The organism is Rhodobacter flavimaris, from assembly GCF_021378075.1.
GTDB classification, from domain to species: domain Bacteria; phylum Pseudomonadota; class Alphaproteobacteria; order Rhodobacterales; family Rhodobacteraceae; genus Rhodobacter; species Rhodobacter flavimaris.
On record NZ_JAJUOS010000011.1, the window covers coordinates 1 to 55,487 of the forward strand.

The 55,487-nt window shown below is 65.0% G+C and carries 52 protein-coding genes and 1 pseudogene (1 of these 53 running past the window's edge); 23 read left to right on the top strand and 30 right to left on the bottom strand.

Annotated features, from left to right (window positions below):
- Positions 1-519: 519 nt before the first annotated feature.
- The 5 genes and pseudogenes from pssA to LZA78_RS13750 all read right to left on the bottom strand — a co-directional run bounded on the left by pssA (position 520) and on the right by LZA78_RS13750 (position 3,649).
- Positions 520-1,251, bottom strand: coding sequence for a CDP-diacylglycerol--serine O-phosphatidyltransferase (gene pssA / locus LZA78_RS13730; protein WP_233677490.1), 732 nt, complete (start codon positions 1,249-1,251; stop codon positions 520-522).
- A 10-nt stretch (positions 1,252-1,261) separates the two neighbouring features.
- Positions 1,262-1,966 (bottom strand): annotated as a pseudogene (locus tag LZA78_RS13735) (phosphatidylserine decarboxylase); the annotation flags it as partial.
- Between the two features lie 137 nt (positions 1,967-2,103).
- Complete coding sequence (gene rpsI, locus LZA78_RS13740; RefSeq protein ID WP_233677492.1) at positions 2,104-2,592, bottom strand: 30S ribosomal protein S9; 489 nt, start codon at positions 2,590-2,592, stop codon at positions 2,104-2,106.
- A 2-nt stretch (positions 2,593-2,594) separates the two neighbouring features.
- Positions 2,595-3,056: a 50S ribosomal protein L13 gene (gene rplM, locus LZA78_RS13745; protein WP_233677493.1), complete on the bottom strand. Its 462-nt coding sequence runs from the start codon at positions 3,054-3,056 to the stop codon at positions 2,595-2,597.
- 146 nt (positions 3,057-3,202) lie between these two features.
- Positions 3,203-3,649 (bottom strand): PaaI family thioesterase, encoded by a 447-nt coding sequence (locus LZA78_RS13750; protein ID WP_233677494.1) that lies wholly within the window; start codon positions 3,647-3,649, stop codon positions 3,203-3,205.
- Between the two features lie 54 nt (positions 3,650-3,703).
- Here LZA78_RS13750 and LZA78_RS13755 point away from each other — a divergent pair, with 54 nt between their 5' ends.
- Positions 3,704-4,492, top strand: coding sequence for an enoyl-CoA hydratase (locus LZA78_RS13755; RefSeq protein WP_233677495.1), 789 nt, complete (start codon positions 3,704-3,706; stop codon positions 4,490-4,492).
- A gap of 134 nt (positions 4,493-4,626) precedes the next feature.
- Here LZA78_RS13755 and LZA78_RS13760 read toward each other — a convergent pair whose 3' ends face one another.
- Positions 4,627-5,370, bottom strand: a complete 744-nt coding sequence (locus tag LZA78_RS13760; RefSeq protein ID WP_233677496.1) for a cytochrome c biogenesis CcdA family protein — start codon at positions 5,368-5,370, stop codon at positions 4,627-4,629.
- Positions 5,371-5,461: 91 nt separating this feature from the next.
- Between LZA78_RS13760 and LZA78_RS13765 the strand changes: the two genes are divergently transcribed.
- Positions 5,462-5,686, top strand: coding sequence for a sulfurtransferase TusA family protein (locus LZA78_RS13765; RefSeq protein ID WP_233677497.1), 225 nt, complete (start codon positions 5,462-5,464; stop codon positions 5,684-5,686).
- 52 nt (positions 5,687-5,738) lie between these two features.
- Here LZA78_RS13765 and LZA78_RS13770 read toward each other — a convergent pair whose 3' ends face one another.
- The 6 genes from LZA78_RS13770 to purC form a co-directional block, all read right to left on the bottom strand.
- Entirely contained in the window at positions 5,739-8,498 is a 2,760-nt protein-coding gene (locus tag LZA78_RS13770; RefSeq protein WP_233677498.1) for a ribonuclease E/G, read from the bottom strand.
- A gap of 572 nt (positions 8,499-9,070) precedes the next feature.
- The gene (locus LZA78_RS13775; protein ID WP_233677499.1) at positions 9,071-10,396 is read right to left on the bottom strand and encodes a sigma-54-dependent transcriptional regulator; all 1,326 of its coding nucleotides are present in this window, start codon (positions 10,394-10,396) and stop codon (positions 9,071-9,073) included.
- 3 nt (positions 10,397-10,399) lie between these two features.
- On the bottom strand, positions 10,400-12,202 hold the full coding sequence (locus LZA78_RS13780; protein ID WP_438811080.1) for a sensor histidine kinase: 1,803 nt from the start codon (positions 12,200-12,202) through the stop codon (positions 10,400-10,402).
- 45 nt (positions 12,203-12,247) lie between these two features.
- Positions 12,248-12,916, bottom strand: coding sequence for a phosphoribosylformylglycinamidine synthase subunit PurQ (gene purQ / locus LZA78_RS13785; protein ID WP_233677500.1), 669 nt, complete (start codon positions 12,914-12,916; stop codon positions 12,248-12,250).
- Between the two features lie 71 nt (positions 12,917-12,987).
- Entirely contained in the window at positions 12,988-13,227 is a 240-nt protein-coding gene (gene purS, locus LZA78_RS13790) for a phosphoribosylformylglycinamidine synthase subunit PurS (protein ID WP_233677501.1), read from the bottom strand.
- A gap of 13 nt (positions 13,228-13,240) precedes the next feature.
- Positions 13,241-14,002, bottom strand: coding sequence for a phosphoribosylaminoimidazolesuccinocarboxamide synthase (gene purC, locus LZA78_RS13795; protein ID WP_233677502.1), 762 nt, complete (start codon positions 14,000-14,002; stop codon positions 13,241-13,243).
- A gap of 224 nt (positions 14,003-14,226) precedes the next feature.
- Here purC and LZA78_RS13800 point away from each other — a divergent pair, with 224 nt between their 5' ends.
- Both LZA78_RS13800 and bmt read left to right on the top strand, forming a co-directional pair.
- Positions 14,227-14,529, top strand: a complete 303-nt coding sequence (locus LZA78_RS13800; protein WP_233677503.1) for a DUF1476 domain-containing protein — start codon at positions 14,227-14,229, stop codon at positions 14,527-14,529.
- A gap of 190 nt (positions 14,530-14,719) precedes the next feature.
- On the top strand, positions 14,720-15,733 hold the full coding sequence (gene bmt, locus LZA78_RS13805) for a betaine--homocysteine S-methyltransferase (RefSeq protein WP_233677504.1): 1,014 nt from the start codon (positions 14,720-14,722) through the stop codon (positions 15,731-15,733).
- Between the two features lie 92 nt (positions 15,734-15,825).
- Here the strand turns inward: bmt and LZA78_RS13810 are convergent, their stop codons facing one another.
- Entirely contained in the window at positions 15,826-16,923 is a 1,098-nt protein-coding gene (locus tag LZA78_RS13810) for a PA0069 family radical SAM protein (protein WP_233677505.1), read from the bottom strand.
- A 169-nt stretch (positions 16,924-17,092) separates the two neighbouring features.
- Between LZA78_RS13810 and LZA78_RS13815 the strand changes: the two genes are divergently transcribed.
- The 3 genes from LZA78_RS13815 (at position 17,093) to LZA78_RS13825 (ending at position 18,669) form a co-directional block, all read left to right on the top strand.
- Complete coding sequence (locus tag LZA78_RS13815) at positions 17,093-17,788, top strand: corrinoid protein (protein ID WP_233677506.1); 696 nt, start codon at positions 17,093-17,095, stop codon at positions 17,786-17,788.
- A gap of 96 nt (positions 17,789-17,884) precedes the next feature.
- On the top strand, positions 17,885-18,043 hold the full coding sequence (locus LZA78_RS13820; protein ID WP_233677507.1) for a hypothetical protein: 159 nt from the start codon (positions 17,885-17,887) through the stop codon (positions 18,041-18,043).
- A complete protein-coding gene (locus LZA78_RS13825) occupies positions 18,040-18,669 on the top strand; it encodes a DUF1638 domain-containing protein (RefSeq protein ID WP_233677508.1) in 630 nt (209 codons plus the stop codon). Before LZA78_RS13820 ends, LZA78_RS13825 begins: the two co-directional genes overlap by 4 nt.
- A 12-nt stretch (positions 18,670-18,681) precedes the next feature.
- Here LZA78_RS13825 and LZA78_RS13830 read toward each other — a convergent pair whose 3' ends face one another.
- From LZA78_RS13830 to LZA78_RS13840, 3 genes are all read right to left on the bottom strand, one after another.
- A complete protein-coding gene (locus LZA78_RS13830; RefSeq protein ID WP_438811081.1) occupies positions 18,682-19,281 on the bottom strand; it encodes an HNH endonuclease in 600 nt (199 codons plus the stop codon).
- 216 nt (positions 19,282-19,497) lie between these two features.
- Positions 19,498-20,160 carry an alpha/beta hydrolase gene (locus LZA78_RS13835; protein ID WP_233677509.1) on the bottom strand — a complete coding sequence of 221 codons (663 nt, stop codon included), beginning with the start codon at positions 20,158-20,160 and terminating at the stop codon, positions 19,498-19,500.
- Complete coding sequence (locus tag LZA78_RS13840; RefSeq protein ID WP_233677510.1) at positions 20,157-20,789, bottom strand: DNA-3-methyladenine glycosylase family protein; 633 nt, start codon at positions 20,787-20,789, stop codon at positions 20,157-20,159. The genes LZA78_RS13835 and LZA78_RS13840 overlap by 4 nt, the downstream gene beginning before the upstream one ends.
- 65 nt (positions 20,790-20,854) lie before the next feature.
- Between LZA78_RS13840 and LZA78_RS13845 the strand changes: the two genes are divergently transcribed.
- Positions 20,855-22,087: an MFS transporter gene (locus LZA78_RS13845; protein WP_233677511.1), complete on the top strand. Its 1,233-nt coding sequence runs from the start codon at positions 20,855-20,857 to the stop codon at positions 22,085-22,087.
- Positions 22,088-22,089: 2 nt separating this feature from the next.
- On the opposite strand, the gene pgi is transcribed toward LZA78_RS13845, so the two are convergent.
- The 7 genes from pgi to LZA78_RS13880 form a co-directional block, all read right to left on the bottom strand.
- The gene (gene pgi, locus LZA78_RS13850; protein ID WP_233677512.1) at positions 22,090-23,697 is read right to left on the bottom strand and encodes a glucose-6-phosphate isomerase; all 1,608 of its coding nucleotides are present in this window, start codon (positions 23,695-23,697) and stop codon (positions 22,090-22,092) included.
- 1 nt (position 23,698) lies between these two features.
- Complete coding sequence (pgl, locus tag LZA78_RS13855) at positions 23,699-24,370, bottom strand: 6-phosphogluconolactonase (protein WP_233677513.1); 672 nt, start codon at positions 24,368-24,370, stop codon at positions 23,699-23,701.
- Positions 24,367-25,842 carry a glucose-6-phosphate dehydrogenase gene (zwf, locus tag LZA78_RS13860; RefSeq protein ID WP_233677514.1) on the bottom strand — a complete coding sequence of 492 codons (1,476 nt, stop codon included), beginning with the start codon at positions 25,840-25,842 and terminating at the stop codon, positions 24,367-24,369. The genes pgl and zwf overlap by 4 nt, the downstream gene beginning before the upstream one ends.
- Before the next feature lie 109 nt (positions 25,843-25,951).
- On the bottom strand, positions 25,952-26,449 hold the full coding sequence (locus LZA78_RS13865) for a DUF2478 domain-containing protein (RefSeq protein WP_233677515.1): 498 nt from the start codon (positions 26,447-26,449) through the stop codon (positions 25,952-25,954).
- A gap of 2 nt (positions 26,450-26,451) precedes the next feature.
- Positions 26,452-26,991: an RSP_2648 family PIN domain-containing protein gene (locus tag LZA78_RS13870; protein ID WP_233677516.1), complete on the bottom strand. Its 540-nt coding sequence runs from the start codon at positions 26,989-26,991 to the stop codon at positions 26,452-26,454.
- Positions 26,991-28,196: an RSP_2647 family RNA methyltransferase gene (locus LZA78_RS13875; RefSeq protein ID WP_233677517.1), complete on the bottom strand. Its 1,206-nt coding sequence runs from the start codon at positions 28,194-28,196 to the stop codon at positions 26,991-26,993. Before LZA78_RS13875 ends, LZA78_RS13870 begins: the two co-directional genes overlap by 1 nt.
- Before the next feature lie 71 nt (positions 28,197-28,267).
- Positions 28,268-28,849, bottom strand: coding sequence for a DUF6778 family protein (locus LZA78_RS13880; RefSeq protein ID WP_233677518.1), 582 nt, complete (start codon positions 28,847-28,849; stop codon positions 28,268-28,270).
- Positions 28,850-29,099: 250 nt separating this feature from the next.
- Between LZA78_RS13880 and edd the strand changes: the two genes are divergently transcribed.
- Together edd and eda are read left to right on the top strand one after the other, a co-directional pair.
- Positions 29,100-30,920 (top strand): phosphogluconate dehydratase, encoded by a 1,821-nt coding sequence (gene edd / locus LZA78_RS13885; protein ID WP_233677519.1) that lies wholly within the window; start codon positions 29,100-29,102, stop codon positions 30,918-30,920.
- A 24-nt stretch (positions 30,921-30,944) separates the two neighbouring features.
- Positions 30,945-31,586 carry a bifunctional 4-hydroxy-2-oxoglutarate aldolase/2-dehydro-3-deoxy-phosphogluconate aldolase gene (gene eda, locus LZA78_RS13890; protein ID WP_233677520.1) on the top strand — a complete coding sequence of 214 codons (642 nt, stop codon included), beginning with the start codon at positions 30,945-30,947 and terminating at the stop codon, positions 31,584-31,586.
- Here the strand turns inward: eda and LZA78_RS13895 are convergent.
- Both LZA78_RS13895 and glnE read right to left on the bottom strand, forming a co-directional pair.
- Positions 31,583-31,852, bottom strand: a complete 270-nt coding sequence (locus LZA78_RS13895) for a hypothetical protein (RefSeq protein ID WP_233677521.1) — start codon at positions 31,850-31,852, stop codon at positions 31,583-31,585. The two genes, eda and LZA78_RS13895, sit on opposite strands and share 4 nt — an antisense overlap.
- A 19-nt stretch (positions 31,853-31,871) precedes the next feature.
- The gene (gene glnE / locus LZA78_RS13900; protein ID WP_233677522.1) at positions 31,872-34,643 is read right to left on the bottom strand and encodes a bifunctional [glutamate--ammonia ligase]-adenylyl-L-tyrosine phosphorylase/[glutamate--ammonia-ligase] adenylyltransferase; all 2,772 of its coding nucleotides are present in this window, start codon (positions 34,641-34,643) and stop codon (positions 31,872-31,874) included.
- Positions 34,644-34,736: 93 nt separating this feature from the next.
- On the opposite strand from glnE, the gene LZA78_RS13905 reads away from it, so the two are divergent.
- From LZA78_RS13905 to LZA78_RS13940, 8 genes are all read left to right on the top strand, one after another.
- Entirely contained in the window at positions 34,737-35,204 is a 468-nt protein-coding gene (locus LZA78_RS13905; protein ID WP_233677523.1) for a YbaK/EbsC family protein, read from the top strand.
- Between the two features lie 110 nt (positions 35,205-35,314).
- Complete coding sequence (locus LZA78_RS13910) at positions 35,315-35,767, top strand: DUF2852 domain-containing protein (RefSeq protein ID WP_233677524.1); 453 nt, start codon at positions 35,315-35,317, stop codon at positions 35,765-35,767.
- Between the two features lie 154 nt (positions 35,768-35,921).
- Positions 35,922-36,749 carry an arginyltransferase gene (locus LZA78_RS13915; protein ID WP_233677525.1) on the top strand — a complete coding sequence of 276 codons (828 nt, stop codon included), beginning with the start codon at positions 35,922-35,924 and terminating at the stop codon, positions 36,747-36,749.
- A gap of 222 nt (positions 36,750-36,971) precedes the next feature.
- Complete coding sequence (locus LZA78_RS13920) at positions 36,972-38,066, top strand: TRAP transporter substrate-binding protein (RefSeq protein WP_233677526.1); 1,095 nt, start codon at positions 36,972-36,974, stop codon at positions 38,064-38,066.
- Between the two features lie 234 nt (positions 38,067-38,300).
- Positions 38,301-39,404, top strand: coding sequence for a TRAP transporter substrate-binding protein (locus tag LZA78_RS13925; RefSeq protein WP_233677527.1), 1,104 nt, complete (start codon positions 38,301-38,303; stop codon positions 39,402-39,404).
- A 136-nt stretch (positions 39,405-39,540) separates the two neighbouring features.
- The gene (locus LZA78_RS13930; protein ID WP_233677528.1) at positions 39,541-40,854 is read left to right on the top strand and encodes an efflux RND transporter periplasmic adaptor subunit; all 1,314 of its coding nucleotides are present in this window, start codon (positions 39,541-39,543) and stop codon (positions 40,852-40,854) included.
- The gene (locus LZA78_RS13935) at positions 40,851-43,967 is read left to right on the top strand and encodes an efflux RND transporter permease subunit (protein WP_233677529.1); all 3,117 of its coding nucleotides are present in this window, start codon (positions 40,851-40,853) and stop codon (positions 43,965-43,967) included. Before LZA78_RS13930 ends, LZA78_RS13935 begins: the two co-directional genes overlap by 4 nt.
- Positions 43,968-44,048: 81 nt before the next feature.
- Positions 44,049-44,411: a DUF4177 domain-containing protein gene (locus LZA78_RS13940; RefSeq protein ID WP_233677530.1), complete on the top strand. Its 363-nt coding sequence runs from the start codon at positions 44,049-44,051 to the stop codon at positions 44,409-44,411.
- Here LZA78_RS13940 and LZA78_RS13945 read toward each other — a convergent pair.
- Positions 44,408-44,677 carry a BolA family protein gene (locus LZA78_RS13945; RefSeq protein ID WP_233677531.1) on the bottom strand — a complete coding sequence of 90 codons (270 nt, stop codon included), beginning with the start codon at positions 44,675-44,677 and terminating at the stop codon, positions 44,408-44,410. The two genes, LZA78_RS13940 and LZA78_RS13945, sit on opposite strands and share 4 nt — an antisense overlap.
- 111 nt (positions 44,678-44,788) lie before the next feature.
- Between LZA78_RS13945 and LZA78_RS13950 the strand changes: the two genes are divergently transcribed.
- On the top strand, positions 44,789-45,412 hold the full coding sequence (locus LZA78_RS13950) for a DnaJ domain-containing protein (RefSeq protein ID WP_233677532.1): 624 nt from the start codon (positions 44,789-44,791) through the stop codon (positions 45,410-45,412).
- A 24-nt stretch (positions 45,413-45,436) separates the two neighbouring features.
- Here the strand turns inward: LZA78_RS13950 and LZA78_RS13955 are convergent, their stop codons facing one another.
- Together LZA78_RS13955 and LZA78_RS13960 are read right to left on the bottom strand one after the other, a co-directional pair.
- The gene (locus LZA78_RS13955; protein WP_233677533.1) at positions 45,437-46,414 is read right to left on the bottom strand and encodes a DUF808 domain-containing protein; all 978 of its coding nucleotides are present in this window, start codon (positions 46,412-46,414) and stop codon (positions 45,437-45,439) included.
- A gap of 118 nt (positions 46,415-46,532) precedes the next feature.
- On the bottom strand, positions 46,533-47,054 hold the full coding sequence (locus LZA78_RS13960; RefSeq protein ID WP_438811082.1) for a fasciclin domain-containing protein: 522 nt from the start codon (positions 47,052-47,054) through the stop codon (positions 46,533-46,535).
- A gap of 217 nt (positions 47,055-47,271) precedes the next feature.
- On the opposite strand from LZA78_RS13960, the gene cobS reads away from it, so the two are divergent.
- The 3 genes from cobS (at position 47,272) to LZA78_RS13975 (ending at position 52,118) form a co-directional block, all read left to right on the top strand.
- A complete protein-coding gene (cobS, locus tag LZA78_RS13965) occupies positions 47,272-48,246 on the top strand; it encodes a cobaltochelatase subunit CobS (protein WP_233677534.1) in 975 nt (324 codons plus the stop codon).
- A 192-nt stretch (positions 48,247-48,438) separates the two neighbouring features.
- Positions 48,439-50,313: a cobaltochelatase subunit CobT gene (cobT, locus tag LZA78_RS13970; protein WP_233677535.1), complete on the top strand. Its 1,875-nt coding sequence runs from the start codon at positions 48,439-48,441 to the stop codon at positions 50,311-50,313.
- The gene (locus LZA78_RS13975; protein WP_233677536.1) at positions 50,313-52,118 is read left to right on the top strand and encodes an aminopeptidase P family protein; all 1,806 of its coding nucleotides are present in this window, start codon (positions 50,313-50,315) and stop codon (positions 52,116-52,118) included. Before cobT ends, LZA78_RS13975 begins: the two co-directional genes overlap by 1 nt.
- Here LZA78_RS13975 and LZA78_RS13980 read toward each other — a convergent pair whose 3' ends face one another.
- Positions 52,119-53,288, bottom strand: coding sequence for an acetate/propionate family kinase (locus LZA78_RS13980; RefSeq protein ID WP_233677537.1), 1,170 nt, complete (start codon positions 53,286-53,288; stop codon positions 52,119-52,121).
- The gene (locus tag LZA78_RS13985; protein WP_233677538.1) at positions 53,285-54,673 is read right to left on the bottom strand and encodes a bifunctional enoyl-CoA hydratase/phosphate acetyltransferase; all 1,389 of its coding nucleotides are present in this window, start codon (positions 54,671-54,673) and stop codon (positions 53,285-53,287) included. Before LZA78_RS13985 ends, LZA78_RS13980 begins: the two co-directional genes overlap by 4 nt.
- Before the next feature lie 205 nt (positions 54,674-54,878).
- On the opposite strand from LZA78_RS13985, the gene LZA78_RS13990 reads away from it, so the two are divergent.
- Positions 54,879-55,487 carry the 5' portion of an FAD-binding oxidoreductase gene (locus LZA78_RS13990; protein ID WP_233677539.1) on the top strand. The gene runs 786 nt beyond the window's last position, so 609 of the gene's 1,395 nt are visible here — the first part of the coding sequence; it begins with the start codon at positions 54,879-54,881; the stop codon falls past the right edge of the window.

Below are 55,487 nucleotides of genomic sequence, written 5' to 3' on the forward strand. Positions count from 1 at the left end.
TCACAAACAGTGAAGCTGACAATCACATCATCGGCCGAAACCTAGTGACCCGATATGCTACGGTTAAACGTCGAAACCGACCAAACCGCCCGCATATCTCTTCAGATATCCATCAATGTCAAAGAGCGTCAGGCCAAAACGAACCATCGCAGCCCATACTGGGCGCTGGATGGCCGCTCAACCTGAGTTTTTTGTTGCTTTCGGATCGTTGCTCTTGGCTCGGACCGTCTGGCGTCCCGCTGCGGCGTCTGCCGCGTCGGTGAAGGGCGTTTTACGGATAGTGCGGGGGGACCGCAAGAGGAATTTTCGCAAAACCGTCATTTTTTTTCGACGACCGGCAAAACACCGTGGAAAACTTGGGCAAAACGCGAACAGGCCCTCTGCTTGACAACGATCTGCGAGACGAGGCGCGCCCCCTGCCCCATACTTCGGCGGGTCAAAACGACTCGCCCACCGGCACATTACGATCGGCTGGAATCAAAGGGGCCGGATCATCTCTGACCCGGCCCCCTCATACGTTCAGCGCAGGATACGTCCGCGCATTCTCCAGATCCCCGGCACCAGCATCGCCACATAGATCAGGTCGAGCAGGGCCATCAGCAGCCAGATGCGCGTGAACATTAGCCCCATGGCAATCGCCGTGCCCATCAGCAGCACACCGACGCCCCAGCGGGGCACCCGCATCGACTTGGGCGAGAAGGTCGGGACTCGCGAAATCATCAAAAGCCCCACCAGCCCCAGCCAGAGCGCCGCGCCGAAGGGGGCCTCACGGGTCTCGACCAGGTTCGCGAGGCTCAGGAACACCGGCAAAAGCGCCAGCATCGCGCCCGCAGGTGCCGGAACGCCGGTGAAATGGGTCTTGCCCGCCCCGGCCTCGCCGCGCGTCACGTTGAAGCGCGCCAAGCGCAGACAACCGGCGGCTGCGAAGATCAGCACGAAGACCCAGCCAAGCGCATTCGCCTCGCCCATGGCGAAGCGATAGAGCAGCAGGCCCGGTGCCACGCCGAAGCACAGAAAGTCAGACAGACTGTCCAGCTCTGCGCCGAAATCCGATGTCGCCCGCAACCGCCGCGCGATCAATCCGTCGAGCCCGTCGATCAGAGCCGCCAGAATCAGCAGCACCACGGCCGTTTCGAACTTGCCCACCATCGTGAAACGGATCGAGGTCAGCCCGAGGCACATACCCGCAATCGTCACCAGATTCGGCAACAACAGCAGGAACGGCATCTGCTCGCGTTCGCGCGGCTCCATCACGACCTCCTCAGCGAATGCCGCCGCTACGCGCGGGCTCGCTCGATTGCAGGTCGGCCAGAACAGTTTCGCCCGCGATCATGGTCTGACCGATGCAGACCTGAGGCTCCACCCCGTCGGGCAGGTAGATATCGAGGCGCGAGCCAAAGCGGATCAGACCGAAGCGTTCGCCGGTCAGCAACTCCTGCCCCTCCTTGACCTCGCACAGGATGCGCCGCGCCACGAGGCCCGCGATCTGCACCACGCCATAGCTGCGCCCGTCTGCGATCTGCACGGCAAGGCCGTTACGCTCATTGTCCGAGCTTGCCTTATCGAGCGAGGCATTGAGGAACTTGCCGGGCCGGTAGGCGACCTTGGTGATCCGACCCGCCAGCGGCAGGCGATTCACATGGCAGTTGAACACCGACATGAAGACCGAAATCCGCGTCATCGGCTGATCGCCCAGCCCCAGCTCTGCCGGCGGCACGGCGGGTTCGAGCAGCGAGACGACCCCGTCCGCGGGCGAGATCATCAGCCCCTCGCGCGTGGGCGTCATCCGCACCGGATCGCGGAAGAAGTAATAGACCCAAACAGTCAGACCGACACCGATCCAGCCAAGGTATTCGCAGATCAAGAACAGCACCAGCGTGATACCGGCAGCGATGGCGACGAACTTGCGGCCCTCGCGGTGCATCGGCTTGACGAAGGTGGAAAGCATGGAAACGGACATGTCGGGTCCTTTGTGTTGTTTTCCCGTCCTTAGCCTAACATGGCCCGGATGAAAACGGTTCGCGTCTTCTTAGACCCGCGACGTTGGCAAAAGAAAAACGCGGCCCCGAGGGACCGCGTTTTCCGAAAGCAAATTCGCGAAGATCAGCGCTTCGAGAACTGGAACGAACGGCGGGCTTTGGCCTTACCGTATTTCTTACGTTCCACAACGCGCGAGTCGCGGGTCAGGAAACCAGCGGCCTTCAGCGGCGCGCGCAGCGAGGGTTCGAACAGCTGGAGCGCTTTCGAGATGCCGTGCTTCACCGCACCGGCCTGACCCGAGAGGCCACCGCCAGCGACGGTCGCATAGACGTCGAACTGGCCTTCAACGCCAGCAACGCCGAACGGCTGGTTCACGATCAGCTGCAGCACCGGACGGGCGAAGTAGACGTTCATCTCCTTGCCGTTCACGATGATCTTGCCCGAACCGGGCTTGACCCAAACGCGGGCGACAGCGTCTTTACGCTTGCCGGTGGCGTAGGAACGGCCCAGTGCGTCACGGACGGGCTCACGCGGACCGGCTTCGGCAACGGCCACAGCGGCGGTGCCCGAAACGGCCGACTTCAGATCGTCGAGGGATTTGATATCGGACATGATTAGCTCCGGGTGTTCTTCTTGTTCAGGACTTTGACGTCGAGAACTTCGGGCTGTTGGGCTTCATGCGGATGCTCGGTACCGGCATAGACGCGCAGGTTCGACATCTGCTGACGGCCAAGACGGTTGCGCGAGATCATGCGCTCGACGGCCTTGATCACGACGCGCTCCGGGTGGGCGCCTTCGAGAACCTGGCGCGCGGTGCGGTGCTTGATGCCGCCCGGGTGGCCGGTGTGCCAGTAGTAGCGCTTGTCTTCACGCTTGTTGCCGGTCATCTGCACCTTGTCGGCGTTGATGATGATGACGTTGTCACCCATGTCCATGTGGGGGGTGAAGGTCGGCTTGTGCTTGCCACGCAGACGCATGGCAACGATCGTGGCGAGGCGGCCCAGAACGACGCCCTCGGCGTCGATCAGGATCCACTTCTTTTCGATCTCCGCCGGTTTCGCGGTATAGGTTTTCATTGTAGATCGCCCTTGAACGGGTTGTGGAATTCGGATGCGGGCTTTTCGTGCATCCGAAGATGAAAATCAAGCGCCATACGTGCAATTTTTACAAGCATTATCAATGCATTGCAAAATAGGTATTAAAATACCCCAAATCGACAGACTTATTTCTCACCCGATTCCGGCGCCTCTCCCCGAATTGGCGGGATGGAATAGGTCATCGAAGCCCGCGCCACCGGTTCTGTCTGCCCGTCCGAGTAGATCAACACGTCCCCGACCGCCAGAACGCGACCCAGTTTGAGCAATCGCACCTTTGCCACCAGATCCCGCCCCGACTCGGGCTTGCGCATGAAGTCGATGCTGGCCCCCGTCGTCACCGCCAGAGCGACCGGACCAAGGCGACTCAGTATCGCAAGGTAGATCCCGACATCGGCCAGAGCGAACATGTTCGGCCCCGACACCGTGCCGCCCGGCCGCAGGTGCCGATCATCCACATGCATACGTACGACAAGCTCCTCGCCCACCTCATCGACCGAGAAATCCTGCGCCACCTGCGGGAACTCCCGCGCGATGAAAGCCTCAAGTGACGTAGCGTCCATTTTCAGTTGCATCTTCCCTCTCCGCACTCCCTGCCCCTAGACTTCCGCTCAACAGGGAGGTTTTCAATGACGGATCTTGTCGAACTCGAACGACGTGGCGTCATCGCGCATTTGACGATGAATTCACCGGGCAGCCTGAACGCGCTGTCCGACGCGATGCTAGCTGCACTGAAGGCGCGCTTCACCGAAATCGCGGCGGATAAGGCGATCCGGGTCGTCGTGCTAAAGGGCGCTGGAAAGGCCTTCTGCGCGGGGCACGACCTGAAAGAGATGCAGGCCGGGCGCCAGGCCGAAGACAAGGGTCGCGCCTATTTCGCCGACCTCTTCGCGCGCTGCGCCGAGGTGATGCAGATGATCCCCGCCCTGCCCCAGCCCGTCATTGCCGAGGTCCACGGGATTGCCACGGCAGCGGGCTGCCAGCTTGTCGCTTCCTGCGACATGGCGGTGGCGGCCGAGGGCACGCGCTTTGGTGTGAACGGGGTGAATATCGGTCTCTTCTGCTCGACCCCGATGGTTGCACTATCGCGCAATGTCCCACGGAAAGTGGCCTTCGAGATGCTCACAACCGGCGAGTTCATCGACACACCCCGCGCACGCGAGGTTGGCCTGATCAACCGAATTGTCCCGCATGACGCGCTCGATGCAGAAACCTCACGCCTCGCCGAAACCGTCGCGGGCAAGCTCTCCGCCGCCGTCAAGATCGGCAAGCGTGCCTTCTACGACCAGATCACCCTCGACCTCGCCGCCGCTTACGACCATGCGGCAGGCGTGATGGTTGAAAACATGCTCTGGCGCGACACGGCCGAGGGGCTTCAGGCCTTCATCGAAAAGCGCAGACCCGATTGGGCGGAATAGGGGGCGCTGCCCCCTCGGCCTGCGGCCTCACCCCCGAGGTATTTGGACAAGGAGAAAGCACCTTCCCCCTCAATGTGGATAAAATATCCCGGGGGTGAGCGCAAAGCGCGAGGGGGCAGCGCCCCCTTGTCCGCTCAGCCGAGGCTGGCGAGTCCCGGGAAGGTTTCGAGCAGCCAGAAGCTGATGGCCGAGAATGCGTTGGTCAGAAGAAGCAGCCCCACGACGACCAGCAACCCGCCCATCGCTTTCTCGATCAGCCCCATGTGGCGCTTGATACGGTTCATGACCCCCATCGCGCGTTGAATGAAAAGCGCGGCGAGCAAGAACGGGATACCAAGGCCAAGCGCATAGACCGCCAGCAGGCCGGTTCCACGCGCGAGGTCACCACCCGAGGCGGCGATCGACAAAATCGCGCCAAGCTGCGGCCCAATACAGGGCGTCCAGCCAAAAGCGAAGGCAAGGCCAAGAACGTAGGCACCGAGGCTCGATCCGCCCTGGTCCCCGGCGTTCAGGCGTGCCTCTCGGTCCAGCAGCGGAATACGGTAGAGGCCCAGGAAGTGAAATCCAAGCGCGATGATCACGACGCCCGAGATACGCCCAAACAGTTCCTGGTTTTGCAGGAAGAACCGCCCGAAGGCTGATGCCGCGAACCCCATGAACAGGAAGACGGTCGAAAGTCCCAGCACGAAGAACAGCGCCGGGACGGCGGCCGAGCGCTTGCCCTCGCGCAGATCGCCCATGCTTACCCCGCCCATATAGGCCAGATAGGGCGGCACGATGGGCAGAACGCAGGGGCTTAGGAACGAAAGCAGCCCCGCTACCAGTGCGACCAGCGCGGCGGGCAGGAAGGCGGCGTCGATGAGATCAATTCCGAACATGCCCCCCCATAGCACCGCCATAGCGGCGCGTCACCTGCCCGTCGGTCACAAGCGCGTGGACAAATGATCGCGGGCAGGCTAGCGCGGATGCATGGAGACCGAGACATATATCGACGCCAAGGGCCTGCTGTGCCCGCTTCCAGTCCTGCGCCTGCGCAAGGTACTCGAATCCCTGCCCGCAGGCGCATGTGTCCTGCTTGAGGCGACCGATGGCGCCAGTTGGATCGATGTTCCACATTTCTGTGTGCAGGCGGGCCACAGCTTGATCAAGGCCGAAGACCAAGGCCGCATCAAACGCTATCGTATCCGCAAGTAACCTGCTGAAATGAAAACCGCCGGGCGCTTGGGCCCGGCGATCTGATCTTTTCTTAGCTACCAGAAGACCACCAGCCGCGGCGCTTGGGCTTGGACGGTCCGTCTTCGACGACGGGCTCGACCGAGGCGCTTTCAAGCTCGACCATCGGGGCCTCCGGCAGTTCCACAGGCGCTTCGATCGGGGCTTCCTGCGGCGCGTCGGGCATCTCGACCGGAGCTTCAACGGGCGTTTCGACAGGCGGCGCGACCGGGGTTTCCGAGGGCTGCTCGACCGGAGCCTCCTGCGGCGGGACCGCGGGCTCCTCGGGCGTACCGGCCTCAACCGGAGCTGCGGGCTTCTTGCGCGAGCGCGTGGTCTTCTTCGCTGCAACCTCGCCATCCTCGGCGGTCTTGCGCGAGCGGCTGGTCTTGGCGGGCGCCTCGCCATCCTCGGCCTTCTTGCGCGAACGCGACGCGCGCTTCTTCGGCGCTTCCTCGGCGACGGGCTCGACTGCCGGTTCCTCGGCCGAAGGCGCGGCCTCGGGCTGGCTCACCTCGGCCAGTTCGGCCGCGGCGGCAGCACGAGCCGCATCCTCGGCATCGCCATCCTCGTCCGAACCATCTGCGACGTCATCATCGTCGCCGTCGTCACCGGCCTCCGAGCCATCGCCCGCCTCGGGATTGGCGCCGTTACCGTTCTTCTTCTTGCGGCGACGGCGGCGCTTTTTCTTGCGCGGTTGATCATCGGCGCTGGCCGCAGGCTGCCCCGAGGCAACCTCGGCTTCTTCCTCTTCGACCTCTTCGGCCTCTTCGACCAGATCTTCCTCGTCAATCTCGGCCATCAGTTCAGCCGAGGCAGAGACCACCGGGCTTTGCACCTCGGGGACGATCCGCGTCGCGGTCTTGAACTTCTCGATCGAGAAATCGGGGCTGACCAGCGACGGGTCGGCCTCGATCCGCACGGCCATGCCGTAACGCGCCTCGATCCCGGCGATATGCTCGCGCTTGGCGTTCATCAGGTAGTTGGCAACGGCCACGGGGCACTTCACTAGCACTTCGCGCGAACGCTTGCGGGTGCCCTCTTCCTCGATGGCGCGCAGAACCTGCAGCGCAAGGCTGTCATCCGAGCGGATGAGGCCCGTGCCATGGCAATGCGGGCAAGGCTGCGTGGTAGATTCCAGCATCCCCGGACGCAGGCGCTGACGGCTCATCTCCAGCAGGCCAAAGCCCGAGATGCGACCCACCTGGATGCGCGCGCGATCGGTCTTAAGGCGCTCTTTCATGCGCTTCTCGACGGCCGCGTTGTTCTTGCGCTCTTCCATGTCGATGAAGTCGATGACGATCAGGCCAGCCAAGTCGCGCAGACGCAACTGGCGGGCGACCTCGTCGGCGGCCTCAAGGTTGGTCTTGAGCGCGGTGTCCTCGATCGAGCCCTCTTTTGTGGCCCGGCCCGAGTTCACGTCGATCGCCACCAGCGCCTCGGTCACGCCGATCACGATATAGCCGCCCGACTTGAGCTGCACGACCGGGTTGAACATCGAGCTGAGGTAGCTTTCCACCTGGAAGCGCGCGAACAGCGTCAGCTGCTCGTTATAATGCTTCACGTTCTTGGCGTGGGACGGCATGATCATCTTCATGAAATCCTTGGCCACGCGATAGCCGCGCTCGCCTTCGACCAGCACCTCGTCGATCTCTTTCGAGTAGAGGTCGCGGATTGAGCGCTTGATCAGGTCGCCTTCCTCGTAGATCGGCGCCGGCGCGACAGACTTCATGGTCAGCTCGCGGATCTGTTCCCAAAGGCGCATGAGGTATTCATAGTCGCGGCGGATCTCGGTCTTGGTGCGCTGCGCGCCCGCGGTGCGGATAATCAGCCCGGCGCCCTGCGGCACCTCCATCTCACCGGCGATTTCCTTGAGCTTCTTGCGGTCGGCCGCATTGGTGATCTTGCGCGAGATGCCACCACCGCGCGCGGTGTTGGGCATCAGCACGCAGTAACGACCGGCAAGGCTGAGATAGGTGGTCAGGGCCGCGCCCTTGTTGCCACGCTCTTCCTTGACGACCTGCACCAGCATGATCTGGCGCACCTTGATCACTTCCTGGATCTTGTAGCGGCGCGCACGCGGCTTGCGCGGAGCGCGGATCTCTTCCTGCACGTCCTCCTCGGCGACGGATTCAATCTCGTCATCAGTCGGGTGGGCGTGGTGATCATGGTCGTGGTCGTGCGCCTCTTCGTCAGCGTCGTCCGCCTCTTCGGCAGCTTCCTGCAACTCGACGATATCGGCCACGGCTTCAACGGTGTCTTCGGTTGCAGCCGTTTCCTGAGCATCGACAGCATCGGCCTCGACCGCGTCGATCACCGGTTCTTCGACAGCCTCCTCGGGGGCCGCATCGCCCTCGAGATCGACGACCGCCATGCCCGGAATATCTTCCGAGCGCACGACGGCATCAGCGTCAGCCGCCTTTTCGGCCTTGGCCCCGCCGCTACGTGAACGCGAACGCGACCGACGCGAGCTGCGGTTGCGCTCCTCAGCCTCTTCGGCCTCGGCGGCAAGCCGCTCCTCTTCGAGCAGCGCCTGACGGTCGGCTACCGGGATCTGGTAATAATCGGGGTGAATTTCAGCGAAGGCGAGGAAGCCGTGGCGGTTCCCGCCATAATCGACAAAAGCGGCCTGGAGCGAAGGCTCCACCCGCGTCACTTTTGCCAGATAAATGTTCCCAGCCAGCTGCCGTTTGTTGATAGTTTCAAAGTCGAACTCCTCGACCTTGTTGCCGTCCACCACCACCACGCGGGTTTCTTCCGCATGAGTGGCATCGATAAGCATCTTCTTTGCCATTAATCCTGTTTCCACACGCCGATCGGCGTCTTGTCCTTGAGGGCAAGACGCGTCCAACGTGGTTTTTGTTTGAGGCGAACGCGTTCGAGACCAAGCAGGGGCGGGCGCCCAAGGGGCTGCCCGTCCTCACCTGCACTGTGCCTCCACGCGTCATCGCGGTTCTTCCCAAGCGCGGACCCGAGGCCCGTCACCCAACTGAAACCCCAGGCTTTTCAAGACCTTTGGGCATGACTACGGCCTTGCGGCCAATCGGTTGACCCGGAAACAGGCACGGCTGTGCGATACCTTCGAAACCGGAAATCAGCGAATTCCGTGGGCGAGAACGTCCAAAAACGTGCGTCTCACCGACATATTTCCGACAATAGCCTTGGGGTGGCGCCAAAGACAATCGCTTTTTCGTCAGACCGGTTCGCACATTTCCGCCTGTGAATGGGGGCCCTGCCCCCGCGCTGACGCGCTCCCCCGGGATATTTGAACCACATTGAAATGCCGGGAACCTCTTTCCCTCAACGTGGCAAAAATATCCCGGGGGCGAGGCCCAACGGGCCGAGGGGGCAGCGCCCCCTCCTGCGTCAGATGTAATCTTGGCGCTGCAACCCGTATTTGGCCATCTTCTCGTTCAGGGTCCGGCGTGGCAGGCAGAGTTCTTCCATCACCGCCGAAATCGAGCCCTTGTGCCGCCGCATCGTGTTGTCGATCAGCATCTTCTCGAAGCTCTCGACATACTCCTTCAACGGCTTTCCTTCGGTCGTCATTGCCGGGCCAGCCTCTTCGTTCTCGGCCATCAGGAGCGAGGCGATCGAGCCGGTGCCGCGGCGCGATTGCAGCACGGCCCGCTCGGCCACGTTGATGAGCTGGCGCACGTTCCCCGGCCAAGGCGCCTGGAGCAGCTGCGCGGCCTCCTGAGCGGTCACCTCGGGCGCGTCGCAGCCGTATTCCTCGGCGAACTGCTCGGAGAGGCGATTGAAGAGGGTCAGGATGTCCTCGCCGCGCGCGCGCAGCGGCGGCAAGGTGATCTTGAGCGCCGCAAGGCGGAAGAACAGATCGGGCCGCAGCGCATCCTCGAGCGTGCGCCCCTCGCCATGCGCATTGCAGATCGCGATGATCCGGGTTTCGGCCGGTGTCCCCTGATCGCTGATGAATTGCAGAAGCCGGGCCTGCAGGGCCGAGGACAGCGCCTCGACATCCTCAAGCACCAAGGTGCCGCCGCGCGCCTCCTCGACCAGCGGCAGGCCATCTTCGACCGGGCCGAAGAGACGCGCGGCCAGAACGTCTTCGGTATAGGCCGCGCAACTCACGACCACGAATTTCTTGCCCGCACGCGGCCCGGTCGCATGCAGCGCATGCGCCACGAGGGTCTTGCCCGTCCCCGTCTCGCCATCGATCAGCACATGCCCGTCCGCCTGGCTGAGGTCGAGGATGTCCTCGCGCAGCCGCTCCATCGGTGCCGAGGTGCCGATCAGCTTGCCCATCACCTGACTGCCCTCGGCCAGATCGCGCCGCAGCGCACGGCTGTCGAGCGTCATGCGCCGCATCTGCGTGGCGCGCTTGGCAAGTTCCGTCATCCGGTCCGGGTTGAAGGGCTTTTCCATGAAGTCCATGGCGCCCAAACGCATCGCCTCGACCGCCATCGGCACATCGCCATGCCCGGTGATCATGATGACCGGCAGGCCCGAGTCGATGCCCATCAGGCGCTTGAGGAATGCCATTCCGTCCATCCCCGGCATACGGATATCCGAGATCACGACGCCCGGCCAATCCGCACCGATCACCTTCAGCGCATCTTCCGCACAGGCGTAGGTTTCGGTATCGAACCCCGACAGCGCAAGCCACTGGCTGACCGACTGGCGCATATCCTCTTCGTCATCGACGATCGCCACTTTCATCATCCGTGCCATGCTTTACTCCGCAGCCTCCGCGCCACCCGGCGCGGTCTTCAGTTTCGCTTCCGACAGAAGCGGCAGCTGCATCTCGAACACAGCCCCGCCGCCCTCGGCATTATGGGCGGTCAAACGACCGCCGAAATCGCTTACGATCGAGGAAGAGATCGCAAGGCCGAGGCCCGTCCCCTCCCCCGGTTTCTTCGTGGTCCAGAACGGCTCGAACAGCTTCTCCAGGTCGCTCAGCCCCGGCCCGTTGTCGCGCACGCTCAGCACAGCGGTCTCGCCCGCCGCCAGGATCAATTCGATCTGCGGATCGGCCACCGCTTTTGTGGCATCCAGCGCATTGCGTAGCAGGTTGATGATCACCTGCTCCAGCCGGATGCGGTCCGCCAGCACCATCACCTGCTCGCGCGTCATGGTCCGGGTGATGCGCACCGTACGCGCTTTCAGCTGCGGCTCCATCATCGCCAGCGCCGAGCTGATTGCCGCGCGCAGATCGACGGGCTCGAAAGCCTCACCACCCTTGCGCGCATAGGACTTGAGCTGCCGGGTGATCGCGCCCATCCGCTCGATCAGGTCGTCGATGCGCTGGAACGAGCTTAGCGCCTCCTCGCTGCGATTGCGCTGCAACAGCAGGCGCGCACCGGCAAGATAGGTCTTCATCGCCGCCAGCGGTTGGTTCAATTCGTGACTGACCGCCGCCGACATCTCGCCCAGGGCCGCCAGTTTCGAGGACTGCGCCAGCGTCTGCTCGGCCACCGCCAGATCCTTCTGCACCCGCTCCCGCTCGGCGATCTCGCGCGAAAGCCGCGCGTTCAGCGCGCGCAACTCGGCGGACTCGCGCCGGTAGCGCGCCGATTGCACTCGCGCGCGCCGCGACAGCCAATAGAAGGCCAGCGCGAGCAGAATCGCGAAGCCCATGATCTCTAGTGCAAGCACCGCGTTCACGCGCTCGCGCACCGACTCGTAGCTCGTGAAGGCGGTCATGCGCCAGCCGCGGAAGGGAATGCGCGTCTCGGTTCGCATCACTGCCTGACCGCGCAGATAGGCGTCGGGGGCATCGTTCGCCCAGTCCGCCGTCGCCTGCAGCGCGCGCTGAATCGCGGTTGGCGCATCGCGGCGCGCCAGCGCCTCACCCATGGTCAGCCCGCGCCACTTCGGCTCGGTCGTCAGGATGATGCGCCCTTCGCTGTCTGTCACCGCAACAGCATCCGAGATCCCGGCCCAGGCTCGCTCGAACTTGGCCAGCTCCGCCTCAACGACGATCACCCCGACTACGCGTCCGTCGGCCACCAGCGCGCGGGAATAGTTGAACTCAGTCCCCCCGGTTTCGCGGGTCGTCGCGGTAAAGATCGTCTCGCGTGAACGCAGCCCCTCAACGAAGAACGGCGCGGTCGAATAGCTCGTCCCGATCAGATGCCGGTTGGTCGAGGCGACAGTGCGCCCGCTCGCATCCAGCAGCCGGATCGAGGCCGCCGCCACATCCTGCTTGGCCGAGATCAGCGTGGCCGATGTCTTCGAGTAATCCCCCGACTCAAGCGCGTTCGCCAGCGCCGGGTCACGCGCCAGCAGCAGCGGCACGACCGAGGTGCGCTGCAACTCCGACATGATATTGCCGGTATATAGCGCGAGACGCAGCTCGGTGCGCACCCGCGTGGTCTCGGAAAAGCGATCCGTCAGCCAGAAATTGGTGGCCCACATCGCGCCGACACAAAGCGCGACGATCAGCACCCCCACGATGCGCGTCCTCCAACGCCCGCCGCGCAACGCGGCAGGGTCGGTCGGTGGATTTTGATCTGGAACGCGCGGGGTTACGGCCATGCCGCGAATTTAGGTGAGCCCCGCCCCCCCGGCAAGGCTAAGACCTCAGGCTTGGGCCAGCATCCCGCTCAACGCGCGGAAAAGCGCCGCCCCGTCGGTGCCACCCTGCTGGGCTTCCACGGCGCGCTCGGGATGCGGCATCATGCCCAGCACCCGGCGGTTCGCGCTCAGCACGCCCGCGATATCATCGACCGAGCCATTGGGGTTCTGCGCATAACGGAAGGCCACGCGGTCTTCGCCCTGCAGCGCCTTCAACCCCTCGGCGTCGATGGTGTAGTTGCCATCATGATGCGCGACCGGGAAGACCACCTCGGCGCCCTTCGCATAGGGCGCGGTGAAGGCGCTGTCCGTGGTCGCCACTTTCAGCGTCACCGGCTTGCACACGAACTTGAGCGAGGCATTGCGCATCAGCGCGCCCGGCAGCAGCCCCATCTCGGTCAACACCTGGAAGCCGTTGCAAATCCCGATGACGTAGCCACCCTTGGCGGCAAAATCCGCCACCGCCTGCCCGATGGGCGAGCGAGAGGCAATCGCACCGCAGCGCAGATAGTCGCCATAGGAGAACCCGCCCGGCACCCCGATCACATCGACGCCCGAGGGCAGCGCGGTGTCCTTGTGCCAGACCCGGACGACCTCCGCGCCAGCCTTGGCAAAGGCATCGGCCAGATCGCGGTCACAGTTCGACCCGGGGAAGGTGATGATGGCGGCTTTCATCGCAAGGGCTCCTGCATTCAACGTGGTCGAAATATCCCGGGGGTCCGGGGGCAGCGCCCCCGGCCTTGCCCTCAGGCGATCTCGATCGTGTATTTCTCGATCACGGTATTGGCGAGCAGCTTCTCGCACATCGCCTTGACCTCGGCCTCGGCGGCGGCCTTATCGGTTGCAGCCAGGTCCAACTCGATCACCTTGCCCTGACGGACGGCCTCAACCCCCGAGAATCCGAGGTGCCCGAGCGCGTGGCGCACGGCTTCACCTTGCGGGTCCAGAACCCCATCCTTCAGCATCACATGAACGCGGGCTTTCATCGCGGGCAGCTCCTCAGTTGATCAGGGTCGGCTTGATATTGGTGGCGTTGGTCGGCAGGACGCCCAGACGGCGCGCGACCTCGGAATAGGCATCGGTCAGCGATCCCAGATCCCGGCGGAACACGTCCTTGTCGAGCTTCTGGTTCGTCTTGATGTCCCACAGACGGCAGCTGTCCGGGCTGATCTCGTCGGCGACGATCAGGCGCATGAAATCGCCATCCCAGACGCGACCAATCTCGATCTTGAAGTCGATCAGCTTGATGCCGACACCGTAGAACACGCCCGACAGGAAGTCGTTCACGCGCAGCGCGAGGCTGACGATATCATCGAGATCCTGCTGGTTGGCCCAGCCGAAAGCGATGATGTATTCCTCCGGCACCAGCGGATCGCCAAGCGCGTCGTTCTTGTAGCTGTATTCCACGATCGGACGCGGCAGCGGCGTGCCCTCGTCCAGACCCAGACGCTTCGAGATCGACCCGGCGGCAAAGTTGCGCACGATCACCTCGAGCGGCACGATCTCGACCTGGCGGATCAGCTGCTCGCGCATGTTCAGACGGCGGATGAAATGGTTCGGCACGCCGATATTGGTCAGCCCGGTCATGAAGTATTCGGACAGGCGGTTGTTCAGCACGCCCTTGCCCTCGATGGTGGCCTTCTTCTGCGCGTTGAAGGCGGTCGCATCGTCCTTGAAGTACTGGACCAGGGTTCCCGGCTCCGGGCCTTCATAGAGAACCTTCGCCTTGCCTTCGTAAATCTTCTTGCGCCGGGGTGCCATGTGCTCTCCGTTTCGGATCGGGCCCCAATCGGCGGCAGCCGGTGGATCGGGGCATGGGACGGGCGCGTGGGCCCTTTCGGCCCCTATAGGACAAGGCGCTGCGCCCCGCAAGACAAAGGGGCGTGCTCAAAGCGGTTAAACTTCTGCGAAAGCCACTTGCAGTGGCCCCCTCTGGGGGGCATATGAAAGATAAGAGGAACCTTGCAAGAGGGGGAGGAAGACAGATGACGACTTTCGACGATCGCGAACACGCCTTTGAAAGCAAATTCGCCCATGACGCGGAAAAGCAATTCAAGGCCGAGGCTCGCTGCACCAAGCTGCTCGCGAACTGGGCTGCAGCCCTTCTCGGCAAGGATCTTGAGGCCTACACGAGCGAGTTGATCGCAGCCGACTTCGAAGAGGCCGGTCAGGACGACGTCTTCCGCAAGCTCGTCGCCGATCTGGCAGGAAAGGCCGACGAGGCCACCATCCGCGCCAAGATGGCCGAGTGCATGGCCGAGGCCAAGGCCCAGATCGCCGCCGGCTGATCGCCTGCACCACAAGAATTCTAAAACCCCCGCTGCGCTCAGCGGGGGTTTTTCTTTGCGCCCCCCTGTGCAGTTGCGCGCGGCTCATCATCTTCTTGAAGAGAACGAATTTGCCAAAAGCGGCCAAAGATGGCAGGAGGGGCGCCAACCGCCGCCCCCGCGGCGCAGATGGATTCCGAAAGGCCACCCGATGACCAACGCCCTGAGCCGCCTTCTTGAGACCCGCGACTGGCTTCTGGCCGATGGCGCGACCGGCACCAACCTGTTCAACATGGGCCTCAGCTCGGGCGAGCCGCCCGAACTGTGGAACGCCGATCACCCGGACCGGATCGCCAAGCTCTACTCGGGCGCGGTCGAGTCGGGCTCGGATCTGTTCCTGACCAACTCCTTCGGCGGCAACGCCTCGCGTCTTAAGCTGCACAACGCCCAAAGCCGCGTGCGGGAACTCAACCGCCTTGCTGCCGAGATCGGCCGCGAAGTAGCCGACAAGGCGGGCCGTCCGGTCGTCGTCGCAGGCTCGGTCGGGCCGACGGGCGACATCTTCGCGCCGATGGGCACGCTGACGCATGAACTCGCCGTCGAGATGTTCCACGAACAGGCCGAGGGCCTGAAGGAAGGCGGCGCGGACGTGCTCTGGGTCGAGACGATCTCGGCCCCCGAGGAATTCAAGGCCGCCGCCGAGGCTGCGCGCCTGGCCGGCATGGACTGGTGCGGCACCATGAGCTTCGACACCGCGGGCCGCACCATGATGGGCGTGACCTCGGCCGATCTCGCGGCGCTGGTTGAAAAGCTGCCGAACCCGCCGCTCGCCTTCGGTGCCAACTGCGGCGTGGGCGCAGCGGACCTGATGCGTACCATCCTCGGCTTCGTCGCTGCCGGGACCGAGCGCCCGATCATTGCCAAGGGCAATGCGGGCATCCCGAAATACCACGACGGCCACATCCACTATGATGGCACGCCCGAGCTGATGGGCGACTACGCTTGCCTTGCGCGTGACGCGGGTGCCACCATCATCGGCGGCTGCTGCGGCACCATGCCCGAGCACCTCAAGGCGATGCGCGCCGCGCTGGAAACCCGCCCGCGCGGGCCGCGCCCCACGCTCGAGGAAATCTCGGCCAAGCTCGGCGCTTTCTCTTCGGCCTCGGACGGCACCGGCGACGATGCTGGCGCCGGTCGTGAGCGCCGCTCGCGCCGCCGCGGATAATAGCCCTGACATCAAATGCTTGACCCAGACGGGGCCTCGGCCTCTTCTGGGAACGGCCCCGCTTTGCCCAAGGACAGCCGATGCAACGCGCCTCAGAACAGCGACAGCTGATCGCCTGCCTTCGGCGGCGGTGCAAAGCGCGTGCAATCGAGCGTGCCGAGGTCTTGCGCGAAGCCAAGGCGGCGGCACGAGACGGCAAAGCGCTGCGCCAGCAGATCGGCCTCGATCCCCTCGCCCGTCATCCGGCTGGTGAAGCGCGGATCGTTCAACTGCCCGTTGCGCATGTCGGCAATCGCGCCCAGCACCCGCTCGGCCCGCAGGGGCACGTGACGCTCCAGCCAGTCGGCGAACAGGGGCGCCACCTCATTCGGCAGGCGGAGCAGAAGCATCCCGGCGGCCCGGGCACCCGCACGGCGCGCCTCGGTCAGGATCGCCTCCAGCTCGTGATCGGTCAGGCCGGGGATCATCGGCGCGGCCATAACGCGCACCGGAATGCCCGCGCGGCTGAGCTCACGGATCATGCGGATGCGGGTGGCGGGCGCAGGCGCGCGCGGCTCCATCTTGCGGGCCAGATCGGCGTCGAGCGTGGTCACGCTGACCCCCACATGCACCAGCCTGCGTGCGGCCATGTCAGCCAGGATATCCAGATCGCGCAACACCCCCGCCCCGCGCGTCACGATGGTGACCGGGTGGTTATGGGCGCTCAGCACCTCCAGCAGCCCGCGCATGACGCCCATCTTGGCCTCGAGTGGCTGGTAGGGATCGGTGTTTGTGCCGATGGCGATCGGCGCAACCTCGTTGCCGCGCCGGCGCAACTCGCGCTCCAGCACAACGGGGGCCTCGGGGCGGGCGACCAGCTTGGTCTCGAAATCCAGTCCCGCCGAGAGGCCAAGATAGCCATGCGAGGGCCGGGCGAAACAGTATATGCAGCCATGCTCGCAGCCCCGGTAGGGGTTGATCGAGCGGTCGAAGGGCACATCGGGGCTGGTGTTGCGGGTGATCACACTGCGCGGCCGCTCGACGCTGACCTCGGTGCGCACCAGGCGCTCCTCTTCGATGATCTCCCAACCGTCATGCACCCACTCGCGCAGGTAGGGTTCGAACCGCCCAACGGGCGCATTGGCGGCGCCGCGCGCCTTCAGGCGCTGGCGTGGGTCGGTAGGCGGCAGATCCAATGGCAGCAGACTCATGCAGCCAAATTAGAACACAACAAGAACATTCACCAGAGGATTCACGGCAACAGGCACCCCTCTCCGCTCCCATCTGTCGGAGCCGATGCCGAGCATGTCGCAATTCGCAAAGTATTCCGGGCCCTTTGCCCACATCACAAGAACAAGACAGCGATCAGGAGACCGCGCTATGGCCGATGAAGAAGATATCATCCTCTCGGAACTGGATGACGAGGAGCTGGTGCTCCAGATGATGGACGACCTCTACGATGGCCTCAAAGAGGAAATCGAAGAGGCGGTCGAGATTCTGCTCGAGCGTGGCTGGACGCCCTATGACATCCTGACCAAGGCGCTGGTTGCCGGGATGACCATCGTCGGCGCAGACTTCCGAGACGGGATCCTCTTCGTGCCGGAAGTGCTGCTGGCCGCCAACGCGATGAAGGGCGGCATGGCCATCCTCAAGCCGCTCTTGGTTGAAACTGGCGCGCCGCGCATGGGCAAGATGGTCATCGGCACCGTGAAGGGCGACATCCACGACATCGGCAAGAACCTCGTGTCGATGATGATGGAGGGCGCGGGCTTCGAAGTAGTCGATCTGGGCATCAACAACCCGGTCGAGAACTACATCGACACCGCCGAGAAAGAGGGCGCCGACATCATTGGCATGTCCGCCCTGCTGACCACGACCATGCCCTACATGAAGGTCGTGATCGACGCGCTCAAGGAAAAGGGCCTGCGCGACAAGTATGTGATCCTGGTCGGCGGCGCGCCGCTGAACGAGGAATTCGGCAAGGCCATCGGTGCCGACGCCTATTGCCGCGATGCTGCCGTGGCCGTGGAAACCGCCAAGCAGATGATCGCGCGCCGTCATAACCAGATGGGCTAAGCCCGCGATAGTGATCGAAATTGGCCCCGGAATTCGCTTCCGGGGCCTTTTTTTTGGCGCGCACAGACCCCATACTTGAGAGGATGGAGGATGAAGATGTCCCTGCCTCATTTTCTGGCGCTGATTCTTGTCACGATCCTTGCCGCAGGCCTCACGGTCTGGCTGGCCCATTCGGTTGGGCTGTCGCTGGCCATCGTGGGTAGCGCCGCACTGATCGGCGCGGGGATCGCGCGACTGATGGCCCGCGTGGAATGATTTCCGACGAAACGCTGAGTGCCGAGGGGATGCGTCCCTCGGGTCGTGGCCGCGTGTTGCTGATCGCCTGTGGCGCGCTGGCGCGCGAGATCCTCGCGCTGAAAGCGGCCAATGGATGGGATCACCTTGACCTGACCTGCCTGCCCGCCAACCTGCATCTGTGGCCCGAGAAGATCACTGCTGCCGTTGAGGATGCCGTGCGCAAGCACCGCGACCGGTATGACGATGTCTTCGTCGTCTATGCCGATTGCGGCACCGGCGGGCAACTGTTCGAAAAGTGCAAGGAACTGGGCGTCGAGATGGTCGAAGGCCCGCATTGCTATTCGTTTTTTGAAGGAAACGAGGCCTTCGCCGCCAAGGCCGAGGACGAGTTCACCGCTTTTTACCTGACCGATTTCCTGGTGCGCCAGTTCGATGCCTTTGTCTGGAAACCGATGGGCCTCGACCGCTACCCCGAGCTGCGCAACAGCTACTTTGCGCATTACGACCGGCTGATCTACCAGGCGCAGACCAACGACCCCGTCCTGGATGAAAAGGCGCGCGAGGCGGCCGAACGGCTTGGCCTGCGCTACGAGCGGCGCTTTACCGGCTACGGCGATCTGGAAACCACCCTCGCCCGCGTCTGACGCCACGCGGCCTTAGGCCTCCAGCTCGGCATCCCAATACAGGAAATCCATCCAGCTTTCGTGCAGATGCCCCGGCGGGAAGCGGCGGCCGACCGCGTGCATCTCTTCGGGCGAGGGCTGGCGCGCCGGCTTGCGCAGATGCAGCCCCGAATCCTTCAGCGGCTTGTTGGCCTTGCGCAAGTTGCAGGGCGCGCAGGCGGCCACGACATTCTCCCAACTGGTGATTCCCCCGCGCGAGCGCGGCACCACGTGGTCGAAGGTCAGATCCCCCTTCGAGCCGCAATACTGGCAGCAGAATTCGTCCCTCAGAAAAAGATTGAAGCGCGTGAATGCCACGCGCTTCTGGGGACGAACGAATTCCTTGAGGACCACGACCGAGGGGATGCGTATCGCCTCCCTCTGCGATCGGACCACCTCGTCATATTCCGCGAGGATGATCACCCTGTCGAGGCAGACCGCCTTGATCGCCTCCTGCCAGGGCCAGAGCGACAGCGGGTAATAGGAGAGCGGCCTGAAATCCGCGTTTAGCACCAGCGCGGGATAGTGCCGGAGCGCGGATGGCTCTCGCACGAATTGCGTTCGAAACTCGGTCCTGTCGCCGTGGTCCAGCATGCGTGACTCCGCCCTCGCCCTGTCGCCCGTCGGGTGGCTGGGGGCGGGGAACCGCCCCTGCCGATAAGATAACTATATATGGCGTTTCGCATCTGGCAAGCCTCGCCATATGCGATTTTTCTGCCGCGCAGCATGCCTAACACGGGGATGTGACGTCCGGGTGACATGGTGCAGCACAGCGCGTCAAGGGCCGTGCCCAGGTGCGCAACCCTGCCCTTAGCCCGGAAGCTTTTGCTTGAGGAACGAGAGCGCAACCGAAAGCCCGTCCGGTGCGATGCCGTGGCCAGTGCCCTTCATCACATGCGCATAGGTTTCGAACCCCGCCGTGACCAGCGCGTCCCCCGCCAGCCCCATGTCGGCAAAGGGCACGACCGGGTCGGCATCGCCGTGGATCAACAGCACCGGCGGCTTCGAGACCGCCTCTTCCGCCAGCGCGTCGGGGCGCAAGAGCCGCCCCGAGAAGGCCACCACCGCCGCCACCGGCGCGGGCCGGCGCGGGGTGACCTCAAGCGCCATCATCGTGCCTTGCGAAAAGCCGATAATTGCCAGTTGCGAAGGCGTTAGCTCCTCTTCTTCAAGCAACCCGTCAAGAAAGGCATTCAGGTCGCGCGCCGCTGATTGCAGGCCCTGCGCGGCGGCTTCCTCGCTCGAGCCGTCAAGCCACGGGATCGGGAACCACTGCCGCCCAAAGGGGTTGCCCGAGCACGGCTCGGGCGCGTCGGGGGCCAGGAACAGCGTGTCGGACAGATGCGGCGCGAGCGGATCGGCCAGCCCCAGAAGGTCTGCCCCGTCAGCACCGTAGCCGTGCAGGAAGACCACCGCCGACTTCACCTTCCCCGATTTCGGCGCCTTGCGCCCGACCTTGAGTTCCCGCGTCATGGCGCCACCCCTTCCCTCTGTTTCGCCCAAGCGTAATAGGCCCAAAGCCCACGCGCCGCAACGGCCCTCCAGGGTGCCCAAGCCTCGGACAGCGCGTTGAATTCTTTGCGTTTCGGCCGCTCTGGCAGGTCAAAGAGCATGCGCGCCCCCTCGGCCAGCGCCAGATCGTCCACCGCGAACACATCGGCCCGCCCGAGCGCGAAGATCAGATACATCTCGACCGTCCAGCGCCCGATGCCCGGCAGCGGCAAAAGCGTCGCCACCACCTCTTCATTCGGCAGGTGGCGCAGCGCGTCGAAATCAATCCCTGCAGAGGCAAGCGCCTGAACATAGCGCACTTTCTGGCGCGAGAGGCTACAGCCGCGCAAATCGTCCTCGCTCGCGCAGGCAATCGCCTCAGGCGCCCCAAACCCGGCCGTCAGCAGCTTGTTACGGATCGAGCTTGCCGCCGCGACCGAGACCTGCTGGCCAAGAATCGCATCGCGCAGCGCCTCGAACCCGTCCGCGCGCCGCCGCAGGGGCCAGGGCCCGGTCAACTCCAGCGCATGGGCGAATCGCGGCTCGGCGTTCGCCAGCCACGCCGCGCCCTCTGCAATATCCGCCTCGCATGCGATGATACGTCCCACCATGGGGCGAGCCTGCCTCATCGCGCGCACTCTTGCCAGCCCCTTCGCGCCCCGCTACGGCTTGGGCCATGAAAGATACCACCGGCCTTCTTGACGCGCCCTCAGCGGGCAAATGGCGCAATGTGATTGTGCTCGTCCTCGCGCAGGCTTTGCTTGGCGCGCAGATGTCGATGATCTTCACGGTGGGCGGGTTGGCCGGCCAGTCGCTGGCGCCCAACACGTGCTGGTCCACCCTGCCCTTGTCGCTGATCGTGCTCGGCTCGGTGCTGTCGGCGCAGCCGATGTCCGAGTTCATGTCGGCCTACGGGCGCCGAGCCGGTTTCATCCTTTCGACGGTCGCGGGCGCCATCGGCGCCGCCATCGCGGCCCGCGCGCTTTATATAGGGTCGTTTTCGCTCTTCATGGCGGGCTCGTTCCTGACGGGCATCTATATGTCCGCGCAGGGTTTCTACCGCTTTGCCGCAACCGACGGCGCAAGCCCCGAGTTCCAACCCAAGGCCATTTCCTACGTCATGGCGGGCGGGCTTGCGGCGGCGATCATCGGCCCGCAGTTGGTCAAGGCGACCTCGCAGGCCATGGCCGTGCCATTCATGGCGACCTATCTTGCCATCGTCGGCATCAACCTTCTCGGGCCGTTGCTGTTTGCCTTCCTGCGCATCCCGGCGCCGGGCCGCCGCGCCAAGGGCGCCGCCCATCCCGGTCGCTCCCGGCGCGAGCTGCTGCGCGATCCGGTCATCGCGGTCGCGATGGTCTGCGGTATGGTGTCCTACGCGCTGATGAACCTCGTGATGACCTCGACTCCGCTTGCGGTTGTGGGCTGCGGGTTCGAGGCAGGCGACGCCGCCGATATCGTCTCGGCGCACGTTTTGGCGATGTATGTGCCCTCGTTCTTCACCGGAACGCTGATTGCCCGCTTCGGGCGCGAGGTGATCGTCGGCATCGGCCTTTTGATCCTTGCGGCCTCGGGGGCCGTGGCGATGACCGGCGTCGAGCTTGAAAACTTCTTTATTGCCCTTGTTCTTCTGGGCGTCGGCTGGAACTTCGGCTTCATCGGCTCGACCGCGATGCTGGCCAGCGCGCATTCGCCCGAAGAGCGCGGCCATATCCAGGGCATTAACGATTTCGTGGTCTTCGGAGGCGTGTTCGTGGCCTCGCTCAGCTCGGGCAGCCTGATGAACTGTGCTCAGGCGGGCGATCCGCAGGCGGGCTGGCAGGCGGTGAACCTTGCCATGCTGCCCTTCCTGACGCTCGCGGGCGCGGCGCTGATCTGGCTGGTGATGCGTCCGAAGGAAACGCGCTGAGGTCAGCCCCGCAGCGCGCGCACCCGTGCTGCCAGCGCAAGTGTCGAGCCATCCTTGCCCGCACCATCCGAGGTGCCCTCAAGCACCGGGGCCAGCGCAAGCGCCAGTTCCTTGCCCAGCTCTACCCCCCACTGGTCAAAGCTGTTGATCCCGAGGATCACGCCCTCGACGAACACGCGGTGCTCATAGAGCGCGACGATCCCGCCAAAGACCTCGGGCGTCAGCTTGGGATAAAGCAACGTGGTCGAGGGGCGCGAGCCGGGGAAGACCCGGTGGCGGGCCTGGCGTTCCAGTTCGGCGCCGGTTAGCCCCTTCTTGCGCATGATCTCGGTCGCCTCGGCAAGGCTGCGGCCACGCATCAGCGCCTCGGACTGGGCAAGGCAGTTGGCCGCAAGCAGCAGGTGCTGATGCGCCAGATCGGGTTCATGCCCCTCTGCCGCCAGCATGAATTCGCAGGGAATAACGCGGGTGCCCTGGTGGATCAGCTGATAGAAAGCGTGCTGCCCGTTCGTGCCGGGCTCACCCCAGACCACCGGCCCCGAGTGATAGGGCAGTTCCGCGCCATCCATGCTGACGCGCTTGCCGTTCGATTCCATCTCAAGCTGTTGCAGATAGGCCGGCAGGCGCGATAGCCGCTGGTCGTAAGGCAGCACCGCGCGCGTCGCATAGCCGCAGAACTGGTTGTGCCAGATCCCGACCAGCGCGAGCAGCACCGGCAGGTTCTGCACAAGCGGGGCTGCGCGGAAATGCGCGTCCATCGCTGCCGCGCCGCGCAGCATCGCGTCGAACTGCTCGGGGCCGATGGCCAGCATCAGCGACAGCCCGATCGGCCCCCACATCGAGTAGCGCCCGCCGACCCAATCCTCAAATCCGAAGACCCGCGCGGGGTGGATGCCGAAAGCGGCGGTCTTGTCGCTAGCGGTGCTGAGCGCCGCGAATTGCGCCGCGGGGTCTTTGACCGTCTGCGCCATCCAGCGCCGCGCCGTCTCGGCATTGGTCATGGTCTCAATGGTAGTGAAGGTCTTCGAGGCCACGATGACCAGCGTCGTTTCCGGGTTCAGCCCCTTGAGCGTGTCGTGGATATGCGCGCCATCGACGTTCGAAACAAAATGACAGCGCGGCCCGTCATGATAGGGCGCAAGCGCCAGCGTGGCCATCGCGGGCCCCAGGTCCGAGCCGCCGATGCCGATATTCACAACATCGGTGATCGCACCACCCTGCCCGGCAAAGCGCCCATCGCGCACGTCGCGGGCAAAGCCGACCATGCGCGCATGGGTCTTGCGCACCTTCGGCATGACGTCCTCGCCATCGACGCAGACCGGGTGGCTGAGGTTGCGCAGCGCGGTATGCAGCACCGCGCGCCCCTCGGTTTCATTGATCTTGGCGCCGGAGAACATCGCCTCGCGCTTGGAAGCGAGATCGGCGCCCTCAGCCAGGCGAACCAGCAGATCCAGCGCGGTCGCGTCGATATTCGTCTTGGAGTAATCAAACGCAAACGGGCCGGATTCACAGGTGAATTCGGCCGCTCGATTTCCATTTTCGAACAATTCCGCGATGCGACGCGTTGTCACGGCCTCGGCACGGGTCAGCAGCTCGGTCCAAATCGTCATGTTATTCAGCCCAGTGAACAGTGGCGTTTTTGAGGACACAGCGCACGGGGGCCTCTTCCTCTGGAAGGGTGACCGCGCGCTCAATCGCGGCGCGTTTCTCGGCGCCGGTGATCAGAATGTGGATATGCATTGCGTCGCGCAGGACCGGGGCGGTCAGGGTAATGCGCGGCTCGCCCGCGGCTTCGGCGCGCAACGCCATGACCGCAGGGGCGGCATCGGAAAGCGCCTCGGCCAGCCGGTCGGCGCCGGGAAAAAGGCTCGCTGTATGCATATCCGCCCCCATCCCGAGCAGCAAAACCGTGATCGGCAGCGCCGGGGCGATCCCCTCGGCCAGTTCCGCAAGCTTGTCTTCGGGCTTCGTCGCGGGGGCATAAAGCGGCACGAGCTGCGCAGCGGCGGCCCGCCCGGTCAGCAGGCGTTCGCGCAGCAGCCGGGTGTTCGAGCGCGGGCTGTTTTCATCCACCCACCGCTCATCATTGAGCAACACCGAAACGCGTCCCCAATCCAGATCCAGCCCCGAGAGGATGTCGAAGACCGGTCCCGGCGTCGTGCCACCGGGAACCGACAGGGTGGCCCGCCCGTCAACCTCCAGCGCGCGCCGCAGCTCGCCCGCGATCTGATCGGCCAGATCGAGCATCAGCAGGTCGCGGTCCGGATAGGCCTTGAAGTTCATTCGCGGATCTCCCGCCAGCGGCGTCCGTCGCGGTGCATCAGCATCAGCGCATCCTCGGGTCCCGACGAGCCCGCATCGTAACCCTGCGGACGGTCGCCCCGCGCGGTCCACCCCTCGATGATCGGATCGGTCCAGGCCCATGCCGCCTCGACCTCGTCGCCGCGCATGAACAGCGTCTGGTTGCCGCGGATGACATCCATGATCAGCCGCTCATAGGCGTCGGGGATATCCGCCCCGTCCTCGCCCAACGCCTCGGCAAAGGACATGTCGAGCGGCACCTGCACCAGGCGCATCCCGCCCGGCCCCGGCTCCTTGATCATCATCTTGAGGTTCATGCCCTCGTTCGGCTGAAGGCGGATCACCAGGACATTCTCGCGCCAGGTTTCGTCCGCCTCGTCGAAGATCGAATGCGGCGGTTCCTTGAATGTGATCGCGATTTCCGAGGTGCGCGCCCGCAACCGCTTGCCGGTGCGCAGGTAGAAAGGCGTGCCCTTCCAGCGCCAGTTCGCGACATGCACCCGCAGCGCGATGTAGCTTTCGGTCCGGCTGTCGGGGTTCTCTGCATCCTCCAGATACCCCGGCTGGTGTCCCTTTCCATCGTCAGAACGGTGCGCAAGGTATTGTCCGCGCACGATATCCGCCGCCAAGACGGGCTGCAGCGCGCGGATGACCTTGAGCTTTTCATCCCGCACAGCATCCGGGTCGAAATGGTAGGGCGGCTCCATCGCGATCAGGCACAGAAGCTGCATGAGGTGGTTTTGCACCATGTCCCGCATCGCGCCGGACTTGTCGTAATACGAGCCCCGCCCACCGACACCGACCGTCTCGGCGACGGTGATCTGGACGTGATCGACGAATTGCGCGTTCCAGAGCGGCTCGAACAGGATATTGGCAAAGCGCACCGCCATCAGGTTCTGCACCGTCTCCTTACCCAGGTAATGATCGATGCGGTAAATCTGCGTTTCGTCAAAATGCTCGGCCAGCGTGGCGTTCAGTGCCTTGGCCGAAGCCAGATCGCGCCCGAAGGGCTTTTCGACCACGATGCGCGCCTCGGCGGCCGCGATCCCAAAGGCGTGCAGGCGTTCGGCCAGCGGCCCGAACAGCGCCGGCGCGACCGAGAAATAGAACGCATTGATCAACTGGGGTCGCACAAGTGCCTTGAGCGTAGTCCAGCCGCCCTCGCCCATCGCGTCGATCGGGACATATTCAAGGATGCCCAGAAACGCCTCGATCTGCGCCGCGTCGCGTTTGCCCGCGCCCACATGCTCATCAATCGCCGCGCGCGCATGGGCGCGAAATGCGGCCGTGTCCATCTCGGTGCGCGCGGCACCGATGATGCGTGCGCCCTCGGGGATCTGCCCGGCAAAGAACCTCCGGTAGAGGCCCGGCAGGATCTTGCGGTTGGCCAGATCGCCGGTGGCGCCGAAGACCACCAGATCGAAGGGATCCACCGGAATGACACGCGAAACCATTGGGCTCTCCGTTGCAGGAACTGTTAGCGCTAACGTGCGCCTTCTAGCCGCTTGACGCCCAGAAGTCTAGCCCGCGATCCGTCTCGGGCCAAGTTCTTGCCCGGTGCGATCAAGAGGATACTTTCACGAAATCTGCAAGCTGCTGAATTTCTGGCCGAAGTTCTTCCGCCAATCCGTCCGAGAATGCCTCGAACGCGTCGCGGGTTTCGGGCGGCACCGAGATCAGAACGCGCAAGCCTCGGGCCAGACCAAGACCGATCAGGTCACGACAGCCGCGCCCGGCGGCCTCTTGCTTGCCGAATTTGTTCAGGATCAGCGCGGCGCCCTCCGGAGCATGCTCGATCGCGCGGGCTGTTGCGGCAACGGCTTCCTCCAGCGCGCCCGCGTCAAGTGTGCAGGCATCCGCCCCCGGCCCGAGGTCTTGCGAAATCGCGCGGACCTCCTCGGCGGGAAGCAGGCGCAGGTGCATCTCGCAGGGGCGCGCGGCGGGCGTATCGGCGCGGACCATCGCCACCAGCGGCGCCCCCTCGGCGCGCAACTGTTCAGCCAGATCGGCCAGCAACCGATCCGCCCCGCCCTTCTCCGTAACCGAGATGAAGCCCAGCATGTTCAACTCAACACCTTCCCCAGACGCGGCAGCTTCGCGCGTTTGAGCAGCGGCCGCAACGGCTGGGGCACGCCCGAAAGCCGTTCGGCCTCGGCACGCACGGCCTCGACCACGGTTTCGATGCCCTCGGGGCGCTCGGACCATAGCTCCCACAGGAAGCCGTCGGGGTCGCGGCGCGTCAGGCCCTCGGCGGCAAGCACGTTGCGCGGGAAATCCACAGCGTTGAAGGTGCAGATCGCATCGGCATGGCCCGAGATCGCGGCCGCGAGCACGTGGATATCGTTTTCATCCGGCAGATGGAGGCGTGCCTCGACGCCGGGGCGCGGTGCCACGCAGGCCTTGGGGAACTCGGCGCGCAACAGCGCAATCTGTCCGCGCGCGATGGCCTCATCGGCCGGGCTGAAGCGCGCGGCGGCGCGGGCCCATTCCTCCAGGATACGGTCCGACCAGAGTGGCGTGTAATACCCCGCCCGCGCCACACCGATCAGGATCTCGCGCAGGACGGTGGGCAATAGCACACAGGCGTCGAGTAGCACCTTCATCAGTCGAGCCGGAAGAACAACGACTTGAGATAGCCCGATTCGGCCAGTTGCGGCAGCATCGGGTGGTCCGGCCCCGCGTAGCCCGTGTGGATCAGCTGCGAGCGGCGCCCGCCCTTGCCGATCCCGCGCGCCGAGGCGGCACGGAATTGCACCAAATCGGCGGCGTGCGAGCAGGAGCACAGTACTAGGTACCCGCCCGGCGCGACCAGCTGCGCCGCAAGCCGCGCGACGCGCTCATAGGCCCGCAGCCCGGCCTGAAGCGCCTGCTTCGAGGGCGCAAAGGCGGGCGGATCACAGATCACCACATCGAAGGTCTCACCCTCGGCGCCAAGGGCTTCAAGCGTGGCGAAGGCATCGCCCTGACGGGTTGAGAAACGCGCACCGCCGCCCATGGCCTCCGCCCCCTGACGCGCCAGATCCAGCGCCGCGGCCGAGGCATCGACGGACAGCGCCGACTGCGCCCCACCGGCAAGGCAGGCCAGCGCGAAACCGCCGACGTGGCTGAACACATCGAGCACCCGCGCACCTTTCGCCAGACGCGCCGCGAAAGCGTGGTTCGGGCGCTGGTCGAAAAACAGCCCCGTTTTCTGCCCGCCGATCACATCGGCCATGTAGATCGCGCCGTTCATCGGCACCGGGATCGGCCCGGAAACCTCGCCGTTCAGAACCAGCGTTTCCTCGGGCAGCCCCTCAAGGCCCCGCGCGCGGCCCGAGCCGTTCTTGATGACCGTTTTCACGCCCGCAACCTCGGTCAGTGCCGAGGCAAGATCGTCGATCATCATTTCTGCCCAAGCGGCGTTGGGCTGGACCACAGCGACATCGCCGAAGCGGTCGATGATGACGCCGGGCAGACCGTCGGCCTCGGCATGGACCAGCCGGTAGAAGGGCGCGTCGAACAGGCGCTCGCGCAGTGCCTGCGCATGGGCCAGCCGGTCGATCAGCCAGTCGCGGTCGATCACCGCCTCGGGGTTGCGGTCAAGAACACGTGCGATGATCTTCGAGTTTGGATTGACCGTGACCGTCGCCAGCGGGCGCCGCTCGGCATCCTCCAGCGTCGCGATGGTGCCGGGCGCCATGGACTGGGTGCGCCGGTCGGTCACCAGCTCGTCGCCATAGACCCAGGGAAAGCCGTGACGGATGGCGCGCGCTTCGGCCTTGGGGCGCAGACGGACAACGGGGCGCGGGCGGGCGGTGGTTTCGGTCATCGGTTGGCTCCGGCTAGAGGGGCGTTTCCGCCTCCTCTACCCGGTTCGCGGCCCCGCGAAAAGCCCGAGCCCTACGCGCCGGGCGCCAGCGGGCGGCTCAGGTGCCGCTCGATTGCCTCGGTGATTAGCCGGGTCACCACGACCTTCTGCGTCTGACCGCGCGCTTCATTGTCGGCGGCCTGCTGACCCCAAGCTGCGGGCTCAATGATATTGATGCGCTCGGCGGGGCGCAGCTCGACCCCGCTCGTGGCGTCGCGCAGGGCAAGGTCGAACGAGATGCTGTAGTTGCCGCCATAGCCGTAGCGCGCCTTCTCGGTCAAGGCATGGAACCCGCGCACGTCGATGACCAGAATGACCGGCGCCCCCGTCTGCATCTGCCACGACAAATCGGCCACCACCGCATTGAAGATCGTCGAGATCTGGTCGTAACGATCCCCCGGAGGATCGCCGCGCCAGACGATATCGGCCCAGGGGTAGATCTGGTTCTCTTCGGACACGGTCAGCGCCCGTGACACGCGCACTTCGGCCCTGCGGATATCGTATGCGGGGCGGGTTTCCGTGCCCGTCCTGGCGTGGATCTGGTTCTCGGCCGGGGGCAGGCGCAGCAAGCCAAAGGGGGCGCCGTCCGTACAGGCGGACGTCAACACAAGCATGGCGCCGAATGCTAAACTGTTGATACCTTTCATCGAACGGTCCCTTTGAATTTCGGCGTTCTGTTAACATTCCCTTGCGCGGGTGGCCAAAAAGAATATTCAGTTTCGTGCAATTTGCCGCAGCGGTGACGCAAACGGCACCCACTGCCCGCCAGTTTTCGGCTTTGAGAGTTGCATTGTTAGCGCTAACTGTGTAGAGAGCCGACAGATTGCGCCGAGACCGGCGACTAGCAAGGACTCGTCTAAAGCCATGACCAAGCGCCCCGCACCGCTCAATGACACCCTCGCCCGCGTGACCGATCGCATTCGGGAGCGTTCGGCGGGGCAGCGGGGCGAGTACCTTGCGCGCATCCGCGAGGCGGCAAGCGCCGGCCCCGTGCGGGCACACCTGAGCTGCGGCAACCAAGCCCACGCCTATGCGGCGATGGAGCGTGACAAGCCCGCGCTGGCCGAGGGGCGCGCGGCCAATATCGGGATCGTGACGGCCTATAACGACATGCTCTCGGCGCATCAGCCCTATGAAAGCTACCCGCGCCTGATCAAGGACAGCCTGCGCAAGCTTGGCGTGACCGCGCAGGTCGCGGGCGGCGTTCCGGCCATGTGCGATGGTGTCACGCAGGGCCAGCCGGGGATGGAGCTGAGCCTCTTCTCGCGCGATGTGATCGCGCTGGCGGCGGGGATCTCGCTGAGCCACAACACCTTTGACGCGGCGCTTTATCTGGGGGTCTGCGACAAGATCGTGCCGGGGCTGATCATGGCGGCGGCCACGTTCGGGCATATCCCCGCGGTCTTCGTGCCTGCCGGGCCAATGACCTCGGGCCTGCCGAACGACGAAAAGGCCAAGGTGCGCCAGCAATTCGCCACCGGCGAGGTCGGGCGCGACAAGCTGATGGAGGCCGAGATGGCCTCCTATCACGGGCCGGGCACCTGCACCTTCTACGGCACCGCGAATACCAACCAGATGCTGATGGAATTCATGGGCCTGCACCTGCCCGGGTCTAGCTTCGTGAACCCAAACACGCCCCTGCGCGAGGCGCTCACGGTTCAGGCCGCCCGCCGCGCCGCCGAAATCACCGCGCTTGGCAATGACTACCGCCCCGCGGGCGAGATCCTTGATGAGCGCGCCTTCGTGAACGGCCTTGTCGGACTGATGGCCACCGGCGGATCGACCAACCTCGTGCTGCACCTGCCCGCCATGGCGCGCGCCGCCGGGATCGTGCTGGATCTGGCTGATTTCGACGACATCTCGGCCGTGGTGCCGCTGATGGCCAAGGTCTATCCGAACGGTCTGGCCGACGTGAACCACTTCCATGCCGCGGGCGGGCTGCAATTCCTGATCCGAGAGCTTCTTGGCGCGGGATTGCTGCATGCCGATGCCAAGACCGTCGCGGGCGACGGGCTTGAGGCCTATACCCGCGAGCCGAAGCTTATTGACGGCAAGCTCGACTGGGCCGAGGGTCCAGGCGAGACGCTCAATGACAAGATCGTGCGCCCCGCCACCAACCCGTTCCAGCCTCAGGGTGGCCTGCGCCAGCTTTCGGGCAACCTCGGGCGCGGGGTCATCAAGATCTCGGCCGTGGCGCCCGAACATCACCTGATCGAGGCCCCGGTGCGCATCTTCCACAACCAGGAAGACGTCCGCGCGGCCTTTAAACGCGACGAGTTCACCTCGGATACCGTGGTCGTCGTGCGCTTCCAGGGCCCGCAGGCAAACGGAATGCCCGAGCTGCACTCGCTCACCCCGACACTGTCGGTCTTGCAGGGGCGCGGTCTCAAGGTCGCACTGGTGACCGACGGGCGCATGTCGGGGGCCTCGGGCAAGGTGCCCGCCGCGATTCATGTCAGCCCCGAGGCGGCCTGCGGCGGCCCGCTGGCCAAGCTGCGCGACGGCGACATCGTGCGTCTCGATGCGGAAAAAGGTGTACTGACCTGCCTTGCCGCCGATTTTGACAGCCGCACCCCGGTCTCCGCAGATCTGTCGCACAATGCCCATGGCCTTGGGCGCGAGCTGTTCGCCGCCTTCCGTCGCAATGTCGGCCCCGCCACCGATGGCGCGGCCGTGATCGTCTGATTTCAAGCCCACGAGAGGGACACCATGACCCCCGCCGAACAATCCGCCGCCGCCCGCAAGATCTGTGCGCTCGCTCCGATCGTCCCGGTGATCGTCGTCAAGGAGTTGGGCCATGCCGCCCCGCTCGCCCGCGCGCTGGTGGCCGGCGGGCTGCCCGCGCTTGAGGTCACTCTGCGCACACCCTGCGCGCTTGATGCGATCCGCGCCATGTCCGAGGTCGAGGGCGGCGTGGTTGGAGCGGGAACGCTGATTACCCCGGCCGACGTCAAGGCCGCCAAGGCCGCGGGCGCAAAGTTCGGCGTCTCGCCCGGTGCGACCGAGCGCCTCGTGAAAGCCTGTGAGGACGAAGGCCTGCCGCTGCTTCCCGGTGCCGTCACCGCCTCCGAGGTGATGCGCGCGATGGAATGGGGCTTTGACGTGCTCAAGTTCTTCCCCGCCGCCACCTCGGGCGGAGCGCCCGCGATCAAGGCGCTTGGCGGGCCGCTGCCGCAGATCAGCTTCTGCCCGACGGGCGGCATCAGCCTGCAAAACGCCAATGATTACCTTAGCTTGCCGAACGTGCTTTGCGCAGGCGGATCGTGGGTTGCGCCAAACGACAAGGTCGAGAATGGCGATTGGGCCGGGATCGAAGCCCTCGCCCGCGAAGCCGCCGCCCTGCCGCGCTAGGCGCCAAAGCGCGCGGCACGCCCGCCGCGCCGCCCGGCGCCACCCGGCGGGTGCGTCAGCCCCTCGGTCAGAACCTTGCTCATCGGATGTTCAGCATCGGCGCCATAGGTTGCCAGAACCGTACGCATGGCGTCGAACGGTTCCAGCCCCGGAGCGAGGCTCAGCGCCCAATCCATGAAGATCGAGCGGCATTCGGACAGGGTGATCCCCTCGATCCGGTAGCTTTCACGGATCAGCCCTTTCGGGTCCGCAAGGTTCAAATCCATGACTTTCCTCGCCATTTTGTCACCCTAGCGCCGCCTCGACGATAGCGGCTACCTCAGAGGTGGTGCGTTCGAGCCGTTCGGCAAGGGCCTCAAGTCTATCGACACCAACCTCGCGTAGCAGGAAAGACTGCCCGCCCTCGCCGATGGCCTCCATGTCGAGCGGCTTGTCGGTGAGCAACCGCCCCCCCGCCTGAAGCCGCCACAGGAAGCGATAGGCCGAGGCAAGGCGCTCGCCGTCCTCCTTGCTGATCAGACCGCGCCTCGGGCCGATGCGCAACTGCGGCTCGACCCGTCGCGCGGGATCCCCGCCCCGCAGGGCAAAGCTTTGGGCCAGCAGTTCGATATCCTGCAACCGGCCTGGGCCGATCTTGGCCTCCCACGCACCGTCGGGGGCCTTGGCGGCAAAGATGCGCGCGCGCATCTCGGCCAGGTCGGGCATCACCTTCGGATCGCTGCCCTTCGCGGCCAGAACAGCGACGCGCACCGCCTCGACATCCGCCGCAAGCCCCGGATCGCCCGCCACCGGGCGCGCGCGGGTCAGCGCCAGATGCTCCCAGGTCCAGGCCTCATCCATCTGATACGACCGGAAGCTTTCGATCGAGGTTGCGACCGGCCCCTGCCGACCCGAGGGGCGCAGACGCATGTCCACCTCGTAAAGCCGCCCCTCGGGCATCTGTGCGGTCAGCGCGGTGATCAGGGCTTGCGTCAGGCGCGCATAATAGGGGCGCGTCGCCAGGGGCTTGCGCCCTTCCGACATCTCGACCCCCTGGGGGTCATAGATCACGATCAGATCGAGATCCGAAGAGGCGTTCAACCGCTCGGCCCCAAGCGAGCCCATCCCCAGCACCACGGCCCCGCGTCCGGGCGGCGGGCCATGCTTGGCCGCGAATTCGGCCTGCACCTCGGGCCAGAGCGCGGCCACCGCGGCGCTTGCAATATCGGCATATTGCTTGGCCGCTTCGCCCGCATCGACCAGCCCGCGCAGGTGATGCACGCCGACACGGAACTTGAACTCCTTGGCCCAACGCCGCGCGGTATCTAGCTTTTTCTCGTAATCTGGCGCCGCGGCGAGGGCCTCGCGCAGGTTCTGCAGCACCCCGTCGGGGCCGGGCCATGGCTCGAAGAATGAACCGCCAAGCACCGCATCCAGCACGCCCGCGTTGCGCGACAGATGCGCGGCCAACGCCGGGGCGGTAGTGCAGATATCGACGATCAACTCGATCAGCTGCGGGTTGGCATCGAACAGCGAAAACAGCTGAACGCCCGCAGGCAGGCCACGCAGGAACCCGTCGAACTGGCGCAGCGCCCCTTCGGGGTTCGCGGCGCGTTGCAGGCGGCGCAGCAGCTCGGGCTCGACCCGGCGGAAGATCCCCCGCGCGCGCTCCGAACGCAGGCAGGCGTAGCTGCGCCAGCCCTCGACAATCGCGGCGGCCGAAGCCGAAAGTTCAGGACGCGCGGCAGCCTCGCCCGGGGCGAAGAAGGCGCCGGTCAGTTCCTCGACGCGCTGCAAGCGTTCGACCAGATGCGCCGACCATTTGGCCGGATCGCCCTCGCCCATCATCGCGGCGATCCGCGCCAGCCCCTCGGGACTGTTGGGCAGAAGCTGGGTCTGCGCGTCGTTCACCATCTGGATGCGATGCTCGATGTCGCGATGCTCGCGGTAATGTTCGATCAGTTCCTCGGCAACGGCCGGCGGCACCCAGTCCTTCGCGGCCAGACGGCGCAACCCGCCAACGGTCGTGCGGTCGCGCAGTTCCGGGTCGCGCCCGCCCGCGATCAGCTGACGGGTTTGGGTGAAGAATTCGATCTCGCGGATGCCGCCCTGCCCCAGTTTCATGTTGTGGCCGGGCAAGGTGATCGGCCCGTGCAGGCCCTTATGCTCGCGGATGCGAAGACGCATGTCATGGGCGTCCTGAATGGCCGCGAAATCGAGGTGCTTGCGCCAGACGAAGGGGGTCAGCGTCTGCAAGAACCGCTCCCCCGCGCCGATATCGCCCGCGCAGGCGCGCGCCTTGATATAGGCCGCGCGCTCCCACGTCCGGCCCTCGGCCTCGTAATACAGCTCGGCCGAGGCCATTGAGATGCAGACCGGCGTCACACTTGCGTCGGGGCGTAGGCGCAGGTCGGTGCGGAAGACATAGCCCTCGCCGGTGATATCCGAGAGCATCGCCGCCATCTTGCGGGTTACGCGGATGAAGGCCGCGCGGGCCTCCATCACGTCCGCTGGGTCATAGCGGGTCTGATCGAAGAGGCAGATGAGGTCGATATCCGAGGAGTAGTTCAGCTCCCCCGCGCCCATCTTGCCCATGGCCAGCGCCACCATCCCTGCCCCGGTCTCGGCATCCTGCGGCGCGGCTCCGGGGATCTTGTTGCGGCGGATCTCATCGGCGACCAGCCGGGTGATGGCCAGATTCACCGCGTGGTCGGCCAGATCGGTCAGCGCACCGGTCACCTGCTCGAGCGTCCAGACGCCCCCTAAATCGGCAAGCCCGGTCAGAAGGGCGATGCGCCGCTTGGCCCGGCGCAACTCATCAGCCAGCGCATCCAGCGGCACCTCGCCGATTCGGATTAACTCTCCCGCCAAGGCGGTCTCAGGCGTGTCGCCCAGCGCCGCGCGCAACCAGTCCGCTTCGCGCGTCAGCAGCCCGGCGAGGAAGGGCGAACAGCCCGCCGTGCCAGCGACGAGGGCGCGCATTTCGGGGGGAAGGTCGGTGAATTGTCCTGCCACATCGGCGCCGCGCTCGGGCTCGAAGGGGATGGGACAGCGGGTCAGACGCGATGCGAAATTCATGGCGTCAGACTACTGTTCGGCTCGGGCGGGTCAATGGGCTTCCCTTGGCCACGCGCGCCCCCTACAGCTGGGGCAAAGCGGAAGGACAAGGCCATGAGCAAATCTTTGAAACGGGTCGAGAGCGCCCTGCTGGAGACGGGTGTGAGCTTCGAGATTCTCGAGGTAGGCCAAGCGCGCACCGCGCAGGAGGCCGCCGGCGCGGCGGGTTGCGCGGTCGATCAGATCGTCAAGTCGATCATCTTCCGCGGCGAGGAAAGTGGCCATGTCGCGCTCTTCCTGACCGCAGGCGGCAACCGGGTCTGCGCCGATAAGGCCAGCGCGGTCGCGCGCCAGCCGCTTGGCAAGGCTGATGCCGCCCTTATCCGCGCCGAGACCGGCTTTGCCATCGGGGGCGTCTCGCCCGTCGGACATCTGAGTCCGGTCGCCAGTTATTACGACCCGCGCCTGCTGGCGTTTGATCGGGTCTGGGCCGCGGCGGGCACTCCGCGCCATATCTTCGCGATAGACCCGCGTGAATTGCTGCGCATCACCGGCGCGACGCTTGCGGATTTCGTCGAATAGCTCCCTAGGAAGAAAATGTAAAAAAGATTTACATGCGCTCTTGAACGGGGCGCGGGATCTCCCATTTCATGAAATGTGAAAGCAGTTCACATACCAACCCGGAGGTTCTCATGTCCGCCTACGCCTATTCCCCCGCTCCTGCCCGCCCCGGCTGGATCGTCCGCGCGCTGAACTGGCTCGACGAACGCGGCCCGATTTCTTGGGTCGTGGTGATGGTCGGCTCGTTCATCTTCGGCGGCCCGCTCGGTTTGCTGGTGCTTGGCTTCATCCTGATCACCGGCCGCTTCGGCAAGGGCTGCCGCCGCAACCACGCCCGCCGCGCCTGTGGCTTCGACATCCACGCCAGCCGTGTCACCGGCAACAGCGCCTTCGACGCCTACAAGGCCGAAACGCTGGCCCGGCTTGAGCGCGAGCAGGATGAATTCGAAGCCTTCCTTGGCCGCCTGCGCGAGGCCCGCGACAAGGCCGAATTCGACCAGTACATGGACGAACGCGCCCACGCCGCCGCCGAGCAGCCCGAGGACGGCCCCGCCGAGCCGCCCAAAGCGCCCGGCGCCTACTAAGCCCTGAACGGCGGCATTTTGCCGCCGCATCTCCCCCCTCCCCCGGCCCGGCTTGAAAAAGCCGGGTTTTGGCACAGATCGGCTCAGAGGAAATGCTTGGCGCCCACCGCCGAACTTGCTAGCCTTCTCTCGTATTAACGCCGAACGCCAACACATGCGCCATTCACTTCCGCTTGCACCGCAGTTCTATGTAACGGCGCCGCAACCGTGCCCCTATCTCGACGGGCGCTCGGAGCGGAAGCTGTTTACCGCTCTGCAGGGCGAAGGCGCAGAGAAGCTGAACAATGCGCTGTCGCGGCAGGGCTTTCGGCGCTCGCAGAACGTCCTTTATCGGCCGTCCTGCTCGGATTGCATGGCGTGCCTGTCGGCGCGTATCCGCGTTGCGGATTTCTCGCCCAGCCGGACGCAGCGCCGCGTGCTCAAGCGCAACTCGGACCTCAAGCGCACCGCAACCAGCCCCTGGGCTACCGAAGAGCAGTTCGCGCTGTTCCGCCGCTACCTGGACCATCGCCACGCCGATGGCGGCATGGCCGACATGGATATTTTCGAATTCGCAGCGATGATCGAGGAGACGCCGATCAAGTCGCGCGTCATCGAATATCGCGAAACCGCCGCTACGCCCGAGACCGCCCATTCGCTGGTCGCCGTCTGCCTGACTGATGTGCTCGATGACGGGCTGAGCATGGTCTACAGCTTCTATGACCCCGACCGGATCGACGACAGCCTAGGCACCTACCTAATCCTCGATCATGTCGAGATCGCACGGCGCGCGGGCCTGCCCTATGTCTACCTCGGCTACTGGGTGCCGGGTTCACGCAAAATGGGCTACAAGGCGAATTTCAGCGGGCTCGAGATTTTCAAGAACAGCAGCTGGCAGGATCTGGGCGACCCCGAGGAGCACTCGGGCGAGACGCATCCGCTTTCGGTCGACCCGATCGCCGAGCAGGTCGCCCGCATCGCGCTGCCCGACACCCGCAGCTGATGCCCAAATGACGCGCAACTGCCGCCAGATGCGGCAGTTGAACGCTGGGCAGTGCAAACCGGCAAGAAAAACCAAAAACCGGATTGTTTTTCTTACCAAAACCACGCTTTTTGACCAACCACACTCTGGACACTGGCCTGCCTGCCTGCCACTTTCCGCGCGACCGCCGCGGGCTCCCCCCCTAGGTGCGTCTTTATCCGATCATTTTTACGGGAGGACCCCATGGATCGTCGTTCATTCCTGACCAAAGCCGCTGTCGGCGGCGCTGCCGCCAGCCTCGCCGCGCCCGCCATCGCGCAGTCGGCGCCGAAAGTGACCTGGCGCCTGACCTCGTCCTTCCCCAAGTCGCTCGACACGATCTATGGCGCGGCTGACGTGCTGGCCAAGCGCATCAACGAAGCGACCGACGGCAACTTCCAGATTCAGGTCTTCGCGGGCGGCGAGATCGTCCCCGGCCTGCAAGCTGCTGACGCCGCCGCCGCTGGCACCGTCGAGGCCTGCCACACGGTCGGCTACTACTACTGGGGCAAGGACCCGGCCTGGGCCGTCGCGGCCGCCGTGCCTTTCTCGCTCTCGGCGCGCGGCATCAACGCCTGGCACTACCATGGTGGCGGCATCGACCTTTACAACGAGTTCCTCGCCAAGCAGGGCCTTGTCGGCTTCCCGGGCGGCAACACCGGCGTGCAGATGGGTGGCTGGTTCCGCAAGGAGATCAACACCGTCGAAGACCTCAAGGGCCTCAAGATGCGTGTCGGCGGTTTTGCGGGCAAGGTGATGGAGAAGCTCGGCCTCGTGCCGCAGCAGATCGCGGGTGGCGACATCTACCCGGCGCTGGAAAAAGGCACCATCGACGCGACCGAATGGGTCGGCCCCTACGATGACGAGAAGCTGGGCTTCTATAAGGTCGCGCCCTACTACTACTACCCCGGCTGGTGGGAAGGTGGCCCGACCGTCCACTTCATGTTCAACAAGGCCGCCTACGAGGCCCTGCCCGCGGCCTATCAGTCGCTGCTGCGCTCGACCTGCCAAGGCGTCGATGCGAACATGTTGCAGATGTATGACTACCTGAACCCGAAGGCGCTCAAGTCGCTGGTGGCCAATGGCGCGCAGCTGCGTCCGTTCTCGCCGGAAGTTCTGCAGGCCTGCTTCAACGCCGCCAACGAGGTCTATGCCGAGCTGGAAGCCTCGAACGCGGACTTCTCCAAACTCTGGCAGTCGATCAAAGCCTTCCGCGCCGAGAACTACCTCTGGACCCAGGTGGCCGAGTATAACTACGACACCTTCATGATGATCCAGCAGCGCAACGGCACGCTCTGATCGCCGCCAATTCGGGCGACTGCCGCAACTAAAGGCAAGATTTCGCCCAAACCTGCCAGCCCCGGCGCGTTTCACCGCGTCGGGGCTTTTTCATGCGCAATTTGACGCAGGATTTCGTTGCGTGAGGGCTAGACAGGTCGTTCCGGTAAAGTAAAGTGACCACCGGAGCCGCCTACGGGGAGGAACCGCAAAAAGCGGGCCGATAGTCGGACATACAACACGGGAGGAATTTTTATGGATCGTCGTTCTTTCATCCGCAAGGGTGCGCTTGGTGGCGCGGCCGCAGCGGCCGCCTCGGTTGCCAGCCCGGCACTGGCCGAGGACCTGCCCGAGGTTACCTGGCGGTTGACCTCGTCGTTCCCGAAATCGCTTGATACGATTTACGGCGCAGCCGAGACCATGGCGAAATATGTCAGCGACATGACCGGCGGCAAGTTCAAGATTCAGGTCTTCGCGGGTGGCGAGATCGTCCCCGGCCTGCAGGCGATGGACGCGGTTTCGAACGGCACGGTTGAGGCCTGCCATACCGCTTCGTACTACTACTGGGGCAAGGATCCGACCTTCGCGTTCGGCACCGCCGTTCCGTTCGGTCTGAACATGCGCCTGCAGAACGCCTGGTTCTACTATGGCGGCGGCAACGACCTGCTCAACGAGTTCTACGGCACCTACAACATCACCGCCTTCCCCTGCGGGAACACCGGCGCGCAGATGGGTGGCTGGTTCCGCAAGGAGATCAACACCGTCCAAGACCTCAACGGCGTGAAAATGCGCATCGGCGGCTTCGGCGGCGCTGTCCTGCAGAAGCTTGGCGGCGTGCCGCAGCAGATTGCAGGCGGCGACATCTACCCCGCGCTGGAAAAAGGTACGATCGACGCGACCGAGTGGGTCGGCCCCTATGACGACGAGAAGCTCGGCTTCTACAAGGTCGCGCCTTACTACTATTACCCCGGCTGGTGGGAAGGTGGCGCTTGTCTGCACGCCATGTTCAACAACGACGCCTATAACAAGCTGCCTGAGGCCTACAAGGTCGCGCTCACAGCGGCTTGTCAGGCAGCGAACCTTGACATGATGGCCAGCTACGACTGGAAGAACCCCGCCGCGCTCAAGTCGCTGATGGCCAATGGTGCGCAACTGCGTCCGTTCACGCCGGAAGTTCTGCAAGCGTGCTTCAACGCCGCCCAGGAAGTGTACGCCGAGATCACCGCCGCAAATCCGGCCTTCAAGAAGATCTACGACAGCCAGTGGGCCTTCCGCAAAGACGCCTACCTCTGGATGCAGTTGTCGGAGTACAACTACGACACCTTCATGATGATCCAGCAGCGCAGCGGCACGCTCTGAGCCTCGCCAGTTCGACACGGAAAAGCCCCGGGACCCCCCGGGGCTTTTTTGTTGCCGTCACATCTTCTGACTACCCTTCCGCGCATCGGCATGATCATATGCACAAGAATGAATTTATTAGGCGCGAGGGATTGCAATGTGGACTTGGCAGATGGTGGCGCGGCGCGGGCTCGCCGTGGCGGTTCCGACGGCGCTTGGCGTGCTCAGCATCATGTGGTCCGGCAGCCTCGCGCAGCAGCCCGCGGCAAAAGACACCCTACGCACCCCACCGCAGGTCCGCGTCATCACCATGGCGCCGATGGATATCATCCCCCGCGTCTCGGGCTATGGCACGGTCGAGCCGACGCGTGAGTGGCGCGCAGTGGCCCGGATTGAGGGCGAGATCGACTGGACCATCGAGGGCCTCGCCCCCGGTCTGATCGCCAGTGCGGGCACCTCGCTTGCGCGGATCGACGACAGCGGCCTGCGCCTGTCTCTCGCGCAAACCGATGCGCAACTGGCCGCGCTTGAGGTCAAGGATCAGACGATCGCGGCCTCAATGGCACTGGTGCAATCCGATCTGGAACTGGCTCAGGCGGATCTGGCGCGGCAGGAAAAGCTTGCGCAACAAGGCGTTGTGACCGCCGCAAACCTTGAATCGGTGCGCCGGCAGGAACTGGCCGCGCGCTCGAAACTGGTCGAGACGCAAAACCAGATCGCCCTGAACGCAGCCGAACGCGAGGTGCTACGCGCCCAACGCGCAACGCTGGAGCGCGACCTAGGCTTTGCCGATATCCGCGCGCCCTACGATCTGCGTCTGACCGATGTGAGCGCCGAGATCGGCCAGTATGTCGCGCGTGGCCAGACCCTTCTGGCCGCCGAGGGCACCGAGGCCGTCGAGGTTGCCGCCCAATTCCCCATCGGGCGCATCGGCCCTCTGATGCGGGTGATGGGCGCAGGCAGCGCGGTCACCGATCTGACGGCGCGCATCCGCCTGCCCGCCGCCGATCACAGCGTCACCTGGAAGGCGCAGGTCGTGCGCATGGGCGAATCCATCGACCCGCGCACCCAGTCGAGCGCCATCGTCGTGCGCGCCGAAGACCCGCTCTCGCAGGCCCAGGCAGGCGCCCGCCCGCCCCTGCGCCGCAACATGCTGGTGGAGGTGGTGCTGAGCGCGCCGAAAACCTCGGCGCTGGTCGCCCCGCTTGACGCGGTCGCCGGTGGTTCGGCGCTGGTGGTGTCCGAAGAGGGCAAACTGGAAAAGCGCCCGGTCACGCTTGGCTTCACGCTGGATGAGATTGCCGTGGTGACCGAGGGCCTGGTCGAGGGCGACAAGCTCGTGGTGGCCGACCCCAGCATCGCCGTGCCCGGAATGGCCGTGAAACCGCTTGAGGACAAGGCCACGCTGGCCGCGCTCGCCGCTGCCGCAACGGGCGGCACCGCTGGCAAGGGCAAGGGAGCCTCGCAATGATCCGCCTCTTTGCCGGTCATCCGACCGCCGCGAACATCCTGATGATCGCGCTGATGGTGCTGGGCCTCGTGGCCCTGCCGCAGTTGCAACGCGACACCTTCCCTGAAACCCCGCCCTCCGAGGTGCAGATCCGCATCGCCTACCCCGGCGCCTCCCCCGCCGAAGTTGAGCGCGGCATCTGCGTCGTCGCCGAGGACCCGCTGCGTTCGGTCACCAACATGGCCGAACTGAGCTGCCTTGCGCGCGACAACACGGCCATCATCACCGCCGAGATCCTCGAAGGCGCCGACATGACGCGCTTTCACAACGACCTGAAGGCGGCGGTGGACGCGATCACGAGCTTCCCCGACAAGGCCGACGCCCCCGTGGCGCAGATCGTCGAGCGTATCGCCTCGGTCGCCTCGGTCGCCGTGACCGGCCCCGAGGACCGCATGGTCCTGCTAAGCTACGCCGACGCGCTGGCCGAGCGGCTGCGCGCCGACCCCGCGATCACGCAGGTCAGCGTCTCGGGCTTTTCCGAGCGCGAGATCAGCGTCGAGCTGGACCCCTCGGCGGTGGAGCGCTTCGGGCTTTCGGTCTCGGATATCGTCACGCTGATCGGGCGCGACAGCCTCGACATGCCCGCGGGCACGGTTGAAGGCTCGAACGGCGAGGCGAGCCTGCGCTTTCTGGGCGAGAAACGCACGGCGCTGGAACTGGCGCGTATTCCGGTCGCCGGAACCGCTAGCGGCGGGCAGTTGTTGCTCGGCGATATCGCCACTATCCGCGAGGGCTTCGCCGACCCGGCGCAGGCCGCGCTATATAACAACCGCCCTGCGGCCATCGTCAGCGTCAGCAAGACCGATGCGCAGGACGCGCTGCGCGTGAAAGCCGCGCTCGACCGGCAGGTGGCAGCGGCGCAGGCCGAGGCGCCGGGCAATATCACCCTTGCGATCTCGCAGGACTCGACCTCGAACATCACCGACCGTCTGCGGATCATCGCAGTCAACGGGGTGCAGGGCCTGTTGCTTGTGCTTGCCTCGATGTGGCTGTTCTTCGGCTTCCGGATGTCGTTCTGGGTCGCGATGGGCCTGCCTGTCTCGTTCCTCGGAACGATCTTCGCGATGCAGTATTTGGGCTACTCGATCAACATGATGACGATGGTGGCGCTACTGGTCGCCATTGGCTTGCTGATGGATGACAGCATCGTCATCTCGGAAAACATCGTGCGGCGCAGGCAAGAGGGCGAGCCCGGGCTGACCGCCGCCGTGAACGGCGCGCTTCAGGTGGCGCCGGGGGTTGCGGCCTCGTTCCTGACCACGGCGATGATCGTGGGGCCGCTTGGTTCTCTGCAAGGCTCCATCGGGAGCGTGCTGAAATACATCCCCATCGTCCTGCTGCTGACCCTGATCGTCAGCCTGGTCGAGGCCTTCCTGATCCTGCCGCATCACATGCACAATGCGTTACGCCGCGAATTGCGGCCGGGGCGCATCAGCACCGCCGTGAACAATGCCTTTGCGAAGCTGCGCGACGGGGTCGTGGTGCCGCTTGCGACCCAAAGCCTGCGCCATCGCTACCTGACGCTCGGGCTGGCGATCTTTCTTGTGCTCTTCTCGATTGCCCCCTTCGCGGGCGGGCTGATCAAGTTCCAAAGCTTCCCGACGCTGGAAAGCGACACGGTCGAGGCGCGGCTGCTGCTGGCGCAGGGCTCGCCCTTCGAGCGGACCGAGGCGCGGGTGGCCAAGGTTGTTGCAGGGCTCGAGAAGTTCAACGCCGAGCTTACCCCCGAACAGCCCGAGGGTCAGGCGCTGGTGCAAAGCTACACCGTCACCTACAGCGTCAACGCCGACACCCCCGAAACCGGGCCGCATATGGCAACCGTCAGCGCGCGGCTTCTGCCGGCAGGTGTGCGGGTGACCGATGTGGGCACGATCCTGGACCAGTGGAAGAAGGCCACCGGCCCGCTGCCCGACATGGCGGCCCTGCGCTTTACCGACAAGGAACGCGGCGCGGGCGGCAAGCCCATCGACATCCGCCTGCAAGGCGAAGACCTTGACGCCCTTGCGGCCACCGCCAAGGAAATCCGCCAGTTCTTCCGCGGCTTCGAAGGCGTGCGCGATATCACCTTCGATCTGCAGCCAGGCAAGCGTGAGTTCATCGTCACCCCGCGCCCGGCAGCCGCCAGCGCGCTTGGCGTTTCGCCGCAGTCCATCGCGAATGAACTGCGCGCAGCCTTCCGCGGCGACACGGCCTTCGAGTTTCAAGACCGGCTTGGCGGGCTTGAGGTCGTCGTGCGCCTGAACGAAGAGGCGCGCCGCAGCCTGGCCGATATCCTCGATCTGCGGGTGAATGCTTCGGATGGCACGGCCGTGCCGCTCTCGGCGGTAGCGGATGTGCGCATGGATCGCGGCTATGCCTCGATCAACCGGATCAACGGTCAGCGATCAGTTGCCGTTCAGGGTTCGATCAATACCGCCGTCGCCAACTCGCGCGAGCTGATCAGCGCGCTTAAGGCGGACTACCTGCCAACCCTCGCCGAGAAACGCCCCGATGTTCGCGTCAGCTTCCTGGGCGAGGCCGAGGATGCCGCGACGACCGGATCGTCGCTTGGGCGCAATCTGGGGATCGGCGTGATCGGGGTCTTCCTGATCCTTGCCTTCCAGTTCCGCAGCTTCCTGCAACCCGTCGTGGTGCTGGCCGCCATTCCGCTTTCGGTCATCGGCGTGATGTGGGGTCATTTCCTGCTTGGCCTACCGCTTTCGCTGCCCAGCCTTGTGGGCATGGCGACGCTAGCGGGGGTCGTGGTAAACAACTCGATCCTGCTGATCGAGTTCATCAAGGAGCGTCTGGCCCAGGGCGACCCGCTTGAGGACAGCGCGGTAAACGCCGTGCGCGACCGTTTCCGTGCGATCTTCCTGACCTCGCTGACAACGGTGGTCGGCCTTGGGCCGCTGCTGTTTGAAACCAGCACGCAGGCACAACTGCTGCGTCCCATTGTGGCCAGCCTTGCCTTCGGCCTGACCTCGGCCACGCTACTCGCGCTGCTGGTCACCCCGGCGATGGTCGCAATCCTGCACGACCTGGGCCTGTTCGAACGCGACGCAGATGAGGAGCCCGCCCCGCAACAGGCCTGAGCGAAAGCCCGCCCCCTCACCCTCTCGTTAGTTGACCGGGGCGGGTCATCGGGTATGAAACCCGCAAAGTGAGGTGTTTCGATGCAGAGCTATGAATACAAGGTCGTCCCGGCCCCGACCCGTGGCGAAAAAGAGCGGGGCGTGAAAACCGGGGTTGATCGCTTTGCCCATACGCTGACGCATATGATGAACGACCTTGCGCGCGAGGGGTGGGAATACTGGCGCGCCGAGACCCTGCCCGCCGAGGAGCGCAGCGGGCTGACCTCGAAACACACGGTCTTTCACAACCTGCTGGTGTTTCGTCGGCCCGCAACGGCGGGCGCCCGCCCCGAGCCGCTCAAGCTGACGAACGAGACCGCGCAGACGCCGCTCAAGAAGGTGCTCTCGGCCCTGTCGCCCGAGGGGCGCGCGCCCCGCGTCGGCCCGGCCGAGGACGAGGCCTAAGCCTCGAACTCGACTGCCAGGGCGTGAATGCGCCCGATCAGCTCTGCCCCGAGCGCGTTATGCACTGCGCGATGCCGTGCCAGGCGCGACAGACCGTCCAGCGTTGACGCCCGCAGGCGAATGCGAAAATGGCTTTCGCCCCGCTGCGCATCCTCGGAATGATCGGCATGTCGCGCGCTTTCGTCGATCACTTCCAGCCGCTCGGGCGCCAGAGCCGCCAAACGTGCGCGGATCTCGTCCGCGACCAGAGTTTTTCCGCCAGCCATCTTCCGGCCCCCTTCCTTCTCGCGACAATTGCTCTATCCTGCGTGGCCCGAGTCGGTCAGGGCGTCAAGTGACGCGCCGACCCAACCAAGACTGATTCACGCGAGGCCCGCATGAGCAAGAGCGACCCCTTCGGCTTCAACATTTCGGCGGCGGCGGACAAGAAACGCCGCACGAAGGGCAAGCGCGGCATGTCCGGCGCCTTCGAGACCTCGACCCGGGTCTGCGACAAGGAAGGCTGCACCGAGGCCGGCCAGTATCGCGCCCCCAAAAGCCCGAAGGTGCTCGATGACTACTTCTGGTTCTGCAAGGATCACGTGCGCGAGTACAACCTGAACTGGAACTACTTCCAGGGCCAGTCGGAAGAGGAATTCCAGGCCTTCCTCGACAACGCGACCGTGTGGGAGCGCCCGACCAAACCCTTCAACCGCGCCAATGACGAAAAGTTGGGCTGGTCGCGCCACGGTATCGCCGATCCGCACGAGCTTCTGGGTGCAAACGCGACGCAGAACCCCGGTCGTTCCCTGGGCCGCAAGCTGCCCCCGACCGAGCGCCGCGCGCTCGACATTCTCGACGCCAAGGACAGCATGACCAAGGCCGATATCCGCAAGAGCTACAAGGCGCTGATCAAGGTGCTGCACCCCGACATGAACGGCGGTGACCGCTCGCACGAAGAGATGCTGCAAGAGGTTGTCTGGGCCTGGGACCAGATCAAGGATTCGCGCAACTTCAAGTAATGCGCCGGGGCGCCGGGCGGGGTTTCAGTGCCCCGCCTTGCCCTTCCCGCTGAACGACATGATCACCGGGTCGATGACTTTGGCCACCAGCGGGATCAGAAGCAGGCCAAGTGCCAGCCCGAAGACACCGTCGAAAAACGCCGTGGTCGCCCAGTTCATGAAGCCCGACAGGCCTTGCGGCACCGCATGGCCCACGACCTCGGCCTGATGGTGGATCCAGTCGTAGGGTGCGTGCCAGAGCGTCTCGGCCAGGCCATGCAGCACGATCGAGCCGCCGACCCAGATCATCGCCGCCGTGCCGACAACCATCAGCGCCTTCATGAAGAGCGGCATGAACGACACGATCCCGCGCCCAAGCGCGCGCGTTGCCGACAGTCGCCCTACCCGCGCCAGCCACAGGCCGACATCGTCCGCCTTCACGATCAACGCAACACCGCCATAGACAAGCACCGTGATGCCGATGCCGACGAAAGCCAGCGCCATCGCCTCCATCCAAACCGGCTGATCGGGCGGCAGGGCCGCCAGCGCGATGGTCATGATCTCGGCTGAGAGGATGAAGTCGGTCTTGACCGCGCCCGAGACCTTCTCGGCCTCCAGATGCAACGGATCGCCGCCGCCCTCGACGTGGCCATCGGCATAAGGTTCGTGCGGATGGAACAGGTGCCAGACCTTCTCGGCGCCCTCAAAGCACAGATAGGCCCCGCCGATCATCAGAAGCGGCGTGATCAGCCAGGGCGCGAAAGCCGACAACAGCAGCGCCGCCGGCAGCAGGATCAACAGCTTGTTGCGGATCGAGCCGATGGCAATCTTGCCGACGATCGGCAACTCGCGCGCGGGTGCAAAACCGTGCACGTATTTCGGCGTAACGGCGGCGTCGTCGATCACCGCGCCCGCGGCCTTGGCCCCTGCCTTGGCCGCCTGCCCCGCCACGTCATCGACCGAGGCGGCCGCTATCTTGGCGATCCCCGCCACGTCGTCGAGTAGCGCCAGCAATCCGCTCATGTTTCGATCTCCATCTGATCCGCGAAACCTAAACGCGCGACAGGTCACATTCAATGCCACCCGGACAGAGGCGCGCCCCCGACCGAGGCCGGGGGCGCAGAGGAGAGATTATTCGCACTCAGCCCTTCGGCAGGATGACCCCGTCAATCACATGGATTACGCCGTTCGACGCGTCGATATCGGCTGCGGTAACAGTGACCTTGTTGCCGTTCTCATCGGCGATCATCACTTTTCCATCCTCGACCATGGCGGTGAGCTTGCAGCCGCCAAGCGTCTCGACTTCGAGCACCCCCCCCTTTTCGCCGATCATTGTGACCAGCGCCTCCGACATCACCTCGGCGCCCACCACATGGCAGGTGAGGATCTGCACGAGCTGATCCTTGTTCTCGGGCTTGAGCAGCGTTTCAACCGTGCCGTCAGGCAGTGCGGCGAAGGCGGCGTTGGTCGGCGCGAAAACAGTGAAGGGGCCGGGGCCGGCGAGCGTTTCGACAAGCCCACCAGCCTGCACGGCGGCAACCAGCGTGGTATGATCGGGCGAGGCCACGGCGTTCTCGACCACGTTCTTGGTCGGATCCATCGCAAAGGCACTGCACCCCATCAGCGCAAGGGTGGTTGCGGCGGCGGCAAAGGTCTTTTTCATGACTTGATCTCCCTAGAGTTTCGGCCCGCTCGTGTGGCGGGATACAAAAGGGACGGAGCCGCCGGGCGCAAAGTTGCGCCACGCGTGATCACTCTGGTTCACGTCGCATCACGGCGTCGTGGGCAGCTTGCGCAACTGTATCTGACACAATCCGCCCCCTTGCACCGCCTGTGCCGATGGTCCACAAATCTTCACGACCGCAGAAAGGACGCCACACATGCTCGACCAGAACGCCAAACCCACCGAAGACATCGACGTTCGCGAGGTTTTCGGCATCGACAGCGACATGAAGGTGCGTGGCTTCGCCGAGCGGACCGCCCGCGTGCCGGACCTCGATCCGACCTACAAGTTCGATCCCGACACCACGATGGCGATCCTTGCGGGCTTTGCCTATAACCGCCGCGTCATGATCCAGGGCTATCACGGCACCGGCAAATCGACGCATATCGAGCAGGTCGCCGCACGCCTCAACTGGCCCTGCGTGCGCGTCAACCTCGACAGCCACGTCAGCCGAATCGACCTGATCGGCAAGGACGCGATCAAGCTGGTGGATGGCAAGCAGGTCACCGTGTTCCACGAGGGCATTCTGCCTTGGGCGCTGCGCAACCCCACCGCAATCGTCTTCGACGAATATGACGCGGGCCGCGCCGACGTTATGTTCGTGATTCAGCGCGTTCTGGAAGCCGACGGCAAGCTGACGCTGCTCGACCAGAACGAGGTCATCACGCCGAACCCCTATTTCCGCCTCTTCGCCACCGCCAACACGGTCGGCCTTGGCGACACCACGGGCCTCTATCACGGCACCCAGCAGATCAACCAGGGTCAGATGGACCGCTGGTCGCTGGTCGCGACGCTGAACTACCTCAGCCATGACGCCGAGGCCGCGATCGTCCTGTCGAAATGCCCGCATTACAACACCGAGAAGGGCCGCAAGCAGATCAACCAGATGGTGCATGTGGCAGACCTGACGCGCACGGCCTTCATGAACGGCGATCTTTCCACCGTCATGTCGCCCCGCACGGTCATCGCCTGGGCCCAGAACGCCGAGATCTTCCGCAACGTGGGCTACGCCTTCCGCCTGACCTTCCTCAACAAATGCGACGAGCTTGAGCGCGCCACCGTAGCCGAGTTCTACCAGCGCCTGTTCGACGAGGAACTGCCGGAAAGCGCGGCGAACCTGACCGCCCGCTAAACACCCGATGACCGCGTGCCGAAAGCCGCCCGGCACGCGGTCACCTTCGATTTAAGCTCATGCCACGACGTTAAGGATCAAGCGGCATTTCGGGGCAGTTCTCGTTTCTCTCGACCGCCCCAACCGCATACCCGCGCCTCGCCCATACGTCTTGCCCCTTTCCCGCCGTTGGCAAACTTCGCATAAAGAGACATGAGCAAACCCATCGACAACCCCGCAGATCCGTTCAAGAAGGCCCTGGCCGAGGCGACCAAGACGCTGGCCGACGCGCCCGACCTGACGGTCACCTATACCGTGGACCCCTCCGGCGTGGCGGGAGACACGATGCGCCTGCCGCAGGTGAGCCGCCGCATGACCCGCGACGAGATACTGCTGGCGCGCGGAACGGGCGATGCTCTTGCACTGCGCAAGCGCCATCACGACGCAGGCGTGGGTGCACACTATCAGCCCTCGGGCGAGATGGCGCGCGCGCTTTACGAGGCGATGGAGGGCGCGCGCTGCGAGGCGCTTGGCGCGCGCGAGATGCCCGGCACGCTCTCGAACATCGACGCCAAGATCGCGTGGGAAGCCGAGCGCAAGGGCTACAGCCAGATCCGCAGCCAGTCCGATGCCCCGCTGGCCGTCGCGGCAGGCTATTTCGTGCGCGAGTTGGCGACCGGCCGTAAGCTGCCCCCTGGGGCGGCGAATGTGCTTGAGCTGTGGCGTCCGTTCATCGAGCAATCGGCGGGCGACGACCTTGAAGCGGTAAACCATGTTCTGTCCGATCAGGCGGCCTTCGCGCGCATGGCGCGCAAAGTGATCGCGGATCTAGGCTTTGCCGACCAGCTTGGCGACGACCCCGACGAAGAGATGAACGACGAGTCGGATTCGGAAGAGGCCGAGAACGATCCCGATTCCGGCGATCAGGAAAGCCGCGATCAGGACGAGAGCGAAGACAGCGAAGCGTCGCCCGAGCGCAGCCAAGAAGAACAGCAAGACCAGTCGCAGACCTCGGTCAGCATGGACGACACGGCCGATCAGGAGATGGGCGAAGAGGTGGACATGCCGCAGGCGGACGCCCCGCCTGAGCCACCCTCGCCCCCGCCCGCCTCGCTCGCCGATCCGAACTACAAGGTCTTCTCCCCCGAGTTCGACGAGGAAATCCGCGCCGAGGATCTGGCCGAACCGGTCGAACTGGAGCGCTTGCGCGCCTATCTCGACCAACAGCTGGAGCCGCTGAAGGGCGCCGTTTCGCGGCTGGCCAACAAGCTGCAACGTCGCCTTCAGGCGCAGCAGAACCGAAGCTGGGAATTCGACCGCGAAGAGGGGATGCTGGATGCCGGGCGGCTGGCCCGCGTGGTGGCCAACCCGACGACGCCGCTTTCCTTCAAGATCGAGAAGGACACCGAGTTCCGCGATACGGTGGTGACGCTCTTGCTCGATAACTCGGGCTCGATGCGCGGCCGCCCGATCTCGATCGCCGCGATCTGCGCGGATGTTCTGGCGCGCACGCTCGAACGCTGCTCGGTAAAGGTCGAGATCCTGGGCTTCACCACCCGTGCCTGGAAAGGCGGCCAGTCGCGCGAGAAATGGCTGGCCGAGGGGCGCCCGCAGCAGCCCGGCCGCCTGAACGACCTGCGCCACATCATCTACAAGGGCGCCGATGCGCCATGGCGGCGGGTGCGCTCGAATCTGGGCCTGATGATGAAAGAGGGCCTGCTGAAGGAAAACATCGACGGCGAGGCGCTGGAATGGGCGCACAAGCGGATGCTGGCCCGCCCCGAGGCGCGCAAGATCCTCATGGTGATCTCGGACGGCGCGCCGGTGGACGACTCGACCCTCTCGGTCAACCCGGCGATCTACCTCGAGAAACACCTGCGCGACGTGATCGCCATGGTTGAAAAGCGCCGCGCGGTAGAGCTGATCGCCATCGGCATCGGCCATGACGTGACGCGCTACTACCAGCGCGCCGTCACCATCACCGATGTCGAGCAACTCGCCGGTGCGATGACTGAACAACTTGCCAGCCTCTTCGACAGCGACCCGCGGGCGCGGGCGCGCGTTCTGGGCATGCGGAAGGCCATGTGATGTTTCAGGATTTCGCCTCGAAATCCGCCCCCGAGAACGGTCCGCCCCGCCTGGCTGCCCTGCGCAGCCAGATGCAGCGCGCGGGGCTGGACGGCTTTTTCGTGCCCCGCGCCGATGCCCATCAGGGCGAATATGTCGCCGAACGCGATGCGCGTCTGGCTTGGCTGACGGGCTTTACCGGCTCGGCCGGCTTCTGCATCGCCCTGAATGATCGCGCGGGCGTGTTTATCGACGGTCGCTACCGCGTTCAGGTGCGCGCCGAGATCGATCTGACCGCCTTCACCCCCGTGAACTGGCCCGAGACCAAACCCGGCCCCTGGCTGCGCGAGGCCCTGCCGAAGGGCGGGCGCGTGGGCTTCGACCCCTGGCTGCACACCCGGCGCGAGATCACCGAGCTTGAGAAGGCCCTTGAGGGTTCGGGCGTCGAGCTGATCGAATGCCAGAACCTGATCGACGCGATCTGGGCGGATCGACCCGCACCGCCCTCGGCCCCCGCGCGCATCCATCCGATGTCCCTGGCGGGCGAAGATAGCGCCTCCAAGCGCGCCCGCATCGCGCAGGCGCTGCGCCAACGCGGCGCTGCTGCGGCTGTGCTGACGCTGCCGGATTCGATCTGCTGGCTTTTGAACATTCGCGGCGCGGATCTTCCACGCAATCCGCTGGTGCAGTGCTTTGCCGTCCTGCACGACAATGCCCACCTGACGCTATTCGCCGCCCCCGCCAAATTCTCGCCCGAGCTGCGCGCCCATCTGGGCACCGAGGTGACCCTGCGCCCGGTCGAGGCCTTCGCCCCCGGCCTGCGCAGCCTGACCGGCCCGGTGCAAGTCGATCCCGCCTCGGCCCCCATTCAGATCGGGCACGAGCTGGAAGCCGCCGGGCACCAGATCCTCTGGGCCGAAGATCCCTGCCTGCTGCCCAAGGCCTGCAAGAACCCCGCCGAGATCGCCGGGATGGAAGCCGCCCATCACCGCGATGCCTGCGCCATGGTCGAGTTCCTGTGCTGGCTTGACGCCACAGCACCACAGGGCGGGCTGACAGAGATCGAGGTCGTAACCGCCCTCGAAGGCTTCCGACGCGCCACGAACCAGCTGATCGACATCAGCTTCGACACGATCTGCGGGGCTGGCCCGAATGGTGCCATCGTGCATTACCGGGTGACCGAGGCAACCAACCGCCCCGTGACGCCGGGCGAGATCTTGCTGGTCGATTCCGGCGGGCAATACCCCGATGGCACCACCGACATCACCCGCACCGTCGCCATTGGCCCGGTGCCCGAGGAGGCCCGCGTTCCCTTCACCCGCGTCCTGCAAGGCATGATCGCCATTTCCCGCGCGCGCTGGCCCAAGGGGCTGGCCGGGCGCGATCTCGATACGCTCGCGCGCGCGCCTTTGTGGATGGCGGGACAGGACTATGACCACGGCACCGGCCACGGCGTCGGCGCGGCGCTGTGCGTGCATGAAGGCCCGGCGCGGATCTCGCGCATCTCCGAGGTACCGCTGGCCCCGGGCATGATCCTGTCGAACGAGCCCGGCTACTACCGCGAAGGCGCCTTTGGCATCCGTATCGAGAACCTCGTTCTGGTCGAGGACGCCCCCGCCCTGCCCGGCGGCGATGTGCGCGCCATGCTGGCGATGCGCACCCTGACTTGGGTGCCGATCAACCGGCGGCTGATCGACCTTGGCTTGCTGAGCGATGCCGAGCGCGCCTGGCTTGACGCCTATCACGCCGAGGTCTGGCGTCGCGTCGGCCCGCATGTGTCAGAGGCAGCGCGCGATTGGCTCAGGGCCGCCTGCGCGCCGCTTTAATTACTGCGCCAGAACCGCCTTGGCGGCTCGGGCGATCACGATTTCCTCGTTCGTCGGGATGACCATGACCCGCACCTTGCCGGTCGAAATCGTGCGCGCATGGGCGGCGTTGGCCTCGGGGTCGATCTCGATCCCCAGCCACTCCATGCCCGCGCAAACCCGCGCGCGCGTCGCGGCCGAATTCTCGCCGATCCCGCCGCAGAAGACGACACCATCCAGCCCGCCAAGCGCCGCGGCCATCGCGCCAAGCTCGCGCTTGATGCGGAAGCAGAAGTAGTCGATCGCCTCCTTCGCGTGCGGATCGTCCGAACCCTCAAGCGTGCGCATGTCATTCGACACGCCCGACATGCCGAGCAGGCCGGATTGCTTGTAGAGCAGGTCCGAGATTTCCTGCGGCCCCATGCCCTTCTGGTCCATCAGATACAGCACCACGCCGGGGTCCAACTCGCCCGAGCGGGTGCCCATCGGCAGACCATCGAGCGCCGAGAAACCAAGCGTCGAGGCCACCGACTTGCCATCCATCAGCGCACACATCGACGCGCCCGAGCCGAGATGCGCCACGACCACCCGGCCCGCGTGCAGCTCGGGTTCGGTGCGCGCCAGCTCTCCATGGATGTAGTCGTAGCTCAGACCATGAAAGCCGTAGCGGCGCACGCCTTCCTCGTAATAGGCGCGCGGCAGGGCGTAGGTATCGGCCACGAACGGGTGCCCGCGATGAAAGGCGGTGTCGTAGCACACGATCTGCGGCGTGCCGGGGAAGGCCTCAAGCGCCGCGCGCACGCCCGCAAGGTTATGCGGCTGGTGCAGCGGTGCGAAGGGCGCAAGGCGCGCAAGGTCTTTCATCAGCGCCTCGGTCACCAGTTCGGGTGCGGCGTGCTCGATCCCGCCATGCACGATCCGGTGGCCCACCGCGACTACCTCAAGGCCCGGGAAATCGGCCTCGAACACCTCGAGCGCGGTTTTCAGCGCCTGCGCGTTGGTCGCGAAATCGTTGGGCGCGTGTTCGGGCACCGGCAGAGGCCGCCCCTCGGCATCGGCGATCTTCATCGCCGCCTCGCGCCGCCCGATCCGGTCCACGTGGCCCATGGCAAGGGTTTGCAGATCCTCGGTGAACAGCCCCAGCTTGAGCGAGGAACTGCCCGAGTTCAGCGTCAGGATCGCGCGGCTCATCGCATCGTGCCCTTCTGGTAGTGGTAGTTGATCGCCGCGACCGCCGCCGAGGCCAGACGCGCCATCGAGCTGTCAGAGCGCGAGTTCAGGATCACCGGAACCTTGGCGCCCAAGACAAGACCGGCACCTTCGGCATGGCTGATATAGGCCAGCTGCTTGGCCAGCATGTTGCCCGAGTCGATGCCCGGGACCACCAGCACCTCGGCATGACCGGGCACCTCGCCGCGCAGGCCCTTGGTGCGTGCTGCACCGATATCGACGGCATTGTCCATCGCCAGCGGACCATCGACGATGCCGCCCTTGATCTGACCACGCTCGGCCATTTTCGACAGCAGCGCCGCATCGATCGACGAGGGGATCGCGGGGTTCACCGTCTCGACCGCGCTCAGCACGCCCACTTTCGGCACCTCGATCCCGATCGAAATCGCCAGGTCAATTGCGTTCTGCACGATGTCCACCTTGGTCACCAGGTCAGGCGCGATGTTGATCGCGGCATCGGTCACCAGCAGAGGATGCGACACGCCGGGCACGTCCATCACGAAGATATGGGTGAAGCGCCGCCCGATCCGCAGCCCGGTAACCTTGTCGAGCATCGGCTTGAGCAGATCGTCGGTATGCAAATGCCCCTTCATGATCGCCTCGGCCCGGCCCTCGTTGACCAGATCGACGGCTATCCGCGCCGCTTCACGATGCGTCAGCGCGGGCAGGATCTGGTAGGCATCAAGCGACTTGCCCACCTCTTTCGCGGCCTTCGCGATCTTGTCGGGGTCGCCAATCAGAAGCGGCGTGATGATCGCATGCTCGGCCGCGATCAGCGCGCCTTCCAGCGCGTGGTCGGCTTCCGGGCAGACGACGGCGGTTTGCAGCGAGGGCAGCGCCTCGGCTTTCTCCAGCATCGCTTCGAAATGGCGGTGGCGTTGCACGATCAGACCGGGGACGTCCAGCTCTTCGTAGCGCACGCGCCTTGCGGGGGCCTGCACGCAGGCCTCACCATCGACGATCAGCGCATCGTCTCCAACGCGGCGCGCCTCAGTCGCCAGCGTCACGCAACCATCGGCGGACTTGCTGACAACGGCGACCCGCGCCACCAGTTCCTCGCCCGCATGTGCGCGCTCATGAAACGTCAGGCTTTGCGAGCGGTAGAGCGTGCCGGGCCCCGGCAGCATGTTGCCTAGAACGCTGGTAATCAGCGAGGCCACGAACATTCCCGGCGCCACGGCTTCCTTCACCCCGTCGCCGTCGCCATCCTGCGAAGCAAGGTGAACCGGGTTATGATTCCCCGATGCGGCGGCGAAAACATAGAAATCGTCTGCCGTGAGAAGGCGGCGCAATTCGGCGCTCATGCCCGGTTCGAGTTCATCCCACATCCGGCTTTCGAAGATCATTCCATTCTCCATGCATTCCTTCCGGTTCGGGACTCCCTAGCCCCGCTCCGTGAAGGTTAGATAAACGACCGAGTTCATTTCCACATTGATCATGGACAAGTTTTTCTGCGTAAGCGAAATTTTTCCGCATTGCGGCATTGCAAATCGTGCCCCCTTCCCACCGGAGGCGCAACTGCCTAAGAGTCGGGCAACACAGGAGAAGCCGATGCCGCTCGACGCCGCGATTGCCGAAATCGAAACCCTGCTCGGAACCCGTCTCAGCCTTACCCAGGCCGAGCGCGACCTGCACAGCCGGTCCGAGACCTATTTCGGCCCCACCCTGCCCGATGCAGTGGCCTGGCCCGAAACCTCCGAGGAGGTCAGCGCCATCGTCAAGATCTGCGCGAAATACGGCGTGCCGATCGTGGCCTGGGGCGCGGGCACCTCGCTTGAAGGGCACGCGCTGACGACCCATGGCGGTATCTGCCTCAACATGAGCCGGATGAACCGGGTGATTGAAGTCAGCGCTGAGGACATGCTTGCGGTCGTGCAACCGGGCCTTACGCGCGAGGAGTTGAACACCGAGTTGCGCGCGACCGGCCTGTTCTTCTCGGTCGATCCGGGGGCGAATGCCTCGCTTGGCGGCATGGCGGGCACGCGGGCGTCGGGCACGACGACGGTGCGCTATGGCTCGATGCGCGACAATGTCGCGGCGCTTGAAGTCGTGCTGGCGGACGGTCGGATCATCTGCACCGGCTCGCGCGCGGCGAAATCGGCAGCGGGCTACGATCTGACCGCGCTGATGCTGGGGTCGGAAGGCACGCTTGGCATCATC

Bases quoted from the DNA above. Each gene is read 5' to 3' on its own strand.
- LZA78_RS13775 (WP_233677499.1), bottom strand. From the start codon at position 10,396: ATGGCACGGATGATGAAAGTGGCGATCGTCGATGACGAAGAGGATATG.
- eda (WP_233677520.1), top strand. From the start codon at position 30,945: ATGACCCCCGCCGAACAATCCGCCGCCGCCCGCAAGATCTGTGCGCTC.
- zwf (WP_233677514.1), bottom strand. From the start codon at position 25,842: ATGGTTTCGCGTGTCATTCCGGTGGATCCCTTCGATCTGGTGGTCTTC.
- LZA78_RS13800 (WP_233677503.1), top strand. From the start codon at position 14,227: ATGACGACTTTCGACGATCGCGAACACGCCTTTGAAAGCAAATTCGCC.
- LZA78_RS13980 (WP_233677537.1), bottom strand. From the start codon at position 53,288: ATGAGCCGCGCGATCCTGACGCTGAACTCGGGCAGTTCCTCGCTCAAG.
- rpsI (WP_233677492.1), bottom strand. From the start codon at position 2,592: ATGTCCGATATCAAATCCCTCGACGATCTGAAGTCGGCCGTTTCGGGC.
- LZA78_RS13815 (WP_233677506.1), top strand. From the start codon at position 17,093: ATGGCCGATGAAGAAGATATCATCCTCTCGGAACTGGATGACGAGGAG.
- LZA78_RS13930 (WP_233677528.1), top strand. From the start codon at position 39,541: ATGTGGACTTGGCAGATGGTGGCGCGGCGCGGGCTCGCCGTGGCGGTT.
- purS (WP_233677501.1), bottom strand. From the start codon at position 13,227: ATGAAAGCCCGCGTTCATGTGATGCTGAAGGATGGGGTTCTGGACCCG.
- bmt (WP_233677504.1), top strand. From the start codon at position 14,720: ATGACCAACGCCCTGAGCCGCCTTCTTGAGACCCGCGACTGGCTTCTG.
- LZA78_RS13865 (WP_233677515.1), bottom strand. From the start codon at position 26,449: ATGCTGGGCTTCATCTCGGTTACGGAGAAGGGCGGGGCGGATCGGTTG.
- LZA78_RS13915 (WP_233677525.1), top strand. From the start codon at position 35,922: ATGCGCCATTCACTTCCGCTTGCACCGCAGTTCTATGTAACGGCGCCG.
- LZA78_RS13870 (WP_233677516.1), bottom strand. From the start codon at position 26,991: ATGAAGGTGCTACTCGACGCCTGTGTGCTATTGCCCACCGTCCTGCGC.
- glnE (WP_233677522.1), bottom strand. From the start codon at position 34,643: ATGAATTTCGCATCGCGTCTGACCCGCTGTCCCATCCCCTTCGAGCCC.
- LZA78_RS13770 (WP_233677498.1), bottom strand. From the start codon at position 8,498: ATGGCAAAGAAGATGCTTATCGATGCCACTCATGCGGAAGAAACCCGC.
- LZA78_RS13975 (WP_233677536.1), top strand. From the start codon at position 50,313: ATGTTTCAGGATTTCGCCTCGAAATCCGCCCCCGAGAACGGTCCGCCC.
- cobT (WP_233677535.1), top strand. From the start codon at position 48,439: ATGAGCAAACCCATCGACAACCCCGCAGATCCGTTCAAGAAGGCCCTG.
- LZA78_RS13920 (WP_233677526.1), top strand. From the start codon at position 36,972: ATGGATCGTCGTTCATTCCTGACCAAAGCCGCTGTCGGCGGCGCTGCC.
- edd (WP_233677519.1), top strand. From the start codon at position 29,100: ATGACCAAGCGCCCCGCACCGCTCAATGACACCCTCGCCCGCGTGACC.
- rplM (WP_233677493.1), bottom strand. From the start codon at position 3,056: ATGAAAACCTATACCGCGAAACCGGCGGAGATCGAAAAGAAGTGGATC.
- LZA78_RS13880 (WP_233677518.1), bottom strand. From the start codon at position 28,849: ATGCTTGTGTTGACGTCCGCCTGTACGGACGGCGCCCCCTTTGGCTTG.
- LZA78_RS13840 (WP_233677510.1), bottom strand. From the start codon at position 20,789: ATGGTGGGACGTATCATCGCATGCGAGGCGGATATTGCAGAGGGCGCG.
- LZA78_RS13755 (WP_233677495.1), top strand. From the start codon at position 3,704: ATGACGGATCTTGTCGAACTCGAACGACGTGGCGTCATCGCGCATTTG.
- LZA78_RS13910 (WP_233677524.1), top strand. From the start codon at position 35,315: ATGTCCGCCTACGCCTATTCCCCCGCTCCTGCCCGCCCCGGCTGGATC.
- LZA78_RS13950 (WP_233677532.1), top strand. From the start codon at position 44,789: ATGAGCAAGAGCGACCCCTTCGGCTTCAACATTTCGGCGGCGGCGGAC.
- LZA78_RS13940 (WP_233677530.1), top strand. From the start codon at position 44,049: ATGCAGAGCTATGAATACAAGGTCGTCCCGGCCCCGACCCGTGGCGAA.
- pssA (WP_233677490.1), bottom strand. From the start codon at position 1,251: ATGGAGCCGCGCGAACGCGAGCAGATGCCGTTCCTGCTGTTGTTGCCG.
- LZA78_RS13925 (WP_233677527.1), top strand. From the start codon at position 38,301: ATGGATCGTCGTTCTTTCATCCGCAAGGGTGCGCTTGGTGGCGCGGCC.
- purQ (WP_233677500.1), bottom strand. From the start codon at position 12,916: ATGAAAGCCGCCATCATCACCTTCCCCGGGTCGAACTGTGACCGCGAT.
- LZA78_RS13845 (WP_233677511.1), top strand. From the start codon at position 20,855: ATGAAAGATACCACCGGCCTTCTTGACGCGCCCTCAGCGGGCAAATGG.
- purC (WP_233677502.1), bottom strand. From the start codon at position 14,002: ATGGCACCCCGGCGCAAGAAGATTTACGAAGGCAAGGCGAAGGTTCTC.
- LZA78_RS13945 (WP_233677531.1), bottom strand. From the start codon at position 44,677: ATGGCTGGCGGAAAAACTCTGGTCGCGGACGAGATCCGCGCACGTTTG.
- LZA78_RS13780 (WP_438811080.1), bottom strand. From the start codon at position 12,202: ATGGCCGTAACCCCGCGCGTTCCAGATCAAAATCCACCGACCGACCCT.
- LZA78_RS13895 (WP_233677521.1), bottom strand. From the start codon at position 31,852: ATGGATTTGAACCTTGCGGACCCGAAAGGGCTGATCCGTGAAAGCTAC.
- LZA78_RS13760 (WP_233677496.1), bottom strand. From the start codon at position 5,370: ATGTTCGGAATTGATCTCATCGACGCCGCCTTCCTGCCCGCCGCGCTG.
- cobS (WP_233677534.1), top strand. From the start codon at position 47,272: ATGCTCGACCAGAACGCCAAACCCACCGAAGACATCGACGTTCGCGAG.
- LZA78_RS13825 (WP_233677508.1), top strand. From the start codon at position 18,040: ATGATTTCCGACGAAACGCTGAGTGCCGAGGGGATGCGTCCCTCGGGT.
- LZA78_RS13905 (WP_233677523.1), top strand. From the start codon at position 34,737: ATGAGCAAATCTTTGAAACGGGTCGAGAGCGCCCTGCTGGAGACGGGT.
- LZA78_RS13830 (WP_438811081.1), bottom strand. From the start codon at position 19,281: ATGCTGGACCACGGCGACAGGACCGAGTTTCGAACGCAATTCGTGCGA.
- LZA78_RS13765 (WP_233677497.1), top strand. From the start codon at position 5,462: ATGGAGACCGAGACATATATCGACGCCAAGGGCCTGCTGTGCCCGCTT.
- pgl (WP_233677513.1), bottom strand. From the start codon at position 24,370: ATGAACTTCAAGGCCTATCCGGACCGCGACCTGCTGATGCTCGATCTG.
- LZA78_RS13955 (WP_233677533.1), bottom strand. From the start codon at position 46,414: ATGAGCGGATTGCTGGCGCTACTCGACGACGTGGCGGGGATCGCCAAG.
- LZA78_RS13810 (WP_233677505.1), bottom strand. From the start codon at position 16,923: ATGAGTCTGCTGCCATTGGATCTGCCGCCTACCGACCCACGCCAGCGC.
- LZA78_RS13985 (WP_233677538.1), bottom strand. From the start codon at position 54,673: ATGATCTTCGAAAGCCGGATGTGGGATGAACTCGAACCGGGCATGAGC.
- LZA78_RS13960 (WP_438811082.1), bottom strand. From the start codon at position 47,054: ATGAAAAAGACCTTTGCCGCCGCCGCAACCACCCTTGCGCTGATGGGG.
- LZA78_RS13820 (WP_233677507.1), top strand. From the start codon at position 17,885: ATGTCCCTGCCTCATTTTCTGGCGCTGATTCTTGTCACGATCCTTGCC.
- pgi (WP_233677512.1), bottom strand. From the start codon at position 23,697: ATGACGATTTGGACCGAGCTGCTGACCCGTGCCGAGGCCGTGACAACG.
- LZA78_RS13750 (WP_233677494.1), bottom strand. From the start codon at position 3,649: ATGCAACTGAAAATGGACGCTACGTCACTTGAGGCTTTCATCGCGCGG.
- LZA78_RS13875 (WP_233677517.1), bottom strand. From the start codon at position 28,196: ATGACCGAAACCACCGCCCGCCCGCGCCCCGTTGTCCGTCTGCGCCCC.
- LZA78_RS13835 (WP_233677509.1), bottom strand. From the start codon at position 20,160: ATGACGCGGGAACTCAAGGTCGGGCGCAAGGCGCCGAAATCGGGGAAG.
- LZA78_RS13935 (WP_233677529.1), top strand. From the start codon at position 40,851: ATGATCCGCCTCTTTGCCGGTCATCCGACCGCCGCGAACATCCTGATG.